Source organism: Sphingomonas sp. BK036 (genome assembly GCF_004216825.1).
GTDB lineage: Bacteria > Pseudomonadota > Alphaproteobacteria > Sphingomonadales > Sphingomonadaceae > Sphingomonas.
On sequence record NZ_SGXR01000004.1, the window covers coordinates 565995 to 622640 of the forward strand.

The 56646-nt window shown below is 65.9% G+C and carries 54 protein-coding genes and 2 tRNA genes (2 of these 56 running past the window's edge); 41 read left to right on the top strand and 15 right to left on the bottom strand.

Annotated features, from left to right (window positions below; translation table 11 throughout):
• Positions 1 to 287, bottom strand: the beginning of a protein-coding gene (locus EV283_RS09740; protein ID WP_130324782.1) for an alkaline phosphatase family protein. Its footprint begins 1357 nt before the window's first position; the window shows 287 of its 1644 coding nt (coding positions 1-287); it begins with the start codon at positions 285 to 287; the stop codon falls past the left edge of the window.
• A 108-nt stretch (positions 288 to 395) separates the two neighbouring features.
• Here EV283_RS09740 and EV283_RS09745 point away from each other — a divergent pair, with 108 nt between their 5' ends.
• The 4 genes from EV283_RS09745 to EV283_RS09760 all read left to right on the top strand — a co-directional run bounded on the left by EV283_RS09745 (position 396) and on the right by EV283_RS09760 (position 5846).
• On the top strand, positions 396 to 2447 hold the full coding sequence (locus EV283_RS09745; protein ID WP_207223073.1) for a protein-disulfide reductase DsbD domain-containing protein: 2052 nt from the start codon (positions 396 to 398) through the stop codon (positions 2445 to 2447).
• 137 nt (positions 2448 to 2584) lie between these two features.
• Positions 2585 to 4102, top strand: coding sequence for a circularly permuted type 2 ATP-grasp protein (locus EV283_RS09750; RefSeq protein WP_130324786.1), 1518 nt, complete (start codon positions 2585 to 2587; stop codon positions 4100 to 4102).
• A complete protein-coding gene (locus tag EV283_RS09755; RefSeq protein ID WP_056418002.1) occupies positions 4102 to 5037 on the top strand; it encodes an alpha-E domain-containing protein in 936 nt (311 codons plus the stop codon). The genes EV283_RS09750 and EV283_RS09755 overlap by 1 nt, the downstream gene beginning before the upstream one ends.
• Entirely contained in the window at positions 5037 to 5846 is an 810-nt protein-coding gene (locus EV283_RS09760) for a transglutaminase domain-containing protein (protein ID WP_130324788.1), read from the top strand. The genes EV283_RS09755 and EV283_RS09760 overlap by 1 nt, the downstream gene beginning before the upstream one ends.
• A gap of 52 nt (positions 5847 to 5898) precedes the next feature.
• Here EV283_RS09760 and EV283_RS09765 read toward each other — a convergent pair whose 3' ends face one another.
• Entirely contained in the window at positions 5899 to 6675 is a 777-nt protein-coding gene (locus tag EV283_RS09765; protein WP_130324790.1) for an arginyltransferase, read from the bottom strand.
• 130 nt (positions 6676 to 6805) lie between these two features.
• On the bottom strand, positions 6806 to 8065 hold the full coding sequence (locus EV283_RS09770) for a threonine ammonia-lyase (protein WP_130324792.1): 1260 nt from the start codon (positions 8063 to 8065) through the stop codon (positions 6806 to 6808).
• A gap of 239 nt (positions 8066 to 8304) precedes the next feature.
• Here EV283_RS09770 and EV283_RS09775 point away from each other — a divergent pair, with 239 nt between their 5' ends.
• Positions 8305 to 9987, top strand: a complete 1683-nt coding sequence (locus EV283_RS09775) for an amidohydrolase (protein WP_130325108.1) — start codon at positions 8305 to 8307, stop codon at positions 9985 to 9987.
• 18 nt (positions 9988 to 10005) lie between these two features.
• Here EV283_RS09775 and EV283_RS09780 read toward each other — a convergent pair whose 3' ends face one another.
• The 6 genes from EV283_RS09780 to EV283_RS09805 form a co-directional block, all read right to left on the bottom strand.
• A complete protein-coding gene (locus EV283_RS09780) occupies positions 10006 to 10893 on the bottom strand; it encodes an acyl-CoA thioesterase II (protein WP_130324794.1) in 888 nt (295 codons plus the stop codon).
• Between the two features lie 133 nt (positions 10894 to 11026).
• A complete protein-coding gene (locus EV283_RS09785; RefSeq protein ID WP_130324796.1) occupies positions 11027 to 12154 on the bottom strand; it encodes an acyl-CoA dehydrogenase in 1128 nt (375 codons plus the stop codon).
• A 91-nt stretch (positions 12155 to 12245) separates the two neighbouring features.
• A complete protein-coding gene (locus tag EV283_RS09790) occupies positions 12246 to 13427 on the bottom strand; it encodes an acyl-CoA dehydrogenase family protein (protein WP_130324798.1) in 1182 nt (393 codons plus the stop codon).
• Between the two features lie 4 nt (positions 13428 to 13431).
• Positions 13432 to 14736 carry an amidase family protein gene (locus tag EV283_RS09795; RefSeq protein WP_130324800.1) on the bottom strand — a complete coding sequence of 435 codons (1305 nt, stop codon included), beginning with the start codon at positions 14734 to 14736 and terminating at the stop codon, positions 13432 to 13434.
• 37 nt (positions 14737 to 14773) lie between these two features.
• Positions 14774 to 16804: a 3-hydroxyacyl-CoA dehydrogenase NAD-binding domain-containing protein gene (locus tag EV283_RS09800; RefSeq protein ID WP_130324802.1), complete on the bottom strand. Its 2031-nt coding sequence runs from the start codon at positions 16802 to 16804 to the stop codon at positions 14774 to 14776.
• Between the two features lie 106 nt (positions 16805 to 16910).
• The gene (locus tag EV283_RS09805; RefSeq protein ID WP_130324804.1) at positions 16911 to 18131 is read right to left on the bottom strand and encodes a serine hydrolase domain-containing protein; all 1221 of its coding nucleotides are present in this window, start codon (positions 18129 to 18131) and stop codon (positions 16911 to 16913) included.
• A 193-nt stretch (positions 18132 to 18324) separates the two neighbouring features.
• Here EV283_RS09805 and EV283_RS09810 point away from each other — a divergent pair, with 193 nt between their 5' ends.
• The 4 genes from EV283_RS09810 (at position 18325) to EV283_RS09825 (ending at position 21784) form a co-directional block, all read left to right on the top strand.
• A complete protein-coding gene (locus EV283_RS09810; protein ID WP_130325110.1) occupies positions 18325 to 20022 on the top strand; it encodes a class I adenylate-forming enzyme family protein in 1698 nt (565 codons plus the stop codon).
• Positions 20023 to 20340: 318 nt separating this feature from the next.
• Positions 20341 to 21489 carry an AI-2E family transporter gene (locus EV283_RS09815; RefSeq protein ID WP_107957625.1) on the top strand — a complete coding sequence of 383 codons (1149 nt, stop codon included), beginning with the start codon at positions 20341 to 20343 and terminating at the stop codon, positions 21487 to 21489.
• A 56-nt stretch (positions 21490 to 21545) separates the two neighbouring features.
• Positions 21546 to 21622: transfer RNA gene (locus EV283_RS09820), tRNA-Asp, on the top strand.
• Positions 21623 to 21707: 85 nt separating this feature from the next.
• A tRNA-Asp gene (locus EV283_RS09825) sits at positions 21708 to 21784 on the top strand.
• A 223-nt stretch (positions 21785 to 22007) separates the two neighbouring features.
• Here the strand turns inward: EV283_RS09825 and EV283_RS09830 are convergent.
• The 4 genes from EV283_RS09830 to EV283_RS09845 form a co-directional block, all read right to left on the bottom strand.
• The gene (locus tag EV283_RS09830; RefSeq protein WP_130324806.1) at positions 22008 to 22208 is read right to left on the bottom strand and encodes a DUF2842 domain-containing protein; all 201 of its coding nucleotides are present in this window, start codon (positions 22206 to 22208) and stop codon (positions 22008 to 22010) included.
• Entirely contained in the window at positions 22205 to 22738 is a 534-nt protein-coding gene (locus EV283_RS09835) for a 5-formyltetrahydrofolate cyclo-ligase (protein WP_130324808.1), read from the bottom strand. The genes EV283_RS09830 and EV283_RS09835 overlap by 4 nt, the downstream gene beginning before the upstream one ends.
• Positions 22739 to 22933: 195 nt before the next feature.
• Positions 22934 to 23242, bottom strand: coding sequence for a cell division protein ZapA (locus EV283_RS09840; protein ID WP_055877962.1), 309 nt, complete (start codon positions 23240 to 23242; stop codon positions 22934 to 22936).
• Positions 23242 to 23484 carry a hypothetical protein gene (locus EV283_RS09845; RefSeq protein ID WP_242615887.1) on the bottom strand — a complete coding sequence of 81 codons (243 nt, stop codon included), beginning with the start codon at positions 23482 to 23484 and terminating at the stop codon, positions 23242 to 23244. Before EV283_RS09845 ends, EV283_RS09840 begins: the two co-directional genes overlap by 1 nt.
• A 162-nt stretch (positions 23485 to 23646) precedes the next feature.
• On the opposite strand from EV283_RS09845, the gene gap reads away from it, so the two are divergent.
• The 30 genes from gap to EV283_RS09995 all read left to right on the top strand — a co-directional run bounded on the left by gap (position 23647) and on the right by EV283_RS09995 (position 51107).
• Positions 23647 to 24657 carry a type I glyceraldehyde-3-phosphate dehydrogenase gene (gene gap, locus EV283_RS09850; protein ID WP_130324810.1) on the top strand — a complete coding sequence of 337 codons (1011 nt, stop codon included), beginning with the start codon at positions 23647 to 23649 and terminating at the stop codon, positions 24655 to 24657.
• Between the two features lie 220 nt (positions 24658 to 24877).
• A complete protein-coding gene (locus EV283_RS09855) occupies positions 24878 to 25288 on the top strand; it encodes an MOSC domain-containing protein (RefSeq protein ID WP_207223095.1) in 411 nt (136 codons plus the stop codon).
• On the top strand, positions 25285 to 26475 hold the full coding sequence (locus EV283_RS09860) for a phosphoglycerate kinase (protein ID WP_130324814.1): 1191 nt from the start codon (positions 25285 to 25287) through the stop codon (positions 26473 to 26475). Before EV283_RS09855 ends, EV283_RS09860 begins: the two co-directional genes overlap by 4 nt.
• A gap of 48 nt (positions 26476 to 26523) precedes the next feature.
• The gene (locus tag EV283_RS09865; protein ID WP_130324816.1) at positions 26524 to 26790 is read left to right on the top strand and encodes a ribbon-helix-helix protein, CopG family; all 267 of its coding nucleotides are present in this window, start codon (positions 26524 to 26526) and stop codon (positions 26788 to 26790) included.
• Positions 26787 to 27119, top strand: a complete 333-nt coding sequence (locus EV283_RS09870; RefSeq protein WP_130324818.1) for a type II toxin-antitoxin system PemK/MazF family toxin — start codon at positions 26787 to 26789, stop codon at positions 27117 to 27119. The genes EV283_RS09865 and EV283_RS09870 overlap by 4 nt, the downstream gene beginning before the upstream one ends.
• Before the next feature lie 20 nt (positions 27120 to 27139).
• Complete coding sequence (locus tag EV283_RS09875; RefSeq protein ID WP_130324820.1) at positions 27140 to 28060, top strand: class I fructose-bisphosphate aldolase; 921 nt, start codon at positions 27140 to 27142, stop codon at positions 28058 to 28060.
• 76 nt (positions 28061 to 28136) lie between these two features.
• Positions 28137 to 28838 (top strand): thiamine phosphate synthase, encoded by a 702-nt coding sequence (gene thiE / locus EV283_RS09880; RefSeq protein WP_130324822.1) that lies wholly within the window; start codon positions 28137 to 28139, stop codon positions 28836 to 28838.
• Positions 28839 to 28903: 65 nt separating this feature from the next.
• Entirely contained in the window at positions 28904 to 29917 is a 1014-nt protein-coding gene (locus EV283_RS09885) for a L,D-transpeptidase (RefSeq protein ID WP_165391739.1), read from the top strand.
• A gap of 4 nt (positions 29918 to 29921) precedes the next feature.
• Entirely contained in the window at positions 29922 to 30527 is a 606-nt protein-coding gene (locus EV283_RS09890) for a M23 family metallopeptidase (RefSeq protein ID WP_130324824.1), read from the top strand.
• Between the two features lie 73 nt (positions 30528 to 30600).
• Positions 30601 to 31164, top strand: coding sequence for an elongation factor P (efp, locus tag EV283_RS09895; protein ID WP_056021388.1), 564 nt, complete (start codon positions 30601 to 30603; stop codon positions 31162 to 31164).
• 122 nt (positions 31165 to 31286) lie between these two features.
• Positions 31287 to 32099: an inositol monophosphatase family protein gene (locus EV283_RS09900; RefSeq protein ID WP_130324826.1), complete on the top strand. Its 813-nt coding sequence runs from the start codon at positions 31287 to 31289 to the stop codon at positions 32097 to 32099.
• 462 nt (positions 32100 to 32561) lie between these two features.
• Positions 32562 to 32936 (top strand): NADH-quinone oxidoreductase subunit A, encoded by a 375-nt coding sequence (locus EV283_RS09905; RefSeq protein ID WP_056418071.1) that lies wholly within the window; start codon positions 32562 to 32564, stop codon positions 32934 to 32936.
• Complete coding sequence (locus EV283_RS09910; protein ID WP_130324828.1) at positions 32927 to 33490, top strand: NADH-quinone oxidoreductase subunit B; 564 nt, start codon at positions 32927 to 32929, stop codon at positions 33488 to 33490. The genes EV283_RS09905 and EV283_RS09910 overlap by 10 nt, the downstream gene beginning before the upstream one ends.
• Positions 33487 to 34335, top strand: coding sequence for an NADH-quinone oxidoreductase subunit C (locus tag EV283_RS09915; RefSeq protein ID WP_130324830.1), 849 nt, complete (start codon positions 33487 to 33489; stop codon positions 34333 to 34335). Before EV283_RS09910 ends, EV283_RS09915 begins: the two co-directional genes overlap by 4 nt.
• A complete protein-coding gene (locus EV283_RS09920) occupies positions 34332 to 35567 on the top strand; it encodes an NADH-quinone oxidoreductase subunit D (protein WP_056478881.1) in 1236 nt (411 codons plus the stop codon). The genes EV283_RS09915 and EV283_RS09920 overlap by 4 nt, the downstream gene beginning before the upstream one ends.
• Positions 35567 to 36235 carry an NAD(P)H-dependent oxidoreductase subunit E gene (locus tag EV283_RS09925; RefSeq protein ID WP_055877907.1) on the top strand — a complete coding sequence of 223 codons (669 nt, stop codon included), beginning with the start codon at positions 35567 to 35569 and terminating at the stop codon, positions 36233 to 36235. Before EV283_RS09920 ends, EV283_RS09925 begins: the two co-directional genes overlap by 1 nt.
• Positions 36235 to 37536: an NADH-quinone oxidoreductase subunit NuoF gene (gene nuoF / locus EV283_RS09930; protein WP_130324832.1), complete on the top strand. Its 1302-nt coding sequence runs from the start codon at positions 36235 to 36237 to the stop codon at positions 37534 to 37536. The genes EV283_RS09925 and nuoF overlap by 1 nt, the downstream gene beginning before the upstream one ends.
• Positions 37536 to 39530, top strand: a complete 1995-nt coding sequence (gene nuoG, locus EV283_RS09935) for an NADH-quinone oxidoreductase subunit NuoG (RefSeq protein WP_130324834.1) — start codon at positions 37536 to 37538, stop codon at positions 39528 to 39530. Before nuoF ends, nuoG begins: the two co-directional genes overlap by 1 nt.
• Complete coding sequence (gene nuoH, locus EV283_RS09940; protein ID WP_130324836.1) at positions 39527 to 40567, top strand: NADH-quinone oxidoreductase subunit NuoH; 1041 nt, start codon at positions 39527 to 39529, stop codon at positions 40565 to 40567. Before nuoG ends, nuoH begins: the two co-directional genes overlap by 4 nt.
• Before the next feature lie 26 nt (positions 40568 to 40593).
• Positions 40594 to 40983, top strand: coding sequence for a hypothetical protein (locus EV283_RS09945; protein WP_130324838.1), 390 nt, complete (start codon positions 40594 to 40596; stop codon positions 40981 to 40983).
• 7 nt (positions 40984 to 40990) lie between these two features.
• Positions 40991 to 41476 carry an NADH-quinone oxidoreductase subunit NuoI gene (gene nuoI / locus EV283_RS09950; RefSeq protein ID WP_055877898.1) on the top strand — a complete coding sequence of 162 codons (486 nt, stop codon included), beginning with the start codon at positions 40991 to 40993 and terminating at the stop codon, positions 41474 to 41476.
• Positions 41477 to 41601: 125 nt separating this feature from the next.
• Complete coding sequence (locus tag EV283_RS09955) at positions 41602 to 42213, top strand: NADH-quinone oxidoreductase subunit J (RefSeq protein WP_056478896.1); 612 nt, start codon at positions 41602 to 41604, stop codon at positions 42211 to 42213.
• Between the two features lie 2 nt (positions 42214 to 42215).
• Positions 42216 to 42518, top strand: coding sequence for an NADH-quinone oxidoreductase subunit NuoK (gene nuoK / locus EV283_RS09960; protein WP_175518104.1), 303 nt, complete (start codon positions 42216 to 42218; stop codon positions 42516 to 42518).
• 5 nt (positions 42519 to 42523) lie between these two features.
• A complete protein-coding gene (nuoL, locus tag EV283_RS09965; RefSeq protein WP_130324840.1) occupies positions 42524 to 44623 on the top strand; it encodes an NADH-quinone oxidoreductase subunit L in 2100 nt (699 codons plus the stop codon).
• A complete protein-coding gene (locus EV283_RS09970) occupies positions 44623 to 46155 on the top strand; it encodes an NADH-quinone oxidoreductase subunit M (protein ID WP_130324842.1) in 1533 nt (510 codons plus the stop codon). The genes nuoL and EV283_RS09970 overlap by 1 nt, the downstream gene beginning before the upstream one ends.
• Positions 46155 to 47600 carry an NADH-quinone oxidoreductase subunit NuoN gene (gene nuoN, locus EV283_RS09975; protein WP_130324844.1) on the top strand — a complete coding sequence of 482 codons (1446 nt, stop codon included), beginning with the start codon at positions 46155 to 46157 and terminating at the stop codon, positions 47598 to 47600. The genes EV283_RS09970 and nuoN overlap by 1 nt, the downstream gene beginning before the upstream one ends.
• Positions 47567 to 48334 carry a biotin--[acetyl-CoA-carboxylase] ligase gene (locus tag EV283_RS09980; RefSeq protein ID WP_130324846.1) on the top strand — a complete coding sequence of 256 codons (768 nt, stop codon included), beginning with the start codon at positions 47567 to 47569 and terminating at the stop codon, positions 48332 to 48334. The genes nuoN and EV283_RS09980 overlap by 34 nt, the downstream gene beginning before the upstream one ends.
• A 10-nt stretch (positions 48335 to 48344) precedes the next feature.
• The gene (locus tag EV283_RS09985; protein ID WP_130324848.1) at positions 48345 to 49121 is read left to right on the top strand and encodes a type III pantothenate kinase; all 777 of its coding nucleotides are present in this window, start codon (positions 48345 to 48347) and stop codon (positions 49119 to 49121) included.
• A 62-nt stretch (positions 49122 to 49183) separates the two neighbouring features.
• Complete coding sequence (locus tag EV283_RS09990) at positions 49184 to 50821, top strand: ribonuclease J (RefSeq protein ID WP_130324850.1); 1638 nt, start codon at positions 49184 to 49186, stop codon at positions 50819 to 50821.
• Between the two features lie 4 nt (positions 50822 to 50825).
• Positions 50826 to 51107 (top strand): DUF1467 family protein, encoded by a 282-nt coding sequence (locus EV283_RS09995; protein ID WP_130324852.1) that lies wholly within the window; start codon positions 50826 to 50828, stop codon positions 51105 to 51107.
• A gap of 134 nt (positions 51108 to 51241) precedes the next feature.
• Here the strand turns inward: EV283_RS09995 and EV283_RS10000 are convergent, their stop codons facing one another.
• Complete coding sequence (locus tag EV283_RS10000) at positions 51242 to 52021, bottom strand: SDR family oxidoreductase (protein ID WP_130324854.1); 780 nt, start codon at positions 52019 to 52021, stop codon at positions 51242 to 51244.
• A gap of 101 nt (positions 52022 to 52122) precedes the next feature.
• Positions 52123 to 54408 carry a hypothetical protein gene (locus EV283_RS10005; RefSeq protein WP_207223074.1) on the bottom strand — a complete coding sequence of 762 codons (2286 nt, stop codon included), beginning with the start codon at positions 54406 to 54408 and terminating at the stop codon, positions 52123 to 52125.
• 260 nt (positions 54409 to 54668) lie between these two features.
• On the opposite strand from EV283_RS10005, the gene EV283_RS10010 reads away from it, so the two are divergent.
• Together EV283_RS10010 and EV283_RS10015 are read left to right on the top strand one after the other, a co-directional pair.
• A complete protein-coding gene (locus EV283_RS10010; protein WP_130324856.1) occupies positions 54669 to 55850 on the top strand; it encodes a hypothetical protein in 1182 nt (393 codons plus the stop codon).
• Between the two features lie 35 nt (positions 55851 to 55885).
• Positions 55886 to 56646 carry the 5' portion of a DUF2336 domain-containing protein gene (locus EV283_RS10015; protein ID WP_130324858.1) on the top strand. It continues 334 nt past the right edge of the window, so only the first 761 of its 1095 coding nucleotides appear in the window; the start codon lies at positions 55886 to 55888; the stop codon falls past the right edge of the window.

Sequence of the window (56646 nt, forward strand, 5' to 3'; positions counted from 1 at the left end):
ATGCCGGTCAGGATCGTCGAATGGCCGGGGCACGTCTCGGTCGCGGCATGGCTCTGATACCCGCTCGGGAACACCGCGCCGTTCAGCAGCCGCGCGAAGCCGCCGGTATAATGGTTGCGATATTGCTGGAACAGGTCCGCGGCGAACTGGTCGACCGAGATCGCTACGATCAGCTTGGGCGGCGTCGTCGGCGTCGCGGCGGGGGCAGGCGCTGGGGCAGGAGCCGCCGTCTGGGCGGAGACCGAAGCGGCCGAGGTCAGCAGCAGCGCGGCGATAAGTGCTTTCACGAACAGTCCTTTACCAAGCTGACGCCAGCGATCCGGCGCGTCGCTTTGAAGTGCAATACGACAAGGTCACCGCTATGGCTTTGCGCGATGAACGAAACAAGGATGGCCATGCGCAGTTTACGTTGCGTCCTGATGACGGTCTTGCTGGCCCTGTGCGGCCTCGCGAGCGGCCCTGCGCTCGCGGAATCGCTCAACGGATCGAGCCAGCACCTGATGATGACGCTGGTCGCCGAAAGCGATCACCCGAAGGCTGGCGCACCGCTGACGATCGCACTCGCCACCACCCCCGAAAAGGGCTGGCATGGCTATTGGCGCAACCCCGGCGATGCGGGCTTTCCGGCGACGTTCGACTGGACCTTGCCAACGGGTGCGAAGGCGGGCGATCCCGAATGGCCGGTGCCGACGACGCTGCTGATCGCGGGGCTGATGAACTATGTCTACGAGGCGCCCTACGCGCCGCTCGTGACGATCCAGGTTCCGGCCGGGCTGGCAGCGGGCACGAAATTCCCGATCCGGCTGAAGACGAGCTACCTCGTCTGCTCGGCGACGATCTGCGTGCCCGAGGAAAAGGCGCTGTCGCTCGACCTGACGATCGGTGACGGCGCGCCGTCGCAGGCGGCGGCGTTCGCAGGCTGGCGGCAGGCGATCCCCAAGCCGCTCGACGCTGGCGCGACCTATGCGGCGAGCAATGGGACGATGCGCATCGCCATCCCGTTCCCGGCGGGCGCGAAGGCCGACAAGGCGTATTTCTTTCCTGTCACGACCGGTGCGATCGAGAATGGCGCCGCGCAGGCGGTCACGCGCGACGGCGACCGGCTGACGATCAGCACGAAGGTCGCGGCGAACGCCAAGGTTGGCGGCCCGATCGAAGGCGTGCTGCGGATCGGCGACGGCCAAGGGTTGGGCGTCAAGGCGACGGCTGGCGTGGTCGGCGACGCGGCCGGGACCGACGCCTCGTCCAGCGCGAATGGCGAGAGCCTCTGGCTGACCGCGCTAGTCGCGTTTGCGGGCGCGGTGCTCGGCGGGCTGATCCTCAACATCATGCCGTGCGTCTTCCCGATCCTGAGCCTCAAGGCGCTCAGCCTGGCGCGCGGCGGGGCGAGCGAGAAGGACGCGCGCGGCGAGGCGCTGGCCTATACCGCGGGCGTCGTGCTCGTCTGCCTCGGGCTGGGTGCCGCGATCCTGGCGCTGCGTGCGGGCGGCTCGGCGGTCGGCTGGGCGTTCCAGCTGCAGCATCCCGCGGCGATCGTCGTGCTGCTTCTGCTCAGCGCGGCGATCGCGTTCAATCTCGCCGGGCTGTTCGAGGTGCCGACCCCGCGCTTTGCCGGCGAGAGCGGTGCGAGCGGTGCGTTCGCGACGGGCGCGCTCGCGGCGTTCATCGCCACGCCGTGCACCGGGCCGTTCATGGGCGCGGCGCTCGGTGCGGCGCTGGTGCTGCCATGGCCGGCGGCGCTCGCCGTGTTCGGGGGGCTCGGGATCGGGTTGTCGCTGCCGTTCCTCGCGATCGGGTTCATTCCGCCGTGGCGGCGCTGGTTGCCCAAGCCCGGCGTCTGGATGGAGACGTTCCGCCACATCCTGTCGGTGCCGATGTTCCTGACCGCGATCGCGCTCGGCTGGGTGCTCGGACGGCAGACCGGGGCGGACACGCTGACGCTTGCGCTGATCGCGGTGCTGGCGGTCGGCGTGGTGCTCTGGATCGGCGGCACGCGCCAGCGCAAGGGCAAGGCATTCGGCATCGTCGCGCAGATCCTGTTGCTGGCGGTGTTCGTCGGCAGCGCGGTGCTCATCGCGCGCGCGCCGCCGGTGTCCGCCAAGGTCGCGACCGCGGGCGACGAGGCGTTTACCGAGGCCAGGCTCGCTTCGCTGCGCGCCGAGAAGCGCCCGGTGTTCGTGTACTTCACCGCCGACTGGTGCCTGACGTGCAAGGTCAACGAGAAGGCGGCGATCGACACCGCCGGGGTGCGCGACGCGTTCGCCAACCACAAGGTCGCCGCGCTCATCGGCGACTGGACCGATGGCGACCCCGTGATGGGGCGCTTCATCCAGGCGCATAACCGCGCCGGCGTGCCGCTGTACCTCTACTACGCGCCCGGTGCCGCCGAGCCGACCGTCCTGCCGCAGGTCCTGACGCCGGGCCTGCTGGAAGGGCTGGGGGCCTAAGTCTTTGCCCGCCGTCATCCCGACTTTCGTCAGGGTGACGGAAAATGCAGGATGATTGGCCGTATTCGAACCTTGTGCGGCGCAACGATGCGTTGCAGCATGGAACCGCAACGCTTGATGGGGAATTGACCGTTTCGATGGGGAAACAAGCGTTCGACGAGATCATGGGCACGCCGGGCGATACGACCGCGCGGCCCGAACTGGCGGCTCTCGGCACATGGATCGAGGATACGCCCGACGCCGAGCTGCGTCGCCGGCAAGAAGCCGCCGAGACGACGTTCCGGCAGCTCGGCATCACCTTCGCAGTCTATGGCGAGAACGAGGCGGCCGAGCGGATCATCCCGTTCGACATCGTCCCGCGCGTGTTCCTGCATGACGAGTGGACTCGGCTTTCCGAAGGATTGGTCCAGCGTGTCGAGGCGATCAACGCGTTCCTCAACGACATCTACGGTGAGCGCCGAATTCTGAAGGAGGGTATCCTTCCCGAGGATCTCGTGCTCGGCAATGCGCAGTTCCGCCCCGAGATCGCCGGCATCCGCCCGCCGCACGGGGTATGGGCGCATATCTGCGGGATCGATCTGGTCCGCACCGGTCCGGACGATTTCTTCGTGCTCGAGGACAATGCCCGCACGCCCTCCGGCGTCAGCTACATGCTGGAGAATCGCGAGGCGATGCTGCGGCTTTGCCCCGAGCTCTTCCGCGAGTTCCGCGTGGCGGCGGTCGACAGCTATCCGGACCTGCTGCTCGAAACGATGAAGTCGGTCGCGCCGCACGGGACGGGGGCGAACCCGACCTGCGTGCTGCTCACGCCTGGGCACTATAACTCGGCCTATTACGAGCACAGCTTTCTCGCCGATTCGATGGGGATCGAACTCGTCGAGGCCGCCGATCTTGTCGTGGACGACGACATCGTCTGGATGCGGACGATCGCGGGGCGGGTGAAGGTCGACGTGATCTATCGCCGGATCGACGACGATTATCTCGACCCGCTCGTATTCCGGCCCGACTCCGCGCTCGGCGTCCCCGGGCTGATCGCGGCCTATGCGGCCGGCAACGTCGCGATCATGAACGCGCCGGGCAACGGCATTGCCGACGACAAGGCGATCTACAGCTACATGCCCGACATCGTGAAGTTCTACTCGGGCGGTGAGTGCAAGCTGCGCAACGTCGAGACCTGGCGCTGCCGCGAGCCGCAGGCGCTGAAGTACGTTCTCGACAATCTCGAGGACGTCGTCGTGAAGCTCGTCGATGGTTCGGGTGGTTACGGGATGCTCGTCGGACCGACTGCGTCGAAGCTGGAGATCGAGAACTTCCGCGCCGCGCTGATCGCCGAACCTCATCGCTACATCGCGCAGCCGACGCTGGCGCTGTCGACCGTGCCGACGATGGCGGACGGCGGCCTCAGTCCGCGGCACGTCGATTTCCGGCCGTTCGTGCTGACCGGGTCGAAGGGCGTGCAGGTGGTTCCCGGCGGGCTTACCCGCGTGGCGCTGAAGGAAGGATCGCTGGTGGTCAATTCCAGCCAGGGCGGGGGCACGAAGGACAGTTTCGTGCTGATGGCCGATCAAACGCAACGGATGAGGCCCGGTGGCATGACGCAGACGATGGGCGGCATGTCGCAGAGCCTGAGCGCGCAGACTGACGGGGCCGCCTGATGCTCTCGCGTACCGCATCGTCGCTCTATTGGCTGGGTCGCTATTTCGAGCGCGCGGATTTCATCGCGCGGCTGGTCGAGGCGACCGTCCGTCTGGACGTGCTGTCCTCGCAACCCGCGGGGGAGGCGGCGTGGGCGTCTGCGCTCGCTGTTACCGAGACGGAGGAGCCGTTCGCGACGCTGGGCGGCAATCTCAGCCAGACCGAGGTCGTCCGCTTCCTGACGCTCGATTCGAGCCACCCCGGCTCGATCGTCCGCTGCGTCGACATGGCGCGCAACAACGCCAAGGCGGTGCGTACCGCGCTGACCCGCGAGGCGTGGACCGCGATCAATCGTGCGTGGCTGCTGTTCGAGAACCGGACGACGCCGCGCAGCACGACGGACCAGATGAACTTGGTCGAGGCGGTGAAGACCGAAACGCGCGGGTTCGAGGGTGCGGTGCACCGGATGCTGCGCAACCAGACGACCTGGTTCATTCGGCTTGGCCAGTCGGTCGAGCGCGCGGACAACACCGCAAGGCTGCTCGACGTCAAATATCATATCCTGCTGCCCGAGGGCGAACGGCTCGGCGGGGCGATCGACCGCGACCAGTGGACGACGATCCTGCAGACCGTGTCCGCGGTGACAGCCTATCGCTGGCTGTATAATGACGGGCTGCGTCCCGCCGACGTGATCGACCTGTTGCTGGCGCGCGCGGAGCTGCCGCGCAGCCTCGCGGCGTCGGTCGAGGAGACGGTCGACGTTCTCAACCTGCTCGCGAAACGCACGGGCAACCACGGGGAGGCGGACAGGATGGCACGGATGCGGGCAAGCCGGATGACCAAGACTCGGTCGGGTGAGGTCATCGCCTCCGGCTTGCACCAGTATCTGCAGGCCTTCATCGCCGAGAACGCGCTGCTCCACGGCGCGATCGGCCGTCAGTTCAAGTTCCAATAATGCGGCTGTCGATCGATCATCACACGATCTACCGCTTTACCCAGCCGCAGGGCCGGCTGGTGCAGATGCTCCGGCTGACTCCGGAAAACTCGCATGACCAGACGGTGGCGTCGTGGCGGATCGACGTGGATTGCGACGCGCGGTTGCGGCCGGGCCGTGACGGTTTCGGCAACGCCGTGACGATGCTCTACGCCGAAGGACCGGTCGACGGGATCGAGATCACGGTCAAGGGCGAGGTGCTGACCAGTCACTCGGACGGCGTCCTGCACGGCGTCCATGAGACCTTGCCGCCGGCGCTGTTCCTCCGCGGGACCGAGGCTACCACGTACGACGCCGACATCGCTGCGTTCGCGGCCGATTCCGCGGCGGGCGCACGCGATCGGATCGGCGCGTTGCACCGGCTCAATCGGGCGCTCCACGACCGCTTCGTGTTCGATGCGGGGCGGCCGGAGCCTGGGCTGCCGGCCGCGGCGGCGTTTCGCAAGGACAGCGCGACGCCGCGTGACATGGCGCAGATGTTCGCGGTCGCGGCACGATCGCTCGGCGCGCCGGCGCGCTATGTGTCGGGCTATCATCACAACGACGCCGCGGTCGTGCATCTGCCGACGCCGCATGGCTGGGCGGAGGCCTATGTCGACGGTCTGGGTTGGGTCGGGTTCGATCCCTGCACCGGCATGTCGCCCGAGGAGCATTATGTGCGCGTAGCCATGGCGCTCGATGCGGCCGGCGCGGCGCCGGTTGCCGGGTCGCGCCTTGGCGAAGGTGGCGAGGAACTCGACGTCGACGTCGTCGTCCAGCGCGAGGATTGAGCGCGCAAGAGGAAGGGGCCAGGGTCCCCCTTCCTGAGGAACGGGGCGCTGGTTAGGCGACCACGCCAACGCGCGCCGGCGGCGTGACCAGATCGGCATCCTGCAAACGCCGCCAGCCCGCTGGCCCAAGCACCTCGAGCGGCCGGTACCGCGTCTTATATTCCATGCGCGGCGAGCCCTTCACCCAATAGCCCAGATAGACATAGGGCAGCCCGGCATCGCGTGCGCGCAGGATATGGTCAAGGATGATGAAATTGCCGAGCCCCGTCCGGCTCTCGTCGTCGGCGGCGAAGAAGCTGTAGACCATCGACAGTCCGTCTGCCTGACGATCGGTAAGGCATGCGCCGATCAATCGCCCCTGTGCGCCGTTCTCGCCGGGCTCGCGATATTCGACGATCAGCGAGTTGACCGGCGAATGCTCGATCATGTCCGCGTAATCGTCTTCGTCCATGCCGGCCATGCCGCCGCCCGGATGGCGGGTGCCGAGATAGCGGCGGAGCAGCTGGAACTGCTCGTCGGTCGCCCAGGGCTTGCACGCGGTGACCTCGATATCGCCGTGCCGCCGCAGCAGCTTGCGCTGCGTCGCGTTCGGAACGAACTCGCCCGAGACGATGCGGACCGACACGCAGGCGGTGCACCCCGAGCAGGACGGGCGATACGCCACGCCTTGGCTGCGGCGGAAGCCGATCCGCCCGAGTGCATCGTTCAGCTCGCCGGCATGCGGCCCGGTCAGCTCGGTGAACACCTTGCGTTCCTGCCGGCCCGGCAGATACGGGCACGGTGACGGGCTCGTGACGAAGAAGCGCGGAAAACGAAAGGGCGCAGTCACCGAAGCCGATGTCCTTCAGACAGACGCGAGAATCCGCGGATCACGCTCTATGCGCGCGTCCGGCAAAGCTGAAAAGCGGGTTTACCACGATTATGAGTTAACGGGGTAAACCGCTTTAACAGCGTCGCAATTACGCCAGTTCGACGGTCGAGGTCTCATAGCCGCTCGCGCGCAACGCACCCACCAGCCGATCGAGATGCGCGCGATCGCGGGTTTCGCACTCGATGTCGGTGATGAGGCCCTTTGCCGGCAGCGTCGTGAAGACGCGCTGGTGGTAGATCTCGATGATGTTGACGCGTTCCTGATCGAAGATCCGTGCGACGTGGAACAGCGCGCCGGGCTTGTCCTGCAACCGGATGCGCAGCCGTGCGAGCCGCCCCGACCGCGCGAGGTCGCGCAGCAGCACGTTGGCGAGCAGGCGCGTGTCGATATTGCCGCCGCACAGCACGATGCCGACGGTCCGGCCCGCAAACCGTCCGGGATGCGACAGCAGCGCGGCAAGCCCGGCGGCGCCGGCGCCCTCGACCACGGTCTTCTCGATCTGGAGCAGCAGGCTGACCGATTCCTCCAGGCTCCGCTCGCTCACCAGTACGATCTCGTCGACCAGTTCGGCGACCATCTTCGAGGTGATCGCGCCCGGTTCCTTGACCGCGATGCCCTCCGCCAGCGTATCGCCCGCGCACGGCATGTCGGTGCCGTTGATGCGGTTGAACATCGACGGGAACAGTTCGGCCTGCACGCCGACGATCTCGATCGGGTGGCCACCGGGCGCGCGGCTGGCAGCGTGCGCGACCGTCGACATGCCCGAGATCAGGCCGCCGCCGCCGATCGGGATGACGAGCGTGTCGATCTCCGGCACGTCCTCGAGCATCTCGACCGCCACGGTGCCCTGGCCGGCGATCACGCGCGGATCGTCGAACGGATGGACGAAGGTAAAGCCGCACTCGCCTTCGAGGATGCGCGCATGCGCATAGGCCGCGTCGAACGTCTCGCCGTGGAGCACAACGTTGGCACCGTGGCCCTCGGTCTGCATCACCTTCACGGTCGGCGTGTTGACCGGCATCACGATCGTCGCCGGGATGCCGAGCCGGTTGGCGTGATAGGCGAGGCCCTGCGCGTGATTGCCCGCGGACGCGGCGATGACGCCCTTCGCGCAAGCCTCGGGCGACAGCTGCAACAGCGTGTTGAGCGCGCCGCGCTCCTTGTACGCCGCGGTGAACTGAAGATTCTCGAACTTCAGATACACCGTCGCGCCGGTCATCTGGCTCAGCGTCTTGCTGATCAGCGTGGGCGTGCGGACGATCGAGGCGCGGATCCGGTCGTGCGCGACACGGACATCGTCGATCGAGACGGGGAGGGTGGGTGCCGCTACGGCAGCGTGGGTAGCCATGTCCGACCCGCTAGACCATCTGGCGCAAGGGGGGAACACCGCTTATGCGCGGGACCAATGGCAAAACCGGTTTTCGACACAGCGCGCGTACAGCATACCTTGCGGGCGACGTCGTCGGTGCGGTCCGCGCGTTCCGCGTGCGTATCGTGGGGCGCGAATGCCAAGGCTTTGGTATCGGGCGTAAAGTCCCGGGAATATCACCGGCCGACCAGTGATCATGCGTGGAGAGTGGCGAAGTGATGCGTTTTCTTGTGTCTGCGGCGGTCGTCGCGCTCGCCACGTCCCCGGCCATGGCCGACGGTATCGTCGATAACGTCAACGGTATCACGGTCGCGGACGGCGGCCGGGTGATCCATTTCAAGGCGATCCTGATCGACAAGGACGGCCGGGTCACGCGACTCGTTCCCCCAGGCGAGGAGGCGCCGAAGCTCAGCCGCAAGGAATTGAAGAAGAACGCGGGCAAGCCGCTCTATGACTGGCGGATCGACATGGGCGGGAAGACCGTGCTGCCCGGCTTCGTCGATGCGCACGGGCATGTGATCGAGATGGGCTTCGGCGCGCTGTCGCTCGACCTGTCGATGACCAAGTCGCTCGACGAGGCCAAGTCGCGCATCGCCGCGTACATCGCCGGCAATCCCGATCGCAAATGGGTGATCGGGCGCGGCTGGAACCAGGAGGCTTGGGGGCTGGGTCGCTTCCCGACCGCGGCGGATCTCAACTCGGTCTCGGGCGGGCACCCGATCTGGCTGTCGCGCGCCGATGGCCATGCCGGCTGGGCGAACCGCGAAGCGATGCGCGAGGCCGGGGTCACCGCGTCGACTGTCTCGCCGGCGGGCGGACGGATCGAGAAGACCGGCGGCGCGCCCGCGGGCGTGTTCGTCGATGGCGCACAGGCATTGATCGAGAAGGTCGTGCCGCAGCCGCTGCCCAAGGAGCGCGATGCCGCGTTCCTGACCGCGCAGAGCATCCTGCTGCGCTACGGCGTTACCGCGGTGGCGGACATGGGCACGACGCTCGACGACTGGCTCACCTATCGGCGGATGGCGGATATCGGCGGGCTTCGCGTCCGCATCATGAGCTATGCGATGGGCGTCGAGACCGCGAGCCGGATCGGCGGCAAGGGGCCGACGCCGTGGCTCTACAATGATCGCCTGCGGATGGGGGGCGTGAAGCTCTATGCCGACGGTGCGCTCGGATCGCGTGGCGCATGGTTGCTCAAGCCCTATGCCGACGCGCCCGGCCAGTCGGGTCTCGGCTTCCTCACCGACGACCAGCTCCAGAACCAGATGAGCCGGGCGGCGATGGACGGCTATCAGGTCGCGGTCCACGCGATCGGCGACAAGGCCAACCAGATGGTGCTCGACGCGATCCAGGTGGAGAGCGAGACCTATACCGGCGATCGGCGCTGGCGGATCGAGCATGCGCAGGTGGTCGATCCGATCGACCTGCCGCGATTCGGCAAATTCGGCACGATCGCCTCGATGCAGCCGACGCACGCGACCAGCGACCGGACGATGGCGGAGGCAAGGCTCGGCCCGAACCGGCTGGCGGGCGCCTATGCCTGGAAATCGATGCTGACCAATGGCGCCAAGCTCGCCTTCGGCACCGACTTCCCGGTCGAGAAGCCCGATCCGTTCGCGACCTGGGCCGCGGCGTTCACGCGTGCGGATGCCGACGGCCAGCCACAGGGCGGGTGGCAGCCGCAGGAAATCATCACGCGCGAACAGGCGTGGTGGGCGATGACGGGGGCTGCGGCCTATGCCGGGTTCGCCGAGAAGCAGTTTGGCGCGCTTGCCCCCGGCCAGCGTGCGGATTTCATCATCGTCGACCGGGATCCGACGACGGCCTCGCCGACCGACTTGCGCGCGACCGTGGTGCAGGAAACGTGGATCGGCGGCGAGAAGGTGTGGGTGCGCAAGTAATCGCGACCCCGCGTGGGGTTACTGGCGCATCCGGATCAGGCCCTCCTGCGCGACGCTAGCGACGAGGCGGCCGTCTCTCGCGTAGATCTTGCCGCGGTTGAAGCCGCGCGCATGGCCCGACCATGGGCTGTCGCAGGCGTAGAGCAGCCAGTCGTCGGCGCGGAAATCCTCGTGCAGCCATAGCGAATGGTCGAGGCTTGCGGTCTGCAGCCCCGGCGTAATCCAGTTCTTGCCGTGCGGCAGCAGCGCGGTGCCGAGCAGCGCCATGTCGGACGCGTATGCCAGAATCGCACGGTGCATCGCCGGATCGTCGCCGATGGGGGCGCAGAGCCGGAACCAGTTGGCGTAGTGCGGTTCCTGCGGTGCAGGATCGATCCAGCTGCGCGGGTTGACCGGACGGACCTCGATCGGCCGCCAGCGCAGCATGTGCGCGCGAAACTTTTCGGGGATGCCGTCGATATTCTCGAGCCGCAGGTCGCGGTCGGAGCGCAAGGTTTCGGGCGCGGGCACGTCGGGCATTGCGTGCTGATGGTGCAGGCCCTCTTCGGGCATCTGGAACGACGCCGCCATGTTGAGGATCGGCTGCCCCTTCTGCATCGCGATCACACGGCGCGTCGCGAAGCTGCGACCCTCGAAATCGCGGACGACGCGGAAGACGATCGGATAGTCCTCGTTGCCGGGGCGCATGAAATAGGCGTGCAGCGAGTGCGCCGCCTTGGGGCCTTCGGTCGAGCGTTGCGCGGCCTGGAGCGCCTGCGCGATGACCTGCCCGCCAAAGACTCGCCCGACGCCGCCGGGCTGCCGCTTGCCGACATAGAGATCGGTGTCGACCTCCTCGATCTCGAGCAGGTCGACGAGACCCTGGGCGAGCGCTTCGGGTGTTACTTCGGCAGTTTCGGCAGGCATCTGACCTCCTTGTTCACCCGCGAAGGCGAGCGCTGGGTTGCGCATGCCCCGCATGCGCAAGGATCGTCCGGCGGACGATCCAACCCAGCGCTCCCAGTTTGGGCCCCCGCCTTCGCGGGGGTACAGCTTTGGGTCAATAGCCGGCGGCGAGCGCCAGTCGATCGGCATGGAAGTTGGCATCCCCGAACATCTCGGCGAGCACCCGCGCGCGCTTCATGTAGAAGCCGATGTCGTATTCGTCGGTCATCCCGATCCCGCCGTGCATCTGCACGCCCTCCTGGACGCTGAGCGTGGTTGCCAGCGCGGTCATCGCCTTGGCCACCGATACCGCCTCGTCGGCGCGGTCGCTGCCCTGGTCGAGCAGTTGCTGCGCCTTGAGGACGGCGGCGCGCGCGACCTCCATCTCCGAATAGAGATGTGCGGCGCGGTGCTGGAGCGCCTGGAAGCTGCCGATCAGCGTCCCGAACTGCTTGCGTTGCTTCATGTAGCCGACCGTCATGTCCATCGCCCCGCCGCCGACGCCGAGCAGTTCTGCCGACGCGCCGGTGCGGCCCGCGCGGAGCAGGCGGTCGAGCGGCGTGCGGCCGGCATCGACTTCACCGATCACCGCATCCGCGTCGACCTCGACGCCGTCGAACTCGAGGCGCGCCGCAAGGCTGGCGTCGGCGAGGCGCTCGGCGTGTGCTGACAGCCCGGCTGAGTCCTTCGGAACGGCGAACAAGGTGATGCCGTCTTTATCGTCATCCGATCCCGCGGTGCGTGCCGCGACGATGACCAAGTCGGCGGAGTGGCCGTGCGTGACGAATCTTTTCTCGCCGGTCAGCCGGAACCCGTTGCCCGACCGTTCGGCCTTCATAGCGACGGTATCGCGGTGCTTGGCGCGCTCGTCGATCGCCAGCGCGGCGACGGTCTCGCCGGCGATGATCCCCGGGAACCAGCGTTCGGCCTGGCCCGTGCCCTTGAGCGCCTCGACCGCCGCGACCGCGGTGGACAGGAACGGGGAGGGGGACAGGTTGCGCCCGATCTCCTCCAGCACCACGCCCGCCTCGACATGGCCGAGCCCGAGGCCGCCCTGATCCTCGCCGATCAGGATGCCGGTAAAGCCCATTTCCGCGAACTGCTTCCACAGATCGCGCGAGAAGCCGGTTGTGTCGTCGGCGTCACGCAAAGCCCGCATATGGCTGACCGGCGCATGCTCCGCGACGAAATCGCGGATCGTGTCCTGCAGGGCGGTCTGGTCGTCGTCTAGGTAGAGTGGCATTCTGGTTCCCCCGCGGAGGCGGGGGCCCAGGAGCCCCACGCGCAGCGTTCGTGATACTGGGCTCCCGCCTTCGCGGGAGAACGGTCAAAGGTCAGGCGGGCAGTTCGAGGATTCGCTTGGCGATGATGTTGAGCTGGATCTCGCTCGTTCCGCCCTCGATCGAGTTCGCCTTGGTCCGCAGCCACGACCGGGGGATAGCCCCGCCGCGTGAGCGGTCGCTGTCCCATTCGAGCGCATCCGAACCGCCCGCCGCCATCATCAGTTCGTACCGCGACTTGTTCAGCTCTGTGCCGTAATATTTCATCATGCTCGGCTGTGCGGGGTGCGCCCTGCCGGCCTTGAGTTCGTCGATAAAACGCTCGGACATCGCCCCGAATGCCTTCGCGCGCACCTCGAACAGCGCGATCGACGCGCGCAGCAGCGGATCCGTGAGCCGGCCGTCATGCCCGAGCCCGACGGTGGCGATCGCCCCGTCGATCAGCGGATTACCGCCGCTCGACGCGAGGCCCATGCCGGAGATCATCTCGCGCTCATGGCCGAGCAGATATTTCGCGACGTCCCAGCCCTTGTTCTCGTCGTACACGCGGTTGATCTTGGGCACCTCGACATTGTCGAAGAACGTCTCGCAGAACGGCGAATTGCCGCTGATCAGCAGGATCGGCTTGGTCGACACGCCGGGCGAGGCCATGTCGAACAGCACGAAGCTGATCCCGCCCTGCTTGCTCGTCTTGTCGGTGCGGACGAGGCAGAAGATCCAGTCGGCCTTGTCGGCGTAGCTGGTCCACACCTTCTGCCCGTTGACGAGATAATGGTCGCCCTTGTCCTCCGCCGATGTTGCGAGCCCCGCAAGGTCGGAGCCCGCATTCGGCTCGGAATAGCCCTGGCACCAGCGGATCTCGCCACGCGCGATCTTGGTCAGGTGATCGAGCTTCTGCTCCTCGGTGCCATATTTCAGCAGCGCCGGCCCGAGCATCGAGATACCGAACGAGTTGAGCGGGTTGCGCGCCTTTATTGCCGCCATCTCTTCGCGCAGGATCTTGGTCTCGGCCGGTGATAGCCCGCCGCCGCCATAGGCCTTGGGCCAGTCGGGCACGGTCCAGCCCTTGGCGGCCATCTTGTCGAGCCACTCCTTTTGCGCCGGACTCGATGGCGTGAACTGGCGTCCGCCCCAGCAGACATCGTCCTCCGAGCGTACAGGCTTGCGCATCTCGGGCGGGCAGTTTTCCGCGAGCCAGGCGCGGGTTTCGGACCGGAAAGTGTCGAGGTCGGACATCGGATCAGCTCCTGCTTGATCGGTGGGCGAGCGCGGCGACGGCGATCGCGTCGTGGTCGCGGTAACGGTTGGTGATGACTTGCACGCCGATCGGGAGGCCGCGCGGGTCGGTCCCGACGGGCACGCTGGTCGCGGGCAGATTGGGGAAGGTGGCGAGACCCGCCCAGGCGAACTGGACGCCGAACGGGGTATCCTCGCCGTCGATCGACAGCGTGCGTCGCGCGACGTTGCGCTCCGCAATATGCGCGAAGGCGTTCACGCCGCTGGCGGGCGCGACCACCGCGTCGACCTGCTCGAACAGCGCGCTCCAGGCGCGTTGCAGCCGCGCCTGCGAATCCAGCAGGTCGAACCAGTGCGACAGCGTCGCGACCTTGCCGTCACGCGCCGGGCCGCCGCGCGTCATCGCGATGCCGAGCATCCGCATATAGTCCGCATGTTGCGCCGCCAGGTCGATCGGTGGCGCGGCGTGCGAAATGATGGCACCTGCGCGGCCCAGCGCCTCACCGACACGCTCTATCGCGGACACGATCGACGAATCCACGCGCGCCGCCGGATGCGCGGTCAGCAGCAGGATCCGCGGCCGGGCTACGTCGACGCTTGGGCGGGGCAGCGGCAGGTCGGCGAGGATGTCGAGTGCGACGGCCAGATCCTCGGGATTGCGCGCGAGCGGGCCGATCACGCCCAGGACGGCGCTTGCCCCGTCGGTACCGGGGACACGGTGGCCGATGTCGGACAGCATGCCGTAGGTCGGCTTGTGCCCCCAGACGCCGCAGAACGCGGCGGGTACGCGGATCGAGCCGCCGATGTCGGAGCCGAGCTCGAGCGGCACCATGCCCGAGGCGAGCGCGGCCGCGCCGCCGCCCGACGATCCGCCGGGGGTGAGAGTAGTATCGAGCGGATGGTTGGTGCGGCCATAGATCGGATTGTCCGCCTGCCAGTCGCTCAACCGCACCGGCACGTTGGTCTTGCCCAGAATCACCGCGCCCGCCGCTTTCAGCCGCGTGACCGCCACCGCATCCCGGTCGACGATGTTGTTGCGGTGGACCCCGACGCCCCAGCTGGTCGGCAGGCCGGCGACGTCGAACGACTCCTTGACGGTCATCGGCACGCCGAACAGCGGCCGATCGTCAGGACCTTCCGCGTCGAGCGTGCGTGCGGCCTCCCGCGCCCGGGCGAAATCGCGGACGACGACGGCGTTAATCGCACCATCGCGTGCCTCGATCCGCGCGATCGCCGCCTCGCACTCGGCGAGCGCGGTCGTCTCGCCCGCACGGATCGCCGCCGCGGTCTGGAGCGCGGAGCGGTCCATCAGCGTGGGATCCTCGGGACGAGGCGGCCGCGCGCGATCACTTCAGGCGACCGCCCGAGGTGGCTGCGTCCTTCAGCGACGCGGCGACCGGGAAGCCGTATTTCTCCAGCCCCGCGACGACCTTCGCCAGCCCCTCGGACTGCGCCCAAAACATCGGGCCGCCGCGATAGACCGGCCAGCCGTATCCGTAGATCCAGACCACATCGACGTCGGACGCGCGCTGCGCCTTGCCCTCTTCGAGGATCAGCGCGCCTTCGTTGACCATCGTGTAGAGCGTGCGGACGACGATCTCCTCGTCGCTGATCTCTCGCGGGGTGACACCCGACTTGGCGCGGAAATCGTCGATGATTTCCGTCACGCGGGGGGAATTCGCCGGCGTGCGCTTCTCGTCATAATCGTAGAAGCCGGCCTTGGTCTTCTGGCCCCAGCGGTTTTCCGCGGCGAGGGCGTCGCGGATGTTCTCGATCCGGCTCGGGTCGCGGTGCCAGCCGATGTCGACGCCGGCGAGGTCGCTCATCTGGAACGGGCCCATCGGCATGCCGAACGCGACATGGACCTTGTCGATCTGCTCGGGGCTCGCGCCTTCGAGCAACAGCTTGGTCGCCTCGACCTGGCGCGGCATCAGCATGCGGTTGCCGATGAAACCGTAGGTGACGCCCGCGACGACGGCGACCTTCTTGATCTTCTTGGCCAGCGCCATGACGGTCGCGAGAACGTCGTCCGCGGTCTTGTCGCCGCGCACGACCTCGAGCAGCTTCATCACGTTGGCGGGCGAGAAGAAGTGCATGCCGACGACGTCCTCGGGACGCTTGGTGCAGGCTGCGATCTCGTCGATGTTGAGGTACGAGGTGTTCGAGGCGAGGATCGCACCGGGCTTGGCGATCGCGTCGAGGCGCGTGAAGATGTCCTTCTTCACCTCCATCGTCTCGTACACCGCCTCGATGATCAGGTCGCATTCCGCGAGATCGGCGAAGTCGAGCGTCGGCTTCAGCGCGCCCATCGCCTGCTCGACCTGTTCGGGCTTCATCCGGCCCTTGGCGGCGGTCGCCTCGTAATTCTTGCGGACGACGCCGGTGCCGCGGTCGAGCGCGTCCTGCTGCATCTCGACAATCGTGACGGGGATGCCCGCGGACAGGAAGTTCATCGAGATGCCGCCGCCCATCGTGCCTGCGCCGATCACGCCGACGCGTTTGATCTCGCGCAGCTTGGTGTCGGCGGGGACGTCGTCGATCTTGGCGGCCTGGCGTTCGGCGAAGAAGATGTGGCGTTGCGCGGCGGACTGGACGCCCATCATGAGCTTCATGAATTGTTCGCGCTCGAACGCGATACCCTCGGCGAAACTGGAGCCATCGGCGGCCTTCTCGACGCAGGCGATGTTGGCGGCGGGCGCGTCGAAGTTGCGGAAGCGGCGGGCGTTCTCCGTCTTGAACGCGGCGACCGCGTCGGGATCGGCCTGCACGGTCTTCTCGGAGGCGCGGGGCAGGGGGCGCTTGGTTGCGATCTCGCGCGCGAAGGCGATGGCGTCGGCCTCAAGCGAGTCCTCGCCGACGATCTTGTCGATCAGCCCGGCGTCGAGCGCCTTCTTCGCCGAGATCGGATCGCCCTTGGCGGTCATCTCGAGCGCGAGCTTCACGCCGGCGATGCGCGGGATGCGCTGCGTGCCGCCCGCGCCGGGGAGCAGGCCGAGCTTCACCTCGGGCGTGCCGATCTTCGCCGAGGGGACGGCGACGCGGTAATGGCAGCCGAGCGTGACCTCGCACCCGCCGCCCAGCGCGGTGCCGTGGATCGCCGCAACGACCGGCTTCGAGGACGCCTCGATCATGTCGACCACGGTCGGAAGGCCGGGCTCGACCATTTCCTTGCCGAACTCGGTGATGTCGGCGCCCGCGAAGAAGGTGCGGCCGTCGCAGCGGATGACCATCGCGGCAATGCTGTCGTCGGCGACGCCTTCCTTGATCGCGGCTTCGAGGCCCTGGCGGACCGCGGCACCGAGCGCGTTGACCGGGGGGTTGTTCGAGATGATCACGAGGACGTCGTCATGGCGTTCGGTGCGGATCGGGCTGGTCATATAATCTCCTGCGGTTTGAACGTCATGCCAGCGAAAGCTGGTATCTCCTCGTAACGGGGAGACCCCAGCGTTCGCTGGGGTGACGGAAAATTTCGACGTCGGTGGATCAGGTCATCGCGGCGTAGATCATCGTCTTCAGCTCGCGGCGGATTGGGTAGAGGCTGCTCGGCGAGAGCTGCGTCATGAACACCATCGATACGCGCTCGACCAGGTCGACGAAGAACGCGGTCGAGAACATCCCGCCCCAGTAATATTCGCCGCTCGACCCCGGCACCATCGTCTTGGCGACGTCGTCGGTGATCGCGAAGCCGAGACCGAACCCGGTGCCCGCGTTCGACGCCTCGCTGAACAGCGATTTCGACATCGTCGCGAGATCGGATTTTCCGGGCAAATGGTTCTGCGTCATCAGGTCGAGCGTCTTGCGGCCGAGGATGCGCGCGCCGTCGAGTTCGCCGCCGTTCAGCAGCATGGTGTTGAACCGGTGGTAATCGAGCGCGGTCGAGACGAGGCCGCCACCGCCCGAGACGAGCTTCGGCATCCGGCTCCACGCGCTGTCCGCGCCGCGATCATACATCACGCGGCCCTTGCCGGGGATGAGCGTGTAGCAATCGGTGAGGCGGTCGATCTTGCCCTTGGGGACCTGGAAGAACGTGTCCTTCATCTTGAGCGGGGCGAAGATGCGCGTCTTGAAGAACTGGTCGAGCGGCAGCCCCGACACGCGCTGGACGACCGCGCCGAGCACGTCGGTCGCGACCGAATAATTCCACGCGGTACCGGGCGAGAATTCGAGTGGGATCTGCGCCAGCGCGGCGACGAAGCCGTCGAGATCATGGCCGCCGTGCCAGTTCTCGATCTTGCCCTCGCGGTAAGCGGCGTCGATGTTCGACCGATTCTGGAAGCTGTAGGTAAGCCCTGCGGTGTGGCGGAGAAGGTCGATCATCCGCATCGGCTCGGCGGTCGGCTTGGTGACGAACGGGACGCCCGCGCCGCCGCCATTATAGACGCCGATATCCTTGAACTCGGGCAGGACGTGATGGACCGGCGTATCGACCGCGACGAGGCTTTGTTCGACGAGCATCATGAACGCGACCGAGGTGATCGGCTTGGTCATCGACGCGATCCGGAACAGCGATCCCTCGTCGACCGTCTTGCCGTCTTCGCGGGCGGCGCCGGCATGCGAGAAGTGCACCACCTCGCCGTCGCGCGCGATCAGCAGCTGTGCGTTGGGGAGCTTGCCCGAATCGAGATAGCGGGTCTGGAGCAGCGCATCGATCGCGGCCAGCCGGCTCGCGTCGAAGCCATGTGCCGAGGGCTTGGCGATTTTCATGATTCGATCATCCCCGTCACGGCTCGCTCCATACCCCTAGTTCGAACTTAATGTCTCTATTGCCTTGAGCGAAGCAGGAATCAACTATAACCTGTCTTCGAACAGGCGATAAGCCAAACCCGAAATTCAACTCTGGAGTCAACCGGTCTTGGCAAGCGAACCGATCATCGCACGCGATCCCTCCTGGCCGGCGATGTCGCTCGCCGATGCCGAGCGACTGCTGACCGCACCCGGCGCGAAGTTCGAGATGGCGACACTGGCGATCGACGGCATCGAGACGCGGATCTGGAAGAACGCGCCGCCGTCTCTGCGCTGGCTCGCCGAGGCGGCGCGTGCGCATGGCGAGCGGGTGTTCACGGCGTATGAGGACGAGCGCGTCACGTACGAGGCGAATTTTCGCGCGATCGCGGTGCTGGCGCACCGGTTGCGCGACATGGGGATCGGCGCTGGCGACCGCGTGGCGCTGGCGATGCGCAATCTGCCCGAATGGCCGGTGGCGTTCTTCGCTGGCGCGAGCATCGGTGCGATCATGGTGCCGCTGAACGCGTGGTGGACCGGTGCCGAGATGGAATATGGCCTGGCCGATTCGGGCGCGCGCGTGCTGATCACTGACGACGAGCGGCATCATCGGCTGGAGGCGGCATACGCGACGCTGCCCGCGCTGGAGCATGTGTTCGTCGCGCGGGCGGCGGAACCGCTGACGGGGATCGTCACGCGGCTGGAGAACGTGATCGGCACGCCGCACGACTGGGCGGCGTTGCCCGATATCGGCCTGCCCGAGGCGACGATCGCGCCTGACGACGATGCGACGATCTTCTATACCAGCGGCACGACCGGCGCACCCAAGGGCGCGCTCGGCACGCACCGCAACATGATGTCGAACATCCTGTCGGGCGGCTATTCGTCGGCGCGGTCGTTCCTGCGGCGTGGCGAGGCGCCGCCTGAGCCGACGCCGCGCGTGACGCTGACGGTGATCCCGCTGTTCCACGTCACCGCGTGCTCGGCGGGGATGATGGGGGTGATCGCGACGGGCAGCACGATGATCTTCATGCGCAAATGGGACACGATCCGCGCGATGGAGATCATCGAGCGCGAGAAGGTCAACATCACCGGCGGCGTGCCGACGATCGCGTGGCAGCTGCTCGAACATCCCGATCGCGACAAATACGACTTCTCGTCGCTCGAATCGATCGCCTATGGCGGCGCGCCCGCGGCACCCGAGCTGGTGAAGCGCATATATGCCGAGTTCGGCGCGATGCCCGGCAATGGCTGGGGCATGACCGAGACGATGGCGACCGTCACGCATCACGGTGCCGAGGAATATCTCAACCGCCCGACCAGCGCGGGGCCACCCGTCGCCGTTGCCGACCTCAAGATCGTCGCCGACGACGGCGTGACCGAGCTGCCGGTGGGCGAGATCGGCGAACTCTGGGCGCGCGGCCCGATGATCGTGAAGGGGTATTGGAACAAGCCCGAGGCGACCGCTGCGACGTTCGTCGACGGCTGGGTGCGCACCGGCGATCTCGCGCGGCTCGACGAGGAGGGGTTCTGCTACATCGTCGACCGCGCCAAGGACATGATCATCCGCGGCGGCGAGAACATCTATTCGAGCGAGGTCGAGAACGTCCTGTACGCGCACCCGGCGGTGACCGATGCGGCGCTGATCGGCATCCCGCACCGGATCCTGGGCGAGGAGCCCGCGGCGGTGGTGCACCTCGCGCCGGGCGCCGTGACGACCGAGGCGGAATTGCAGGGCTGGGTGCGGCAGCATCTGGCGGCGTTCAAGACGCCGGTCGCGGTGCGGTTCGTGCACGAGACGCTGCCGAGGAACGCGAACGGCAAGATCCTCAAGAAGGACCTGCAGGGGCTGTTCGCGGATCGGGTGGCGTGACGGCGTAGGCCTCGGCGATCACGACTTCCGCGTCATCCTGACGAAAGTCAGGATCCAGGGTACCGTAGGGCATCCTTTGCGGCTCTGGATCCTGACGTTCGTCAGGATGACGGGGGCGAAATAGATTATGCGTGCGGCTCTCGTCCGGCTTGAATGCCGACCGCGATTACGGGATGGGGTGGCAAAGGAATTGCCATGACGGACGAGGGACTTCGCCAGGAACCAAGCCAGCCGCTGGGCGGGGGCGGCGCCGTTGCGGAAGGTCCGCCGGCCGAAAGTGCGTTCGGACTACCGATCGCGGTCGGGGTCGAGGATGCGATGCGAATCGCGCAGCGGCGCGATCGCCTGCTGGCAGCGCTGACGCTGACCGCCGGTGTCGGCCTCATCCTCGCCATGCCTTTCGCGTTGAAGGCAGGGGCGGAGTTCTTCCTGCCGCTCACGATCGCGCTCGTGATCTCGGTTGCGCTCGTGCCCGTGCTCGAATGGCTCGAGCGGCGCCACGTGCCGTCGCCGCTGGCCGCGATCCTGTGCATCCTCGTCTTCCTGATCGCCGCGAACATCGCGATCGCCGCGATCCTCGTGCCCGCGACCGATTTCTTCCGGCTGCTGCCGACCAGGCTCGACCGGATCCAGAGCAACCTCGCGCCGCTGCTCGATCTGTATTCGAGCCTCGAGAAATATGTGAACAAGACGCTGCGCCAGGTCGCGTCGACGCCGATCAAGCAGCCGGCGACCGCGGGTGTCGCGGCGCCGGGCTCTATCCTCGAACTCGCCGCGACGTCCGCGCCTGCGGTCATCGTGCAGTTCCTGTTCGGCGTGCTGATCGTGTTCTTCTTCCTGTCCGGTTGGACGCGGATGCGGCGCCAGACGATTACCGGGCGGACCAGCTTCGACGGCGCGATGGCGACCGCGCGCGTGATCCAGGACATCGTCGACGACGTGTCCGCCTATCTCGGCACGATCACGGTCATCAACATCCTGCTCGGGATCGTCACCGGCACCGCGCTGTGGTTCATCGGCATGCCCTATCCCGCGATGTGGGGCGGGATCGTCGCGCTGCTGAACTACATCCCGTATTTCGGGCCGGTGATCGGCGCCTTCCTGCTCGCGCTCGGCGGGTTGATGACGTTTTCGGATATCTGGATGGCGTTGCTGCCGCCCGCGCTGATGTACGGGCTGCATCTGGTCGAGGCGAACGCGATCACGCCGTTCGTCGTCGGTCACCGGCTGACGATCAGCCCGCTGCTGATCCTGATCTCGCTGAGCTTCTGGGGATGGGTGTGGGGCACGTCGGGCGCGCTGCTGGCGGTTCCGCTGCTCATCATCCTCCAGACGGTCATCAAGGCGGCGGGCAAGCCCGATATCGCCGGCTTCCTGTTCGAGCACGGGACGCTCGTGCAGCCCAAGGCGGGGCGAAATCGTCGTCGCGGCGACCCGCCCGAGGCACAACGTGAAACGGGTGGTTGAAATGGGGGTTGACGGTATCCGAACCCTCGCCTAGTTGCCGCCTCCACGCTGTTTCAGCGGGTGTAGCTCAGTTGGTTAGAGCGCCGGCCTGTCACGCCGGAGGTCGCGGGTTCGAGTCCCGTCACTCGCGCCATCGTTTCGATGGTTCGAGATAGTGTTGAGGTTTTGACGAGCCTGCCGCAGGGTCCCTCGGGATGCCGAGGTTCGTCATTGGGAATGCGGGTGTAGCTCAGTTGGTTAGAGCGCCGGCCTGTCACGCCGGAGGTCGCGGGTTCGAGTCCCGTCACTCGCGCCACCCTTGTTGGGTGGCCGAGACCCTTCCAGATTTATGAATGCTGCGAGCATTCCTCCCACATACCGTTCGTGCTGAGTAGAGACCGAGTAACTTCGTCAGAAGCGTATCGGGGGCTCGTATCGAAGCATGGTCATCGCGCGCCAACCTGTCCTTCGATACGCCCTCTCGATCCGCCGCCTTCGGCGACTACTCGATGGCTACTCAGGACGAACGGAAGCGGGCTCTACCGCCCGATCTCCATCCACCGCAGCACAGGCTTCAACGGCGCTATCCAGATCAGGCCGGTGAAGAGGTAAAACACCAATTGCGCCAGCCAGTGCCAGCTGCCGACGATGGTCGACAGGCTCACGATCGCCACGCACCACACCAGGATCAGGAGCAGGATGCCGAGCATCCCAACCGGTTTGCGCCAAGTGGGCGTCATAGCGTGATCCATTCGAGTTCGGTGGCGATGGCGTGGAGCGGGACGTCCCACGGGTCTGGGGTCAGGCTATCGACCTGCTGGACCGACAGCGCAATGCCGACGCGCCACGCATCGGGGTGCGCGAGGAAAGCGCGGTCGTAATAACCTGCGCCCTGGCCGATTCGGTTGCCGCTGCGATCGAAGCCGACGAGCGGGGTCAGGATGATGTCCGGCGCGAGCTCGGCGGCGTCCTCGGCGGGCTGATGGAGGCCGAACGGACCGGCGATCAGTGCGGCCTCGGTCTCCCACGACAGGAATCGCATCGGCAGCGATCGACGCACCACATGCGGCAGCGCGATGACGCAGCCCGCGTCGACCGCGGCGCGCGCGAACGGCGACGGATCGGCCTCACCGCCGAACGGGACATAGGAGGCGACGGTCATTCCCGGCTTCAGCCGCGTCAGGAACGTCGAGGGCACGGGAATGGAGACCGGGGCGCACGCGTCTCGCGCGGCGCGAAGCGAGGCTCTGAGCACGCTTTTGTCGGTCATACGCCCGAGCCATCGAAATTGGGTGGTGTGGCGGGCCCACCATGGCCGTGTGCCGGGTTATCCACTGACGCACGGTACGTCAGGTGGGGACCATGTGCTTCGGACCAGGATCCTAACAGGGACAGCCCCCTATGGATGATGAATAGCCTCAGGGATAATAAAGGCTCGTACCGGGCAGAACCCGCCAAGGCCAATCTAGGCGCTCGGGGGGCTTAGCTCAAGGGCCTCCGCAAGGTCTTCGAGACGATCGGCGATCCGCGTCAGTGCGATCTCGCTGACCGCCGAGCCTTCGGGCGGGCGATGCGCGGCTTCGTCGAGGTCGTCGGCGAGCATCAGTGCAACGAACAGCATCGCGCGTTCGGCGCTGAGACCGCCTGCCGCCCGGTCTGCGATAGGCCAGCGTTCGGCGAGCATCGCACCGAGCAACCGGACGCGCGATTCCTCGCCATCACGGCACGCGACCGCATGCGGGCGGCCGCCGATATCGAGCATGACCTGTGCCATTAGTTCGGGCTCCCGCGCGTGATGACGTCGTCGAGCGCGGCGACGGCTTCGGCCATCCGCGCCTTGAGCGCCGCATGGCGCTTGGCGAGCGCGTCGCCGCTGCGAGTGCGGGCGTTGATCGCGGCTTCGATCCGGATGATCGCGGCGTCGATCCGGTCGACCGCCGCCGTATCCGCTATAGTCTCTTGAGTCGTTTCCGGCGGCGTCTCTGGTCTTTGGGCGGGCGCCCGATCGGCTATCATGTCTGGAGTATCTGGCATGCAGTCGAGATAGCATGGCCGGGGTGTGCGACAAGCCGCTTTCGCGGCGCCGATCCGCGATCCACGGTGTTGACAGGGCGCCCCACCGCCCCGCAAAGGCTGCGCGCCCGGAACGGACTCACGGGCGCTAGCGGAGATACAGCAATGACGGTCAAGGTTGCGATCAACGGTTTCGGGCGCATCGGCCGTCTCGTCGCCCGCGCGGTACTCGAACAGTCGAACGGCGCACTCGAACTCGTCGCGATCAACGATCTCGGCGATGCGGAGTCGAACGCCTGGCTGTTCAAGCGCGACAGCGTCCACGGCAAATATCCCGGCGACGTCTCGGCCGAGGGCAATGAGCTGGTCGTCGACGGCAAGCGCATCCGCGTCACCGCCGAGCGCGATCCGGCCAACCTGCCGCATGCCGAGCTGGGCGTCGACATCGTCCTCGAATGCACGGGCTTCTTCACCGACAAGGCGAGCTGCCAGAAGCATCTCGATGCGGGCGCGAAGAAGGTGCTGATCTCGGCACCCGGCAAGAATGTCGACCTGACCGTCGTGTACGGCGTCAACCACGACAAGCTGACCGCCGATCACACGATCGTCTCGAACGCGTCGTGCACCACCAACTGCCTCGCGCCCGTCGCCAAGGTGCTAAACGATGCGATCGGCATCGAGCGCGGCCTGATGACGACCGTGCACGCCTATACCAACGACCAGAAGATCCTCGACCAGATCCACCCGGACCTGCGTCGCGCGCGTGCCGCGGCGATGTCGATGATCCCGACCACCACCGGTGCTGCGCGCGCCGTTGCCGAAGTGTTGCCGGAACTGAAGGGCAAGCTCGATGGCTCGGCGATCCGCGTTCCCGTGCCCGACGTCTCGTTGATCGACCTGACCTTCACGCCGTCGCGCGACACGACGCGCGAAGAGGTGAACGCGGTGCTCAAGGCGGCATCCGAGAGCGGTCCGCTGGTCGGCGTGCTCGACTGGTCGGACGAGCCGCTCGTCTCGATCGATCTCCAGCACACCCCGGCTTCGTCGACGATCGACAGCCTGGAGACCGCGGTGATCGACGGCAAGCTCGTCCGCGTCGTCAGCTGGTACGATAACGAATGGGGCTTCTCGAACCGCATGGCCGACACCGCCACCGCGATGGCGAAGTTCATCTGAGGCGTACGGGCGCTGCGCTCCATTCCCTTTGTCCGTCATCCCAGCGAAGGCTGGGATCTCCCCGTTCGGGCCGAGCCGCCCGCCAACGGGGATACCCCAGCGTTCGCTGGGGTGACGGCATTGGAGTGGGGTACGCGTGTCCATAGAGCGGTGGACCATGGTTGAGGCAGTGACGGGTAAGATCGCCGGCATCGCGCGTCACGCCCGCGCGAAAGCTCCGATGGAGGTCATCGACACGGTCGAGATCACCATCGAGGCCGGCCTGCACGGTGACTTTCGCGGCTATGTACGGCCCGGCGGCAAGGGCCGGCGTCAGGTGACATTGCTCGAACGCGCCGACTGGGACGCGGCTATGGCCGAGGTCGGGCAAGATATTCCCTGGTACGAACGCCGCGCGAACCTCCTCGTCGACGGCTTCGATCTGCCCCAGATACCCGGCACGCTACTCCGCCTCGGCGCGGACGTCGTGCTGGAAGTGACGCGCCACACCGATCCGTGCGAGCGGATGGAGGCTTTGGCGCCAGGATTGTTCGCTGCGCTCTCGCCCGACTGGCGGGGCGGGGCCTGTACCCGCGTTTTGATGGGCGGCAGAATCGCCGTCGGTGATGAGATCAGGATCGAAGAACCATGAGCAAGCCATTCAAGACGCTCGATGATATGGGCGAAATCCAGGGCAAGCGCGTGCTCGTCCGCGAAGACCTCAACGTGCCGATGGCCGAGGGCCGGGTCACCGACGACACCCGCCTGCGCGCGACCGTCGCGACCGTCGGCGAACTCGCGGACAAGGGCGCGATCGTCCTCGTCCTCGCGCATTTCGGCCGTCCCAAGGGCAAGCCGAGCCCCGACTTCTCGCTGTCGCAGGTCGTGAAGCCGTACAGCGAAGTGCTGGGTCGCGAAGTGCGGTACATTGACTGGGAAGGCGCCGAGGACTCGGTCGCTACGCTGGAACCCGGCGATATCGCGGTGCTCGAGAACACCCGCTTCTTCGGTGGGGAGGAGACCAACGACGCGGCCGTCGTCGCGCGCTTTGCGAGCCTCGGCGATCTGTACGTCAACGATGCCTTCTCCGCCGCACACCGTGCGCATGCGTCGACCGAGGGCCTCGCCCACGTCCTCCCGGCCTTTGCCGGCCGCGCGATGGAGGCCGAACTCGATGCGCTCCAGAAGGCGTTGGGTGCTCCCGAGCACCCCGTCGCCGCCGTTGTCGGCGGTGCCAAGGTGTCCTCGAAGCTCGACGTGCTGCGGCATCTCGTCACGCGCGTCGATCACCTGATCATCGGCGGCGGGATGGCCAACACCTTCCTCGCCGCGCGCGGGGTCGATGTCGGCAAAAGCCTGTGCGAACATGAGCTTGCCGCCACATGCGAGCAGATCATGGAAGCCGCGGACAAGGCGAACTGCACCGTTCACCTGCCGTACGACGTCGTCGTCGCCAAGGAGTTCAAGCCGAACCCCGCGACGCGCACCGTCAACGTGCACGAGGTCGCGGCCGACGAGATGATCCTCGATCTCGGGCCGGCGGCGGTCGAGTCGCTCGGCGACGTGCTCAAGAACTGCCGGACGTTGGTGTGGAACGGTCCGCTCGGCGCGTTCGAGACGCCGCCGTTCGACGCCGCGACCGTCGCGCTCGCACGCACTGCGGCGGCACTGACCGAGGGTGGCTCGCTCGTCTCGGTCGCAGGCGGCGGCGATACGGTCGCCGCGCTCAATCAGGCTGGCGTCGCGGAGGCGTTCACCTTCGTGTCGACCGCGGGTGGCGCGTTCCTCGAGTGGATGGAAGGCAAGGATCTTCCCGGGGTCGCCGCGCTCCACGGTTGAAATGCGCAGGCATCCGAGCTATGTTTAACATGTTAAACGGAGACTCGGATGCTTGGCGTCAGGCTCGATAGCGAACTCGAAGAGCGCCTCGCGGCGGTTGCGCGCACGCAGGGGCGCAGCAAGAGTGATATCGCGCGTGAGGCCGTGCGGCGCTATGTCGAGCGGCATGACGAGGCATTCCTGGCGGAGGCGCGGCGGCAGTCGCTTGCGGCTGCAGCACTTGGCTGGACCGAAGACGACGAGGCATGGGAGCGGCTGGGCGTAGCCTGGGACGATCCCGAGCCCGCCAGCAACCGTCGGTCTGTCGCCGAATGAAACGCGGCGATATCGTGACTATTGCCGATGCAGGCGCAGGGGATTTTGCGCGAAAGCCGCGCCCCGCGCTCGTGGTTCAGGCGGACGCTTTCCTTCAGGATCACGACAGCGTTGCGGTGTGCTTGATCACTAGCCAGCTTGCCGGCCTCGGACTGTTCCGCATACCGATCGCGGCCAATGCCGATACGGGACTCCTCAAGTCGAGCGAGGTCAGTATCGACAAGGTGCAATCGGTCTGGCGGCACAGCATCGGTCGACGGGTCGGCGCGGCGTCCGACGAAACCATGTTTGCCGTCGATCAGGCCCTCCGCCGGTGGCTCGCCCTTTAGATTTTGGAAAAGGATTTATCATGACCACGACGATCACACCGCAGATCAAGACCATCCTCGACAAGTACGAAGCCACCAGCTCGGCGGTGAAGGCGAACCTTGCGCGCATCCTGATGCAGGGTAAGCTCGGCGGCACCGGCAAGCTGGTGATCCTGCCCGTCGACCAGGGCTTCGAGCATGGCCCGGCGCGCAGCTTTTCGGTCAACCCGGCGGCGTACGACCCGCATTACCACTATCAGCTCGCGATCGACGCGGGGCTCAGCGCCTATGCGGCGCCGCTCGGCATGCTCGAGGCGGGCGCGGATACGTTCGCGGGGCAGATCCCGACGATCCTGAAGTGCAACAGCTCGAACAGCTGGGCGACGTCGATCGACCAGGCGGTCACCGCGACCGTCGCGGACGCGGTGCGGCTGGGCTCGGCGGCGATCGGCTTTACGATCTATCCGGGTGCGGACCAGTTCTTCGACCTCGTCGAGGAAATCCGCGAGCTGAGCGAAGAGGCCAAGTCGGTCGGTATCGCGACCGTGATCTGGTCCTACCCGCGCGGCGGCGAGCTGACCAAGGACGGTGAGCTCGCGCTCGACGTCGGCGCCTATGCCGCGCACATGGCGGCGTTGCTCGGCGCGCACATCATCAAGACCAAGCTGCCGACCGCGCATATCGAGCAGAAGGAAGCCAAGCCGCTCTACGCCGGCACCGACTGGTCGAAGCAGGCGGATCGCGTGAAGCATGTCGTCCAGTCGAGCTTTGCCGGGCGGCGCATCAACGTCTTTTCGGGCGGCGCGTCGAAGGGCGAGGACGCGGTGTTCCAGGATGCACGCGACATTCGCGACGGCGGCGGCAACGGCTCGATCATCGGCCGCAACACCTTCCAGCGTCCGCGCGACGAGGCGCTGGCGATGCTCGACCGGATCATCCGCATCTACAAGAACGAAGAATAAGTGGCTGCCGTCGTGCCACGTCATCCCGGCCCTGCGCCGGGGTGACGTGGCAGGCGTGAGCGGCTAGGGGGCGGATATGACCGAATTCGAAGATCCGCTGGGCCCGCTCGATCCCAATTTCGCCGAGAATTTCCGCCGCGACATGCGCCGGCCGGCCTGCCAGCTGTACCTGGTGTCACCGCTCGACGTCGGGGGCGACTTTCCCGAGCGTCTCGCGCGTGCGCTCGATGCCGGGCCGGTGGCCGCCTTCCAGTTCCGCGTGAAGGACATCGACCAGCATGCCGCGGCCGCACTCGGCGAGCCGTTGCGCGCGATCTGTGCGGAGCGCGACGTTGCGTTCATCGTCAACGACGATATCGGTCTCGCCAAGCGCCTCGACGCCGACGGCGTGCATCTCGGCCAGACCGACGGCGATCCGCGCGAGGCGCGCGCGCAGCTTGGCCCCAATGCGCAGATAGGCGTCAGCTGCCACGGCAGTCGCCATCTTGCGATGGAAGCGGGCGAGGCGGGGGCTGACTATGTTGCGTTCGGCGCTTTCTATCCGACGACCACCAAAGTGGTCGAGCATAACGCCGAGCCGGTGATCCTGTCCTGGTGGTCGACGCTGTTCGAAATGCCGTGCGTCGCGATCGGCGGTATCACCCCCGAGAACGCCGCGCCGCTGGTTGCGGCCGGTGCCGACTTCATCGCGGTGTCGAGCGCGGTCTGGGCTGGCGACGAGGTTGCGGCGATCAAGGCGTTCGCCGAGGTTCTGGCCCCGGCGCCGAGATCGCGTTGAACCGTTGGAAACAACCGTCGTCCCGACCGTTTGATGCAGAAGCGTAACGGTTTGGGATGATGGGCATGACGGCATTTGTGACGAAGACTTCGGTTCTTGCGATGTGCCTGTTCGGCGCGGCGTCGCCCGCGTTGGCGCAGACCACGCCCGCCAAGCCAGTTCCGATCGATCGCAACATCCTGCACGTCCAGGTCATCCTCGATCATCTCGGCTTCGGGCCGGGCGTGCTCGATGGTCGCGGCGGACAGTCGCTCGTTGCCGCGCTGAAGGGTTTCCAGGAGGCGAAGGGCCTGCCGATCACCGGCAAGGCCGATCCGCGGACGTTGCAGGCGCTCTATCCCTACCGTGCCGCACGGCCGACGGTGGCCGTCGCGCTTACCCCCGAGATGCTGGCAGGACCCTTCGTCAATCCGCTGCCCAAGGATCCGGCCAAGCAGGCCGAACTCCCGTCGCTCGGCTACAAGACCGTGATGGAGAAGCTGGGCGAGATGTTCCACACCACGCCCGCGGTGATCATGGCGCTCAATGCGCCGACGACGAAATTGTCGCCCGGCACCAAGGTGGTGTTCCCGAACGCACTGCCCTCGTCGCGCGCCTATGATCCGAAGCTGAAGCCCGACTGGATCGCCACGCTCACGATGCTCAACGTCGATGCGGTGCAGCCCAAGGCGGATCATGTCGTCGTCGACAAGTCGGACGGCGTGCTCCGCGTGCTCGACGCCAACGACAAGCTGATCGCACAGTTCTCCGCAACGATGGGGTCCAGCCACGATCCGCTGCCGCTGGGCACGTGGACGATCAAGGGGTCCGATTACAATCCGAAGTTCCACTTCAACCCGGCGCTGTTCTGGGACGCGAAGAAGGGGCAGCAGAAGGAGATGCTGCCGCCAGGGCCGAACGGTCCGGTCGGTGTTGTCTGGATGGACTTGTCGAAGGATCATTACGGGATCCACGGCACGCCCAACCCCGAAACCATCGGGCGTGCGGAAAGCCATGGCTGTATCCGCCTGACGAACTGGGATGCCGCGCGATTGTCGATGATGATCAAGCCGGGGACCAAGGCGATCTTCCAGGCGTAAGACGATGACGCGGACGTTCTGGATCATTCTCGGGCTAATCGTGGTGGTCGCCGGCGGGTTCGCATCGATGGTGTCGTTCGGTGACGGCGGGGCAGGGAGCGTGCGGCGGATAACGTGGCGCAAGCCCGCGCCGCCCGCCGAGGTCGCGGCCGGCCCGGTGACGACGGGCAAGCTCGCCGTCCCGGTGGCTGGCGTTCCCCGCAAGGCGATCGCGGACACCTGGAACGATTTGCGTGGCGGTGGCACGCGCGGCCATCACGGCACCGACATCATGGCGGCGGGCGGCACCCCGGTGGTCGCCGCCGCACCGGGACGGATCGAGAAGCTGTTCCAGAGCGGTCTTGGCGGCGTCACACTCTATATCCGTTCGCCGGATCGTCGCTGGACCTATTATTACGCGCATCTCGCCGGCTATGCCGCGGGCATTCGCGAGGGGCTGCCGGTGAAGGCCGGCGACACGCTGGGCTATGTCGGCGATACCGGTGATGCGGGGGCGGGCAATTACCACCTGCATTTCGGGCTTACGCGGATGCAGCCGGGCGACCGCTGGTACCAGGGCGAGAACGTGAACCCGTACCCGATGCTTGCCGGAACCGGGTCGCGCCGCTAAAGCCCGCCGCTTCGGGTTTCCGCAGAGTCACGCTTGGCGGACGGCCCCTAGCTCTTTCCAGCAGGAATCGGTCATGAAGATCAACGCGGTCGAGATTCGTCCCGGCAACATCCTTGAATATGAGGGCGGCATCTGGCGCGCCGTCAAGATTCAGCACACCCAGCCCGGCAAGGGCGGTGCCTATATGCAGGTCGAGATGAAGAACCTCATCGACGGCCGCAAGAACAACACCCGCTTCCGCTCCGCCGAGAGCGTCGAGAAGGTGCGGCTCGACACCGTCGACTTCCAGTATCTGTTTCGCGACGGCGATGCGCTGACGTTCATGGACAAGGTCAATTACGAGCAGATCACGCTCGACGCCGATATCCTGGGCGACGCCGCGGCGTTCCTTCAGGACGGCATGGACGTGGTGATGGAGCTTTGGGAAGAGCGTCCGATCTCGGTCCAGCTGCCCGACACGATCGAGGCGCTGATCGTCGAGGCGGATGCCGTCGTGAAGGGTCAGACCGCGTCGTCGAGCTACAAGCCCGCGGTGCTCGAGAATGGCGTGCGCGTGATGGTGCCGCCGCATATCGGCGCCGGCACGCGGATCGTGGTCGATGTCTACGAGCAGACCTACGTGCGTCGCGCCGACTGATACGCATCTCCCTTTCCCCGCCGGGGAGAGGGGCGGGGTGAGGGGCGGCCCCAGAAGACACCGCCCGGAACAGCCCCTCTCCCACCCCTCTCCCCGGAGGGGAGAGGGCTTAAGGAAATACAATGGCTTCCCATTCCGGCATCATGACCGTCATCGAGCGCGCTGCCCGCAAGGCTGCGCCGCGCCTGCGTCGCGACTTCAACGAGGTCCAGCAGTTGCAGGTCAGCCGCAAGGGGCCGGCCGACTTCGTCAGCCAGGCCGACCAGCGCGCCGAGCAGACGATCTTCGAAGAACTGTCGCACGCCCGTCCCGACTGGGGCATGTTGATGGAGGAGCGCGGCGAGGTCGCCGGCGATCCGAACAAGCCGCGCTTCATCGTCGATCCCTTGGATGGCACGTCGAATTTTCTCCACGGTATCCCGCATTTCTGCATCTCGATCGCGGTCGAGGAGCCGATGGCGAACGGCAAGCGCGAGGTTACCACCGCGCTCGTCTATCAGCCGCTGACCGATGAGAGCTTCTGGGCCGAGAAGGGCCGGGGCGCGTGGCTCACCGACCAGCGCCTTCGCGTGTCGTCGCGTCGCGACCTGTCCGAATCGCTGATCGCGACCGGCATCCCGTTCCTGGGCCACGGCGATTTCGCACAATGGAGCCGCATCTTTGGTGCGGTTGCGCCCGAGGTTGCCGGCATTCGCCGCCTGGGGGCTGCGGCGCTCGATCTGGCGTGGCTCGCGGCGGGCCGTTTCGACGGCTTCTGGGAATCGAACCTGAAGCCTTGGGACGTTGCGGCCGGCATGTTGCTGGTGAAGGAAGCCGGCGGGTTCGTCACCGATTTCCGCGGCGGCGAGCGCTCGATGGAGCGCAACGAGTTCCTCGCAGCAAACGACGCCCTCCATTCGCGCCTCCACAAACTGGTCGCCAACGCACTGCGGTGACGCCTGCTGATCGGGGCGGCGGTTTCAAGACGGATTCACTCCCTCTCCCGTCATCCTGACGAAAGTCAGGACCCAGAGTTCCAAACGGTAACCCTGATGACTCTGGGTCCTGAGTTTCGTCAGGATGACGGGGATCAGAAGAGAGCACTCGATCTTCCCCCAATCCCGTCACCCCAGCGAAAGCTGGGGTATCCCCGTGGTGGCCGCTCCCGCCCACCAATGTCGAGACCCCAGCTTTCGCTGGGGTGACGGAAGTGGCGATAGGGTGGTGGGTATCAGCTACAGCACGGAATATGACGCCCACCGAGTAGGTTGACGACGCCGCTGCCGTATAGCGGGTAACGCAGGTTTCCCGCCGCGCTCTTACCCCTGTTGCGAGTTATTCTCACGGGCTGCCAGCCTTGCCCCGTGGAAGCCATCGGCCTAAAGGCTGCCCATCCGTTCGCATATGCGAGAAGCCATTTGGTCGACCTGTCGCACTATCTTCCGATCCTCCTGTTCCTCGGGGTCGCCATCTTGTTGTCGAGCACGTTCGTGTTCCTGCCGATGGCTGTCTCCAGGCTCACCGGATCGCACAAGCCTACGCCCGAGAAGCTCAGCGAATATGAGTGCGGCTTCCCCGCATTCGAAGATCCGCGCAGCCAGTTCGACGTACGGTTCTACCTGATCGCCATCCTCTTCATCATCTTCGATCTCGAGGCGGCGTTCCTGTTCCCCTGGGCCGTCTCGGTCTTCACGCTCGGCTGGACCGCGTGGATTTCGATGATGATCTTTATCGGCGAATTGGCCCTTGGCCTCGTCTACGCATGGAAGAAGGGAGCACTCGATTGGGAGTAGAGCTCACACCGCAGCCTGGTTTGCTGGCCCCCGCCGCCGGCGGCGCGATCGTGCCGCCCGACCAGGGGTTTTTCGACGGCCTGAACGGTGAACTGACCGACAAGGGTTTCCTGGTCACCTCGACCGAGGAATTGTTCCAGTGGGCGCGTACCGGCTCGCTGTGGTGGATGACGTTCGGGCTCGCGTGCTGCGCGGTCGAGATGATCCATGTGAACATGCCGCGCTACGACCTCGAGCGCTTCGGCGCCGCACCGCGCGCGTCGCCGCGCCAGTCGGACGTGATGATCGTCGCAGGCACGCTGTGCAACAAGATGGCGCCGGCACTCCGCAAGGTCTACGACCAGATGTCGGAACCGAAATACGTGATCTCGATGGGATCGTGCGCGAACGGCGGCGGCTATTATCATTATAGCTACAGTGTCGTGCGGGGCTGCGACCGGATCGTGCCCGTCGACATCTACGTCCCCGGGTGCCCGCCGACCGCGGAAGCTTTGCTCTACGGCATCATGCAGTTGCAGCGGAAGATCCGGCGGTCCGGGAGCATCGAGCGTTGAGGGCGCCCGCACCAGCCTATGCATCGAACGACGGCGTGATCGACGCGGCGCGCGCTGCGCTCGGGGGCATGCTGCTCGACGCGGTCGACCATGTCGGCGAGGTCGCGCTGCACGTCCGTCGTGAGGATCTGTACGACGCGATGATCGCGCTGCGCGACACGCCGGGGCTTGCGTACCAGCAGCTCATGGAGATCGCCGGCGTCGACTATCCCGATCGTGCGGAGCGGTTCGAGGTCGTCTATTGCATGCTGTCGCTGACGCGGAACCACCGCCTGCGCGTGCATGTCGCGACCGACGAGGAAAAGCCGGTGCCGTCGGTGACCGACATCTGGCCGGTCGCGGGCTGGCTCGAGCGCGAAGTGTACGACATGTACGGCGTGCTGTTCAGCGGCAATCCGGACCTGCGTCGCATCCTGACCGATTACGGCTTTCGCGGGCATCCGCAGCGCAAGGACTTCCCGCTGACGGGCTACGTCGAGCTGCGCTATTCGGAAGAGGCCAAGCGCGTCGTGTACGAGCCGGTGCAGCTCGCACAGGATTTCCGCACGTTCGACTTCATGTCTCCGTGGGAGGGCGCGAACTACGTGCTTCCGGGCGACGAGAAGGGCGCCTTGCCGCAGGCCAAGGGGGCGCAGACGCCGCTGTCGGCCGACACGATCGTCAAGGCGGATGCGGCGCAGAGCGCGACCAAGTCGCCCGCCGCGCCGAGCGAGCCCTATGCGAAGAAGGATGTCCAGAACACCACACAGAGCGGTGCGGGCGAGCCCGATCCGGGCAACCAGAAGCAGGACAAGCCGGTGGAGTCGGACGTGATCCCGACCAAGGGTGGAGGACAGAACCAGTGAGTCTCTACGTAGAGGAGCTTCTGGGCGAGGGCGATGCGGCCGATCCGACGACCGGCGACGTCACGATCCAGAACTACACGATCAACTTCGGTCCGCAGCACCCCGCGGCGCACGGCGTGCTGCGTCTCGTCATGGAGCTCGACGGCGAGATCGTCGAGCGTGTCGATCCGCATGTCGGCCTGCTCCACCGCGGCACCGAGAAGCTGATCGAGTACAAGACGTACACGCAGGCGCTGCCGTATTTCGATCGTCTCGATTACTGCTCGCCCTTGTGCATGGAGCATAGCTGGGTGCTCGCGGTCGAGAAGCTGCTCGATCTCGAAGTCCCAGAGCGCGCGCAGTATCTGCGCGTGTTCTTCGCCGAGCTGACGCGCATCTCGAACCACATGCTGAACCTCGGATCGCACGTCATGGACGTCGGCGCCATGACGCCGAACCTGTGGCTGTTCGAGATCCGCGAAGACTGCATGAACTTCTTCGAGCGTGTTTCGGGCGCGCGCATGCATTCGAACTATTTTCGTCCGGGTGGCGTGCATCAGGATGCACCGCTCAAGCTGCTCGCCGACATCGGCGACTGGCTCGACACGCGCCTGCCGCGGCTGTTCGAGGATGCGATTTCGCTCGTCGCGGACAATCGCATCTTCAAGCAGCGCAATGTCGACATCGCGGTCGTCAGCCGCGACGATGCGATCAAATGGGGCTTTTCCGGTCCGATGATCCGTGGCTCGGGGATCGCCTGGGATCTGCGCAAGTCGCAGCCCTATGACGTTTATGCCAAGATGGATTTCGAGGTGCCGGTCGGCACGCGCGGCGATTGCTACGACCGGTTCATGGTGCGCGTCGAGGAAGTGCGTCAGTCGGCACGGATCATGAAGCAGTGCCTGCGCGACATGCCCGAGGGGCCGATCGCGTCGCTCGATCGCAAGGTCGTGCCGCCCAAGCGCGGTGAGATGAAGCAGTCGATGGAAGCGCTGATCCATCACTTCAAGCTCTATACCGAGGGCTTCCACGTGCCCGCCGGTGACGTCTATGTCGCGACCGAGAGTCCCAAGGGCGAGTTCGGCGTGTATCTGGTCGCCGACGGCAGCAACAAGCCGTACCGCTGCAAGATTCGCCCGACCGCGTTCTCGCATCTTCAGGCGATGGACTTCATGGCGAAGGGCCACATGCTGGCGGATACGACCGCGATCCTCGGCGCGATGGATATCGTTTTTGGTGAATGTGACCGCTGATGGCTGAAGCTCCGAAAATTCCCGACGAGGCAGAGACCCGCGCACGCTGGGGTTCGTTCGCCTGGACGGACGAGAACCAGGTGAAGGCGAACGAGATCCTCGGGCGCTACCCGAAGGGCCGCGAACAGTCGGCGTCGATCCCGTTCCTCGATCTGGCGCAGCGCCAGGTTGGCGCGGAAACGCAGACGCAGGGCTGGTTGCCGGTGCCGGTGATCGAGTTCGTCGCGCGCCAGATCGGCGTGCCGTACATGCGCGTGTATGAGGTCGTGACCTTCTACACGATGTTCAATCTGGCACCGGTCGGTCGCTATCACGTGCAGGTCTGCGGCACGACGCCGTGCATGCTGCGCGGGTCGGACGATGTGCTGGCGGCGTGCAAGAACCGTGGCCTCGTCAAGGGCGGCACGACACCCGACGGCATGTTCACGCTGACCGAGGTCGAATGTCTGGGCACCTGCGCGAACGCGCCTATGGTGCAGATTAACGACGATAACTTCGAAGACCTCGATTACGACAAGACGACCGAGATCCTCGAGGCGCTCGCCAATGGCGGCACGCCGACACCGGGGCCGCAGTTCGGTCGCCGTGCGAGCTGCCCTGAAGGCGGCCCGACCTCGCTCAAGGCGATGGTCGACGCGAACCACGATTACCGGGGGGAGTGGGCCTGATGCTCGCCGACAAGGACCGCATCTTCACCAACGTCTACGGCTTCCAGCCGTGGAACATCGACGCGGCGATCATGCGCGGCGATTGGGACAATACCAAGGACCTGATGACGCTCGGCCAGGACGCGATCATCGACGTGATGAAGGCGAGCGGCTTGCGTGGCCGTGGCGGGGCAGGGTTCCCGACCGGTACCAAATGGTCGTTCATGCCCAAAGAGCCGAAGCCCGACCGGCCGAACTTCCTCGTCATCAACGCCGATGAATCCGAGCCGGGCAGCTGCAAGGACCGCGAGATCATCCGGCACGATCCGCACAAGCTGATCGAGGGCGCGTTGATCGCCGGGTTCGCGATGCGCGCGCGCGCCGCGTACATCTACATCCGCGGCGAATATATCCGCGAGGCCGAGACGCTGTTCGCGGCGGTCGCCGAGGCTTATGATCGCGGCTTCATCGGCAAGAATGCGTGCGGGTCGGGCTATGACTTCGACGTGTTCGTCCACCGCGGCGCGGGCGCCTATATCTGCGGTGAAGAGACGGCGATGCTCGAAAGCCTCGAGGGCAAGAAAGGCCAGCCGCGCCTCAAGCCGCCATTCCCGGCGGGTGCGGGGCTCTATGGCTGCCCGACGACAGTCAACAACGTCGAGTCGATCGCGGTCGCGCCGACGATCCTGCGCCGCGGCGCGGCCTGGTTCTCCAGCTTCGGCGCGGAGAACAACCGTGGCACCAAGCTGTTTCAGATCAGCGGTCATGTGAATAAGCCGTGCGTCGTCGAGGAAGAGATGAGCATCTCGTTCCGCGACCTGATCGAGACGCATTGCGGCGGTATCCGTGGTGGCTGGGACAATCTGCTCGCGGTGATCCCGGGTGGCTCTTCGGTGCCGCTAGTGCCCGCCGCGCAGATCATGGACTGCGCGATGGATTTCGACGGCCTGAAGGCGGTCGGCTCGGGCCTCGGCACCGCGGCGATCATCGTCATGGACAAGTCGACCGACATCGTCCGCGCGATCAGCCGCATCTCGTACTTCTACAAGCATGAGAGCTGCGGCCAGTGCACGCCGTGCCGCGAGGGCACCGGCTGGATGTGGCGCGTGATGGAGCGGATGCGCACCGGCGACGCCGAGCTGTCCGAGATCGACATGCTCCAGCAGGTCACCAAGCAGGTCGAGGGCCACTCGATCTGCGCGCTGGGCGACGCCGCAGCGTGGCCGATCCAGGGCCTGATCAAGCATTTCCGCCCCGAGATGGAACGCCGTATCCGTGAGCGTGGTGGCGACACCGCGCCGATGATGGAAGCCGCAGAGTAATGCCTACAGTCAAAGTCGATGGCGTAGAGATCGAGGTGCCGCAGGGTGCCACCGTGCTGCAGGCGTGCGAGCTTGCCGGCAAGGAGATCCCGCGTTTCTGTTATCACGAGCGGCTGAGCATCGCCGGCAATTGCCGGATGTGCCTGGTCGAGGTGAAGCCTGGTCCGCCCAAGCCGCAGGCGTCGTGCGCGCTGCCGGCGGCGGACAAGCAGGAAATCTTCACCAATTCGCCGATGGTGAAGAATGCCCGCGAGGGCATCATGGAATTCCTGCTGATCAACCATCCGCTCGATTGCCCGATCTGCGATCAGGGCGGCGAGTGCGATCTGCAGGACCAGTCGGTCGCCTATGGTCGCGGCCATTCGCGCTATGACGAAAACAAGCGCGCGGTCACCGAGAAGTATATGGGGCCGATCGTGAAGACGGTCATGACCCGCTGCATCCAGTGCACGCGCTGCATCCGCTTCGCCGAGGAAGTGTCCGGCGTAGAGGAGATCGGTGCGATCTTCCGCGGCGAGGACATGCAGATCACCTCGTATCTCGAAAACGCGGTGAAGAGCGAGCTGTCGGGCAACGTCGTCGACCTGTGCCCGGTCGGCGCGCTGACGTCGAAGCCCTACGCGTTCGAGGCGCGTCCGTGGGAATTGCGCAAGACGCTGACGATCGACGTGATGGACGCGGTCGGCACCAACATCCGGCTCGACAGCCGTGGTCGCCAGGTACTGCGCTGCGTCCCGCGGATCAACGAGGACGTGAACGAGGAGTGGGCGACCGACAAGACGCGCCACGCGATCGACGGTCTCGTGCGTCGTCGTCTCGACAAGCCCTATGTCCGCGTGAACGGTAAGCTGGTCCCGGCTACCTGGGACGAGGCCTTCGCCGCGATCAAGGCGGTGAACGCCGGGTCGAGCGTGGCGGCGGTCGCGGGCGATCTGGTCGATTGCGAAACGATGTACGCCGCCAAGGCGCTGCTTGCGAAGATGGGCTCGACGATGCTCGAGGGCCGCCAGACCGGCATGGCCTATGACGCGTCGAACATCGCCGCGGTCAATTTCAACACGACGATCGCCGGCACCGAGCGCGCCGACGCGATCCTGCTGGTGGGCACCAACCTGCGCTGGGAAGCGCCGCTGGTGAACACGCGGGTGCGCAAAGCGATCAAGAAGGGCGCGAAGGTCTTCGCGATCGGGCCAGAGACGGACCTGACGTACAAGGTCGAGTGGCTTGGCGACGATCTGGCACTGCTCGGCAATCTGCCCGACGCGGTGACCGAGGCGTTCGGCAAGGCCGAGCGTCCGATGGTGATCGTTGGTGGCGGCGCGCTGAAGGGCGGCCATGCGGCTGCGCTGAAGCTCGTCGATACGCTGGGTCTGATCAAGGCTGACTGGAACGGCTTCAACGTCGTTCATATGGCGGCGTCGCGGATGGGTGGGCTGATGCTCGGCTATGCGCAGACGGGCGGCATCGCCGACGTGATGGGGGCCAAGCTCGGCTTCTTCCTCGGCGCCGACGAGGTCGATTTCAGCCAGTTCGCAGGCTTCAAGGTGTTCGTGGGGCATCACGGCGACAAGGGCGCGGCTGCGGCCGACGTCATCCTGCCGGGTGTGACCTATGCCGAGAAGTCGGGAACGTGGGTCAACCTCGAGGGTCGCGTCCAGCGCGGCGAGCGCGCCGTGTTCGCGCCGGGCGATGCCCGCGACGACTGGTCGATCTTCCGCGCGCTGTCCGACACGCTTGGCCACACGCTGCCGTTCGACAGCTTCGAGGGGCTTCGCGAAGAGATGTTCGCCGCCGTTCCCGCGCTGCGTCATCAGGCGCTCGCGACGTTCGAATGGAACCCGCCGGCGCTCAGCGGCGCGGGTGAGGGGGTTCTTGCCGGATATCCGATCAAGGACTTCTACCTGACCAACGCGATCTGCCGCGCATCGCCGACGATGCAGCGGTGTTCGGCAGAACTTCTCCACGGGGAAGACTTTGCGGAGGCGGCCGAATGATCTCCTGGTTCGAATCCTCGCTCGGCTACGACTGGGCGTTCTTCCTCGCGACGATCATCGACATCCTCGTGATCGCGCTGCCGCTGATGCTGGCCGTCGCGATGATCATCTATGCCGATCGCAAGATCTGGGCGGCGATGGCGCTGCGTCGCGGCCCCAACGTCGTCGGGCCATTCGGTCTGCTGCAGAGCTTCGCGGATGGCCTGAAGGTGTTCCTGCAGGAGACGATCGTTCCTGCCGCCGCCAACCGGACGCTGTTCCTGCTGGCACCGATCATCACCTTCACGGTCGCGCTGATCGTCTGGGCGGTGGTGCCGTTCGGCGTCGGTGTGGTGCTCGCGGACATCAATGTCGGCCTGCTCTACGTGCTCGCGGCGTCGTCGCTCGGCGTGTACGGGATCATCCTGTCGGGCTGGGCGTCGAACTCGAAATATCCGTTCTACTCGGCGCTTCGTGCGGCCGCGCAGATGGTGTCGTATGAAGTCGCGATCGGCTTCATCCTAATTTCGGTCGTGCTGTGGACCGGCAGCTTCAACCTGTCGGCGATCGTGCTCGCGCAGAAATCGCATGTCTGGGTCTTCAACGGCTACATCCTCAATCCGCTGATGTTCCCGATGGCCGTGATGTTCTTCATCTCGTCGCTCGCGGAAACGCAGCGTGCGCCGTTCGATCTGACCGAGGCGGAGAGCGAGCTCGTCGCCGGGTACCAGACCGAATATTCGTCGATGTCGTTCGCGCTGTTCTGGCTCGGCGAATATGCCAACGTGCTGCTGATGTGCGCGCTGAACGCAACGCTGTTCTGGGGCGGGTGGCTGCCACCGGTCGACTGGGCGCCGCTCTATTACGTGCCGGGGATCATCTGGCTGTTCGCCAAGATCCTGTTCTTCTTCTTCCTGTTCAGCTGGGTGAAGGCGACCGTGCCGCGCTATCGCTATGATCAGCTGATGCGTCTCGGCTGGAAGGTCTTCCTGCCCGTGTCGTTGTTCTGGGTTTTCCTCGTGTCGGGCGTGTTGATGCTGATGCGGGTGGGATTATGAGTTCGAAACATACCGCTGTCCTAGGCATGGGACTGCTGATGTCGGCCGGTCCATCGGTTGCACAGAACCGTGTACCGGTCCCGCCCCCCTTCAAGGTCGATTATCTTTGTTCGTCTGATATGACGACGGTGTATTCCAAAATGAGTCAGGTCACTGTGCGTTATAGTGGGCTGAATGCTGAGGTCCGCCTAGGTGTCATGACGAAAGCTGATCCGAAGAGCGCGCCATTCACGGTGAAGTCGGCACATCGCGACATACTGCCCTTTCACAAGGGGCAGGTCTTGTCAGGAACCGTCGATACCTCACCACGAACATCGTTTGTATTACTTGAGGAAGGCGAAGCTGCCGATCCTAAGGTGTCGCTGTCTTTCCTGAGCGATCAGGGTTCGTTCGATGCCAAATGCTCGAAAGTATAGGTAGATCATGAGCGTCGCACAAATCATCAAGTCGTTTACCCTCTGGGAATTCGTGAAGGCGCACGCGTTGACGCTTCGCTATTTCTTCAAGGAAAAGGCGACGATCAACTATCCGTACGAGCGCAACCCGGTCAGCCCGCGGTTCCGTGGCGAGCATGCGCTGCGTCGTTATCCAAATGGCGAAGAGCGGTGCATCGCGTGCAAGCTGTGTGAGGCCGTGTGCCCCGCCCAGGCGATCACGATCGAGGCCGAGCCGCGTGACGACGGTTCGCGCCGCACGACGCGCTACGATATCGACATGACCAAGTGCATCTATTGCGGCCTGTGCGCTGAGGCGTGCCCGGTCGATGCGATCGTCGAGGGCCCGAACTACGAGTTCGCAACCGAGACGCGCGAAGAGTTGATCTACGACAAGTCGAAATTGCTCGATAATGGCGACCGTTGGGAAAGCGCGATCGCGGCGAACCTTGCCGCCGATGCGCCGTACCGTTAAGCGAGCGCCGCGATGACACAGATCAACTCCGTCATCCCAGCGCAGGCTGGGATCTCGTGCCGCACGGGCGCACTCACCAACGTTAAGACCCCGGCGTTCGCTGGGGTGACGGGGAGGGTGGTCGCGTGATCCAGGCCTTGGCTTTTTACCTCTTCGCCTTCGTCGTCGTCCTGTCGGGCGCGCTGACGATCGCGTCGCGCAATCCGGTTCACTCGGTGATGTGGCTGATCCTGGCGTTCTTCAACGCCGCGGGTCTGATGATCCTCGTCGGGGCCGAGTTCATCGCGATGCTGCTCGTCATCGTCTATGTCGGTGCGGTCGCGGTGCTGTTCCTGTTCGTCGTCATGATGCTCGACATCGATTTTGCCGAGATGCGTGCCGGCGTGGCGCGGTATTTCGGGATCGGTCTGGCGCTCGCAGTCGCCTTGGCGGCCGAGGTGATGATCGCGATCGGCGCGTGGAGCACCGGCCCGATCCAGCTCGCGCGGCGTGCGGCGCCGATCGACGATACGGTACCCAACATCCAGGCGATCGGTAACCTGCTCTACACGCGCTATCTGTTCGTGTTCGAGGCCGCTGGGCTCGTTCTGCTGGTCGCGATGATCGGGGCGATCGTGCTGACCCACCGCCAGCGTGGCGGCGTCAAGGCGCAGAACATCAGCCGCCAGAACGCGCGTCGTCCGCAGGATGCCACGCGCAACACGAGCCCGGTCGTCGGGCAGGGAGTCGAACTGTGACGATCGGTCTCGTCCATTATCTGGTCGTCGCGGCGATCCTGTTCACCATGGGGGTGCTCGGCATCTTCCTGAACCGCAAGAACCTGATCGTCATCCTGATGGCGATCGAGCTGATCCTGCTGGCGGTGAACATCAATCTCGTCGCGTTCTCGGCGTTCCTCCACGATCTCGTCGGACAGGTGTTCGCGATGTTCGTGCTGACGGTCGCCGCGGGTGAGGCCGCGATCGGCCTTGCCATTCTCGTCATCTATTTCCGCGGTCGCGGCACCATCGCGGTCGACGACGTCAACCGGATGAAGGGGTAATACGGTTGATCCAGCTTATCGTCTTCCTGCCGTTACTGGCCGCGATCGTTGCCGGGTTCGGCAATCGCGCGATCGGCAACGTGCCGGCGAAAATCGTCACCACGGCTGCGTTGTTCGCGTCGTGCCTGTTGTCTTGGCCGATCTTCCTCGGCTTCATGGCGGGCACCAGCACCGCGACCGTCGCGCCGTTGCTCGACTTCATTCACTCGGGCGACATGAACGTCGCGTGGTCGCTGCGCGTCGATGCGCTGACCGCGGTGATGCTCGTGGTCGTCACGTCGGTCTCGGCGCTCGTCCATCTGTATAGCTGGGGCTATATGGACGAGGATCCCGACCAGCCGCGCTTCTTTGCGTATCTGTCGCTGTTCACCTTCGCGATGCTGATGCTCGTGACCGCGAACAACCTCGTCCAGATGTTCTTCGGCTGGGAAGGCGTGGGTCTCGCATCCTACCTTCTGATCGGCTTCTGGTTCCGCAAGCCATCGGCCAGCGCGGCCGCGATCAAGGCGTTCGTCGTCAACCGCGTCGGCGATCTGGGCTTCATGCTCGGCATCTTCGGCACGTTCCTGGTATTCGGCACGGTCTCGATCCCCGAGATCCTTGCCGCGGCGCCCGGGATGGCCGGATCGACGATCGGCTTCCTCGGCTACCGCCTCGACACGATGACGGTGCTCTGTCTGCTGCTGTTCGTCGGCGCGATGGGCAAGTCGGCGCAGCTCGGCCTGCATACGTGGCTGCCGGACGCGATGGAAGGCCCGACGCCGGTGTCGGCGCTGATCCACGCGGCGACGATGGTCACCGCGGGCGTCTTTATGGTGTGCCGCCTGTCGCCGATGTTCGAGATGAGCCCGGTCGCGCTGACCGTGGTCACCTCGGTCGGTGCCGCGACCTGCCTGTTCGCCGCGACCTGCGGGCTCGTCCAGACCGACATCAAGCGCGTCATTGCGTATTCGACCTGTTCGCAGCTCGGCTACATGTTCTTTGCAGCGGGCGTCGGCGCCTATGGCGCGGCGATGTTCCATCTGTTCACGCACGCGTTCTTCAAGGCGCTGTTGTTCCTGGGCGCGGGCTCGGTGATCCATGCGATGCACCACGAGCAGGACATGCGCTATTATGGCGGCCTGCGTAAGAAGATCCCGGTGACGTTCTGGGGCATGATGGCGGGTACGCTCGCGATCACCGGCGTCGGCATCCCCGGCATCTTCGGCAACACCGCATTCGGGTTCGCAGGCTTCCATTCGAAGGATGCGATCATCGAGGCGAGCTGGGCGGCCGGTCAGCCGGGCGTGTGGTTCGTCGGCGTGCTCGTCGCACTGCTCACCAGCTTCTATTCGTGGCGCGTGATGTTCCTCACCTTCTGGGGCAAGCCGCGCTGGGCCGCATCGGAGCATATCCAGCATGCGCTCCACGACGCGCACGGCCATCACGGCGATGCGCATCATGCGGACGATCATCATGCGAACCCGGCCAAGGCCGAGGATGCAGGACACGCGCCGCACGATCATCACGACGCGGCACACGCGCCGGCGGAAGGCGATGGCGGGTATCACCCGCATGAAAGCCCGCTGCCGATGCTGATCCCGCTGATCGTCCTGTCGATCGGTGCGGTGCTGGCGGGCTTCGTGTTCCACGGCTACTTCATCGAGCCGAGCGCGGGCGAAGAGTTCTGGAAGGGCGCACTCGCGTTCCGCGAACATCTGATGCACGAGATGCACGGCGTCCCGCTGCTCATTAAGCTGTCGGCGACGATCGCGATGCTGCTCGGCCTGCTGACCGCCTGGTACGCCTATATCAAGAACCCGTCGTTCCCGGCCAAGGTCGTCGAACAGTTCGGCGTGCTCTACGACTTCCTGCTGCATAAGTGGTATTTCGACGAGCTGTACGACCTGATCTTCGTCCGCCCCGCCTTCGCGATCGGCCGCTTCCTGTGGCACCGCGGCGACGAGAAGACGATCAACCGGTTTGGCCCAGACGGGTCGGCGTGGCTGGTCCAGATCGGCGCGCGCGTCGCTGGCCGCTTCCAGACGGGATATCTCTACACCTATGCCTTTGTCATGCTGATCGGCCTGACCGCAGCCGTCACCTGGGCGATCGGACTCTATTGATGACCGGCTTTCCTATCCTTTCCGTCCTGATCGCGGTCCCGATGATCGCGGCCATTGCATGCCTGTTCGTTTCGGCGAATACCGCGCGGATGCTCGCCCTGGCGGCGACGCTGATCGATTTCGTTCTCGGCATCATGCTGTGGATGAATTACGACATCGGTGGTGCGCAGTGGCAGTTCGTCGAGCATGCCCCGGGCATCTTCGGGCCGTTCGGCTGGTCGCTCGGCATCGATGGCTTCGCACTGATGCTGATCATGCTCAGCGTGTTCCTGATGCCGATCTGCATCGGTGCCAGCTGGCGCTCGATCACGACGCGCGTGCCCGAGTACATGGCCGCGTTCCTGTTCACCGAAGTGCTGATGATCGGCACGTTCGCGGCGCAGGACCTGTTCCTGTTCTACGTGTTCTTCGAAGCCGGCCTGATCCCGATGTACCTGATCATCGGCATCTGGGGCGGCGCGAACCGGATCTACGCGTCGTACAAGTTCTTCCTGTACACGCTGCTCGGCTCGGTCCTGATGTTCATCGCGATGTTGTACATGGCGAAGACGGCGGGCACGACCAGCATCCCGGCGCTGCTGAACTACGACTTCCCGGCGCATGTGCAGACCTGGCTGTGGCTGGCGTTCTTCGCATCGTTCGCGGTCAAGATGCCGATGTGGCCGGTCCACACCTGGTTGCCCGACGCGCACGTGCAGGCGCCGACCGCAGGGTCGGTGATCCTGGCGGGCGTGCTGCTGAAGCTCGGCGGATACGGTTTCCTGCGCTTCCTGCTGCCGATGTTCCCCGAAGCGTCGGGCCAGCTGACCTGGCTGATCTTCGGCCTGTCGGCGGTCGCGGTGATCTACACGAGCCTTGTCGCGCTCGTGCAGTCGGACATGAAGAAGCTGATCGCCTATTCGTCGGTCGCGCACATGGCGATCGTCACGATCGGTCTGTTCGCGTTCAACCGGCAGGGCATCGAAGGCGCGATGATCATGATGCTGAGCCACGGCCTGGTATCGGGTGCGTTGTTCCTGTGCGTCGGCGTGATCTACGACCAGCTCCATACCCGCGAGATCTCGCGCTATGGTGGCCTCGCCATCAACATGCCGCACTACGCGATCCTGTTCCTGTTCTTCACGATGGCGTCGATCGGGCTGCCGGGCACCAGCGGCTTCGTCGCCGAGTTCCTGTCGCTGATGGGCACCTATCAGGTCTCGACCTGGACGGCGCTGCTCTGCACGACCAGCATCATCCTGGGTGCTGCGTACATGCTGTATCTGTACCGTCGCGTGGTGTTCGGCGAGATCAAGTCGGACGAGGTTCGCGGCATGGTCGATCTGTCGGCCCGTGAGTTCTGGCTGCTCGCACCGATCGCGGCCGTCGTGCTGTGGATGGGCGTGTATCCGGAGAGCTTCCTGGCACCGATGCGCAAGGACGTGAGCGTGTTGCTCGCCCGCGTCGACCGCGCCAAGCCCGCCAGCGATTCGAACCCAACTGCGGGGAAGCCCGCCACCGTGCATGACGCCGCGCACGGGGAGGCACACTGATGACCTATGCCGCTAACATCGCAATGACGCTGCCCGAGCTGGTGCTGGCGTTGGGTGCGATCGCCCTGATGCTCGTCTCGGCATGGGGCGGGGACAAGTCGACGCGCGCCGTGTCGATCGCCTCCGTGTTCGTCCTGGTGGGCGCCGGGATCGCGCTGATCGGTCCGGCATCGTCGGGCGGCTATGCGTTCGACGGGCTGTACCGTGCCGATGCGTTCGGTGCGTTCGCCAAGGTGCTGATCTACATCGCCTCGGCGGTCGCGATCGTGATGGCGCCGAGCTTCTTCGCGCGCTCGCATGGCGACGATCTGCGCCCGGAATATCCGGTGCTGATCCTGTTGTCGGCGTGCGGCATGGGGATCATGGTTTCGGCCAGCGACATGCTGACGCTGTATGTCGGGCTCGAGCTCCAGAGCCTTGCCGCTTATGTGCTTGCCAGCTTCATGCGGCGTGACGGTCGTTCGGCCGAAGCGGGTCTGAAGTATTTCGTGCTCGGCGCGCTTGCCAGCGGCATCCTGCTGTACGGCATCTCGCTGGTGTACGGGTTCAGCGGCACGACGTTGTTCTCAGGGATCGCCGACGCCTATGTGGGCACCAAGTCGCTGGGCTTGCTGTTCGGTCTGGTGTTCGTGTTCGCAGGCCTCGCGTTCAAGATCAGCGCAGTGCCGTTCCACATGTGGACGCCCGACGTCTATGAGGGCGCACCGACGCCGGTCACCGCGTTCTTCGCCTCGGCCCCCAAGGTCGCGGCGCTCGCGATGGCGGTGCGGGTCGGGGTCGATGCGATGGGGCCCGCCACCGATCAGTGGCGCCAGATCGTGATTTTCGCGGCACTCGCCTCGATCATCCTCGGTGCGGTTGCGGCGATCGGCCAGACGAACATCAAGCGGCTGCTCGCCTACTCGTCGATCAACAATGTCGGCTTCGCGCTGATCGGTCTTGCCGCGGGCACGCCCGAGGGTGTGTCGGGCGTGCTGATGTACCTGACGATCTATGTCGCGATGACGCTGGGGTCGTTCCTGGTCGTGATCCAGATGCGTGGCGATGACGGCCAGCCGGTCGAGACGATCGACAGCCTCGCCGGCATGTCGCGGACCAAGCCCGCGCTTGCTGCGGCACTGGCGATCTTCATGTTCAGCCTTGCCGGTATTCCGCCGCTGTTCGGCTTCTACGCGAAGTTCGCGGTGTTCAGCGCGGCGGTCGACGCTGGGCTGTTCCCGCTGGCGGTGGTGGGCATCGCCGCCTCGGTGATCGGCGCCTATTATTATCTGCGTGTCGTCAAGACGATGTACTTCGACGATCCGGCGCCGGCGTTCGCGCCGATGGAGAGCAAGGTCGAGGGCGGTCTGATCGCCGTTGCCGCGGTGTTCGTCTCGCCGGCCGGTTACCTCCTCATCCCCGTGCTCGGTGCATGGACGATGGCGGCTGCACGGGCGCTGTTCTGATCACCATACGCACCGTTGCGGAAACAGGATCGACCAACGCCGACCTGCTGGAGCTCGCACGCGGCGGTGTCGAAGACGGCCTTTGGCTGCGCGCGATCCGGCAGACCGCGGGGCGGGGGCGTCTCGGCCGCGAATGGCAGTCGCCCGAGGGGAACCTCTACGCGAGCACGCTGGTCCGGCTGCGCCCGACCGACCCGCCGGCAGCCAGTCTTGCGCTGGTCGCCGCGGTCGCTTTGCAGGAAACCGTATCGACGTTCCTGGTCTCGGGTATCTGCCAGGGCACGACCGACGCCAGCGCTACGCTGGTGCTCAAATGGCCGAATGATCTTTTGCTCGCGGATGCCAAGCTCTCGGGCATATTGCTCGAGCGATCGGGCGATGCGGTGATCATCGGCTACGGCGTAAACCTTGCGCATCATCCCGAGCTTCCCGACCGCGTGACGACCGATCTTGCGGCGCATGGCGTCGTGGTCGATCCGGCGATGTTCCTCGACATCCTCGCCGACAGCGTCGCGCGCTGGATCGGTCGTTGGCGCACCGAAGGCATCGCGCCGGTGCGGGAGCGCTGGGTCGACTGCGCGCACCCGGCCGGCACCGCGCTGACCGCAAGGCTGCCTGACGGGAGCGGCGTCGATGGCCTGTTTGTCGGGCTCGATACCGATGGCGCGCTCATCCTCCGCTTGGCGTCTGGTGAGCGGCGTGTCATTCACGCTGCCGACGTCTTCCTGCTTTGAGGCCCCGCTGATGCTGCTCGCGATCGATGCCGGCAATACCAATGTCGTGTTCGCGCTCGTCGAGAGCGGCGAAATCGTCGCGCGCTGGCGGATCGCGACCGACCCGCGGCGTACGGCGGACGAATATGCGGTGTGGCTGAGCCAGCTGATGCAACTCGGCGGGCATGATCGTACTGCGGTGGAGGGCGTCATCGTCGCCACCGTCGTCCCGCGCGCGCTGCATAATCTTCAGGTGCTCGCGTCGAAATATTTCGGCACCGACGCGCTCATCGCGGGGCATGCGCCGATCGAATGGGGCATCGCGATCGATGTCGACGAGCCTGCTTCGCTCGGCGCGGACCGCGCGGTCAACACGATCGCGGCGCACGCGCTGCATGCCGGTGACCTGATCGTCATCGATTTCGGCACCGCGACGACGTTCGACGTCGTCGACTATAGCGGCGCGTACAAGGGCGGGATCATCGCGCCGGGCATCAACCTGTCGCTCGACGCGCTCGTCACCGCGGCGGCCAAGCTACCGCGGATCGCGATCGAGGCGCCGACCGATACGAGCGTCATCGGGCTCAACACCGTCTCTCAGATGCATATCGGCATCTATTGGGGCTATGTGGCAATGATCGAGGGGCTGGTCGCGCGGATGAAGCGCGAGATCGGCCGACCCGTGAAGGTCGTCGCCACCGGCGGCCTTGCCACCTTATTCGAGAAACAGACCGACGTGTTCGACGTCATCGAAGCCGACCTGACGATCCAGGGGCTGGCGATGATGTGGGACCGTCACCATATCTAGGGCCATTTGGCTCGCGCCACCGGCCTGAGGGCCATATTCCTGTGTAATCCTGAAAGTAATCAATGACTCCGAAGAACGAACTGCTTTTCTGTGGCCTAGGCGGCTCCGGCGAAATCGGCATGAACGTCAACCTGTACGGCTGCCAGGGCAAATGGGTGATGGTCGATCTCGGCATCACCTTCGCCGATCCGCAATATCCCGGCGTCGACGTGATCCTGCCCGACCTGTCCTTTATCGAGGACCGGATCGACGACCTGCTCGGCATCGTCATCACGCACGGGCATGAGGATCATATCGGCTCGCTGCCGTATCTCGCCGAAGACCTTGGCGTGCCGATCTATGCGACCCCGTTCACGATGGGGCTGATCCGCGGCAAGCTCGAGGAAGAGGGCATCGCCAATCGCGTGAAGCTCAAGATGATCCCGATGGGCGGCAATTTCCAGCTCGGGCCGTTCGGTTTCACCTTCGTCGAGATGTCGCATTCGATTCCTGAGGCGAACGCGCTGCTGATCGATACGCCTTTTGGCCGCGTGTTCCACACCGGCGACTGGAAGCTCGATGCGACCCCGGTCATCGGCAACCCGACCAAGCCCGAGGGCTTCATGGCGATCGGCGACAAGGGCGTCGACGTCCTGGTCTGCGATTCGACCAACATTCTCAACGACAAGGCGTCGGGCAGCGAGAGCACCGTGCGTAAGGGTCTGTTCGAGGAAGTGAGCAAGGCCAAGGGGCGGGTGATGATCACCAGCTTCGCCTCGAACGCAGCGCGTCTGCACACGTTCGGCGAAGTCGCCAAGGAAACCGGGCGCAAGCTGTGCGTCACGGGGCGTTCGCTGGACCGGATCATCAAGGTCGCGCGCTCGACGGGGTATCTCAAGGACTTCCCCGACACGATCAGCCCCGACGAGGCGATGCGGCTCCCTAAGAACAAGGTGCTGATCATCGCCACTGGCGGGCAGGGCGAGGAGCGCGCGGCGCTGGCGCGCGTCGCCAATGGCAGCCATACGATCACGCTCGAGGCGGACGACACGGTGATCTTCTCGTCGAAGCAGATCCCGGGCAACGAGGTCCAGATCGGTCGCATCCAGAACACGCTGGCGGCCAAGGGCATTCGGATGATTACCGAGCGTCAGGCGCACGTTCATGTCTCGGGTCATCCAGGTCGCCCCGAACTCGCGCAGATGTATGACTGGCTGCGTCCCGACGTGCTGATCCCGACGCATGGCGAGATGCGCCACATGATGGAGCATGCGCGCTTCGGTCTCGAGCAGGGTATCCCGCGCGCGCTCGTGCAGAGCAATGGCGACATCGTGCGACTGGCGCCCAAGGGCCCGGTGAAGATCGGCAACGCGACCGTCGGGCGGCTCGTGCTCGATGGCGACGTGATCCTGCCCGCCGACGGCGCGACGATCGCCGAACGTCGCAAGCTGGCGATCAACGGCCAGATCTCGGTCGCGGTCGCGCTCGGCAAGGACGGCCGCATGGTCGGCCAGCCGCAGGTGCGCGTGCAGGGCGTGCCGGTCGAGGAAGACCGCGCGGCGTTCATCACCGACGCGGTGCAGGCGGCGGGCGACACGGTGCGTGGCGGCAAGCGCGAGAGCGACAAGATGCGCGAGCAGATCCGGCTCGCGGTGCGCAAGGTCGCCAAGCGCTGGACGGGCAAGCAGCCGATCGTCGACGTCTTGTTGATCGAGGGCTGACCCTGTGCGCTGGACCTCGGCACTCGCGATCTACGTCCTGTTCTGGGCGTTCTCGGTGTTCCTGGTCCTGCCGTTCGGCGTGCGCACGACGCCGGAGGCCGGGGGCGAACTCGTCCCCGGCCAGGCCGAGAGTGCGCCGGACGAGTTTCGGTCGGGGCGGACGGCGCTGCGCGTGACGGTGGTCGCGACGGTGTTGTTCGTGCTGTTCCAGCTCAATTATTATTATGGATGGGTGACGCCGCAGAGCGTCGATCTGTTCGACCGCGGTAACATGGTGACGCGCTAGATCCTCCCCCGCCATGGGGAGGTGGCTGGCGCTTGCCAGTCGGAGGGGGCGGTAGGCGCGAACTTCTGTTCCGTGTCCTCCCCCTCCGTCACCTTCGGTGCCGCCTCCCCCTGGCGGGGGAGGATTGAAGCGCTTTAGCCCGGTGACGCGGCAGAGCCTGCCAGCAGGCCGCCGTCGATGTTGATCTCGGTTCCCGTGATATCGGTCACCTCGTCCGAGGCTAGCATCACCGCGACGGCGGCGACCTCGTCGGGCATGCCGAAGCGTTTCAGCGGCGTGTCGGCCACCAGCGCCTGCATCCGTGCCTCGCGGTCGGGCCCGGTGCCCAGCATCGGCTCCCACATCGGCGTCAGGATCGCGGCGGGATGCACCGAGTTGCAGCGGATCTTCCACCCTCGCTGCGCGCAGTAGAGCGCGACCGTCTTGCTGTGGTTGCGGATCGCGGCCTTGGACGACGCATAGGCGGCTGCGAGGGGAATGCCGACGAGTCCTGAACGCGACGAGATGTTGATGATCGCGCCCGTACCCGCCGCCTTCATTGCACCGATCGCATAACGGCAGCCGAGGAACGTGCCGTCGAGGTTGACCGCATGGACCGCGCGCCAGTCCGCGAGGCTCGCCTGTTCGGGATCATGGGGGCCCATGCCGCCCTCGAACCCCGTCACACCGGCGTTGTTGACGACGACGTCGACGACCGGAACGCGGTCGGCCAGGCGCTGCCAATCGGCTTCGTCCCGAACGTCCAGTCTTTCGAAGCGGCACCCGATCGCCGCGGCCGCCTGCTGGCCGGCGGTTTCGTCGCTATCGGTCAGGATGACGACGGCACCCTCGTCATGGAAGTGCTGGGCGATGGCGCGGCCGATGCCACGCGCTGCGCCGGTGACGACGCACGTCTTGGTGTTCAGTCTTTGCATAGGAGTCTCGAAATGTGAGTCCGGTCGGCGGAGTGCTCCGCTGGCGAGGGCCGCGTCAGCGGTGGCGCTGCATCATTTCGAAAACTCCTGTCTGGTACGGCTCAGCGCAGCCGCTCGATCGCCTGCGCCAGGGCCACGTATAGCTTGCCCATGTCCGACGACAACAACGTCACGCCGAGCGGCGAGCCGTCGCGCTGCGTCAGGATCGCTCGGAGCATCGCCTCGAAGTCGTGGATGTAGCGGTTGACCATCTCGCGGAACGTCTCGTCGTCGTCGTAGAGGCCGGCGATCTCGCGCACCTCGCTCGCGTCGAGGATCCGGACGGCGCGGCGCGTGAAGACGCCGCGGTCGCCCTTGAGATACGCACCCCACGCGCTGTCGGAGATTTCGGGCGCGATCGCCTTGGTGATGTCGATCGAGGCGGAGTTGAGCGATTCGATCAGCAGCGACACGCGACGCGCGAAGGTATCGCTGTCCGCGTCCTCGCGTTCGGTGCGCGCCTCTTCGATCCGGGTTTCGACGATCGCGGTCTTGTCGACGATCGCCTGGACTTCGCGCGCGAGCCGCTCGGTCGCACCCGTTGCGGCGTCGACGGCCGCGTCGGTGGCGTCGGTGAGCGCGCGGACCTGGCGTTCGACGGTATCGTTGGTCGCGCGGCGCATCGCGTCGGCGCTCGCGGCGCCGAGCGCGGCTGCGGCTTCGGGGATGACCTTCGAGAGTGTCTCGCGCGCCTTGTCGGCAGCGACCGTGGCGGTTTCGCGGACGCGGTGAAGCGCTTCGATCAGCTGGGGCGCGGCGTCTTCGGCGAAATGCTGCGTACGGCCGATCGCCTCGTCGACCATCTGGCCGAGTGCATCGGCCTTGGCGCGGCCGGTGTTGAGCGTGTTGAGCAGGTCGGTCGATAGCGTATCGAGGACATGGCGCTGTTCGCCGATGACTCCCGCGATCGCCTCGATCGCGTCGTGCGTGCTCTCTGCCGCGGTGACGAGCGCGAGCAGGTCGGGGCGCGCCGAGACGACGATGCTTTTGCTCGCGAGGACATGCGAATCGAGCCGGCCAAGCGCTTCGGGCATCGTCTCGTCGATCTCGCGCGCGGCCGCGTCCAGCGCGACCAGCAGCGTCTCGGTCGTCGTGATCGTCCGGTGCGCCATCGCGTCGCCGGCACGTAGCGCTTCGGTCATCGCATCCGCCGATCCTCCGAGCGCGCCGATTGATGCGGCGAGGCCGCGGGTGCGTTCGGTCCCGTGGGTGTGGAGCGCCTCGATCCGCGCCTCGACTTCGCCGAGCCCGGTGTGGAGATCGTCGACGATCCGCTCACCCGCACCGCGTTGCAGGTCGAGGCGGATAGCGACGCGTTCGATCGCGTCTTCGACGGTGGCGATGCGGCGGGCGAGCGCTTCGGCGCTGTCGCGTGCGGCGCTGTCGAGTGCCGCCTGGTTCGCGCCGACCATCGCTAGCATCGCGTCGCCCTGTGCGGCGATGCCCTTGCGCGCTTCGTCGACCGCGTCGGCGGTGCGGTTGAGCAGCGCGTCGACCGCGCCGGACATGCCATCGGTGACCGATTCGAGATGCGCACCCGCCGTCTGGCTGGTCGCCTCCATCCGGACGATATGCGCGGCGAGGCGCTGCGCCGCGCCGCTGGCCATCGTGTCGGCCTCACGACCGCGTTCGGCGAGCGCGACGATCTGCGCGTCGAGCGCGGCGGCGTGTTCGCTCGCGGACAGACCGGTGCGTTCAAGCCGCTTGGCGACGTCGTCGATATCCGCCTGCGCGCGGGGGAGGGTGGCGATCAGGACGCCGAGGCTGGTCTGCGCGCCGGCGGTCGACGTGGCCAGGTTGCGCGCGTGCGCGGCGGCCTGGTCGATTTCGGAGACCATGCCGCGACCAATCGCTGCGAGCTGTTCGGTCGCGCCGCCGCCCATCGCCATCAGCGCGTCGAGCTGCTGTGCGAGCTGCGCGCGGTTTGCGTCGATCGTGTTCGACAGCGCGGCGACGGTGCGCTCCAGGCTGGCCGCCTCGTCGCGCATCGCCTGCGCGGTGATGCCGAACCGGTGCGCCTCGGCGCGGCTGGTTCGCATTGCGAGCAGCCAGACGATCCCGACAAGCGCCGGCACGACGCAAAGCGCGGCGATGAACTGGACGAGCGCGATGGGCTCGACCGTCGCGAGCGCACCGCGCGCGATCCACAGCATCGCGGCGAGCCAGACGACTACGATCGCGACGGCGATGCCGGCGTACAGCGCGCCACGTTCAGGTGCAGGCTCTTGATAAACCTCGTCGTATTGATGTTCAGCGACGGTTTCGGACATGTCTTCTATCACCGGATCCATCACGATGTCCGCGCGAATGGGATGGGCATTGCCTGCCGCCGCACGAAACCCGATCATTGACGAACCCCCGTTCATGAACATTGGGGGTATCACGGTTTGCGGCCGGACAAAACGCATGATGCGACGATCCGTTACGCATCCATCGGGTAATGAGGGCGGCACGGCCTATCATAGCGGCGGCGTAGACGTAGTCGCGCTGGTCCAGAGCCCTTTCATTTTCCGATTTCGCACGTCTCACGTCGAACAGAACCGCGGCGCACGGTGGTTCGGCCGAACGCGGGCTTTGCAGGACGACGCGTACGGCCTAACAGCCAGCAATGCTTGCCGGCCTCTTATTTGCAATTCATGACGCCGACGATCGCCCCGATCGTCTGGCTGCGACGCTGCCGTTCAGCGGCGTCACCCTTATCGAGTATCAGGCGCGGTTGCTGATCGCGGCCGGCGTGTCGCAGGTGATCGTCGTCGTCGCGCGCATGACGCCCGAACTGCTCGGTGCGATCAACCGCATCGGCCGGCGTGGCGTGAGCGTCGATACGGTGCGCTCCGCGACCGAGGCGGTGGAGAAATTGCACCCGCTCGCGCGCGTCCTGATGCTCGGCGACGGACTGGTGACGACCGACGCGATCGTCAAGGCGATGGCGAGCGAGGAGGGCGATTGCCTGCTCGTCGTGCCCGAGAGCGATGCGGGGCCCGGTTTCGAACGCGTCGGCGGACAGATGGCCTGGGCCGGCGTGGCGCGACTGAGTTCGAGCCGGATCGCGGAGGTGGCGGCGCTCCCACAGGACTATGATCTCCAGTCGTCGTTGCTGCGATTGGCGGTGCAGTCGCGTGCGATCCACGTGCTGCTGCCCACCGACGCAGTGCGTGGCGGCCACGGGATCGAGCGACAGGCGCGGACGCTGGAGGAACGCGGCCGCGCGGTGCTGATGACGATCGTGTCGGGGCGGCGGGGCTGGTTTGACCGGTTCGTGCTTGCGCCGATCGCGCGGCTCGCGCTGCCGTTGCTGGTCGATCGCGGGGCGGCGGGAACGACCGTCGGCGCGGCCGGGCTTGCGCTGGGGGTCGCCGGGCTGGTGACGATCGGCTTCGGCCTGTCGTCGGCGGGGCTGGTGCTGGCGTTGGTCGGGTGTATCGCACTGGCGCTGGGTTCGGTGCTGAGCGGTCTTCGCGACGAGGCGCCGATGGCGCGCTGGCAGACGCTGGCGATCGGCGGTGTCGTTGCGGCCGCGATTCTCGTCTTTGCCTTCTTCGTCAGCGGCTATGCAGGCGACAACACCGCGCTGGCGATCGGGACCGCGACCGTCGCGCTCGGCGGATTGGCGGAGCGTGCCATTCTCGAACGCGAGCGCCGGCTGTGGTGGGGCAGTCCGGCTGCGTATCTGCTCGTCGTCGCGGTGTTCGCGCTGATCGGGTTTCCGGTGTTCGGGCTGGGCGTGACCGCGGTCTATGCCACGACCACGCTGGCAGCGGCGATCGAACGATTGCGTCGCGCGCCTTAGGCGGACCTTAACGACCGGGGGGCTAAACACGGATCATGTCTGCCGGCCCAACGATGCAAGACGCTATGCCGTCCTATGATCCAATGGAACGGGCCGAGCGTGCGCGTGTGCGCGCCGAGACGCGGCTGGCGGGGACGATCGCCGACTTTTTCCTCGATGCGGACGCGCGGCTCGACGACCGCACGCGGCTTTTGCTGGCGCAGGTGCTCGGCGCGATCGTCGGGGCGATCGAGTGGGACATAAGGCGGCATGCAGCGCGGCTGCTGGTCGGCGACGGCGCGACGCGTGCGGGCGAAGCGATGCTGAAGGTGGGGGCGGGGACCGTGCTCGAGCGGCTGACGCGCGCCGGACTGCTGCGTGACGAAGACTTGATGGACGAACTGATCGCGCGGGTTCGCCATGATCTGATCGCGGCATCGTTGCCGGTCGAGGTGGCCGAACCCGATGAAGCGAGCCTGCTGGTGCGGCTGGCGGGCGTGCCCGACAGCGTCGTCGCATCGGCCGCCTCGGCGCTGCTCGCCGCCGAAAGCCGGCGAAGGGTGGCAAACGAACAGGGCCATGTCGGGGGCAGCGAACTGCCGGCGGAGCTGCATCACCGGTTGGTCTGGTGGGTGGCTGCGGCGATCCGCGATGGCTTGAAAACCGCCGCACGCGACAGTGATCGCGCGATAACCGATGCGGCGCAGCGCAGTCTGGCGGCGCATGACGAAGGCGAGCGCCCCGATGCGGTGGCCACGCGGCTCGCGGCGGCGCTCGATGCGCGACCCAATGAGCTGGCTGCAGTGCTGGTCGAATC

What these genes read in the sequence shown, in the direction of transcription:
- EV283_RS09745 (WP_207223073.1), top strand. Translation starts at nt 396, where the DNA reads ATGCGCAGTTTACGTTGCGTCCTGATGACGGTCTTGCTGGCCCTGTGC.
- EV283_RS09750 (WP_130324786.1), top strand. Translation starts at nt 2,585, where the DNA reads ATGGGGAAACAAGCGTTCGACGAGATCATGGGCACGCCGGGCGATACG.
- EV283_RS09755 (WP_056418002.1), top strand. Translation starts at nt 4,102, where the DNA reads ATGCTCTCGCGTACCGCATCGTCGCTCTATTGGCTGGGTCGCTATTTC.
- EV283_RS09760 (WP_130324788.1), top strand. Translation starts at nt 5,037, where the DNA reads ATGCGGCTGTCGATCGATCATCACACGATCTACCGCTTTACCCAGCCG.
- EV283_RS09770 (WP_130324792.1), bottom strand. Translation starts at nt 8,065, where the DNA reads ATGGCTACCCACGCTGCCGTAGCGGCACCCACCCTCCCCGTCTCGATC.
- EV283_RS09775 (WP_130325108.1), top strand. Translation starts at nt 8,305, where the DNA reads ATGCGTTTTCTTGTGTCTGCGGCGGTCGTCGCGCTCGCCACGTCCCCG.
- EV283_RS09780 (WP_130324794.1), bottom strand. Translation starts at nt 10,893, where the DNA reads ATGCCTGCCGAAACTGCCGAAGTAACACCCGAAGCGCTCGCCCAGGGT.
- EV283_RS09785 (WP_130324796.1), bottom strand. Translation starts at nt 12,154, where the DNA reads ATGCCACTCTACCTAGACGACGACCAGACCGCCCTGCAGGACACGATC.
- EV283_RS09790 (WP_130324798.1), bottom strand. Translation starts at nt 13,427, where the DNA reads ATGTCCGACCTCGACACTTTCCGGTCCGAAACCCGCGCCTGGCTCGCG.
- EV283_RS09795 (WP_130324800.1), bottom strand. Translation starts at nt 14,736, where the DNA reads ATGGACCGCTCCGCGCTCCAGACCGCGGCGGCGATCCGTGCGGGCGAG.
- EV283_RS09800 (WP_130324802.1), bottom strand. Translation starts at nt 16,804, where the DNA reads ATGACCAGCCCGATCCGCACCGAACGCCATGACGACGTCCTCGTGATC.
- EV283_RS09805 (WP_130324804.1), bottom strand. Translation starts at nt 18,131, where the DNA reads ATGAAAATCGCCAAGCCCTCGGCACATGGCTTCGACGCGAGCCGGCTG.
- EV283_RS09810 (WP_130325110.1), top strand. Translation starts at nt 18,325, where the DNA reads ATGTCGCTCGCCGATGCCGAGCGACTGCTGACCGCACCCGGCGCGAAG.
- EV283_RS09815 (WP_107957625.1), top strand. Translation starts at nt 20,341, where the DNA reads ATGCGAATCGCGCAGCGGCGCGATCGCCTGCTGGCAGCGCTGACGCTG.
- EV283_RS09830 (WP_130324806.1), bottom strand. Translation starts at nt 22,208, where the DNA reads ATGACGCCCACTTGGCGCAAACCGGTTGGGATGCTCGGCATCCTGCTC.
- EV283_RS09835 (WP_130324808.1), bottom strand. Translation starts at nt 22,738, where the DNA reads ATGACCGACAAAAGCGTGCTCAGAGCCTCGCTTCGCGCCGCGCGAGAC.
- EV283_RS09840 (WP_055877962.1), bottom strand. Translation starts at nt 23,242, where the DNA reads ATGGCACAGGTCATGCTCGATATCGGCGGCCGCCCGCATGCGGTCGCG.
- EV283_RS09845 (WP_242615887.1), bottom strand. Translation starts at nt 23,484, where the DNA reads ATGATAGCCGATCGGGCGCCCGCCCAAAGACCAGAGACGCCGCCGGAA.
- gap (WP_130324810.1), top strand. Translation starts at nt 23,647, where the DNA reads ATGACGGTCAAGGTTGCGATCAACGGTTTCGGGCGCATCGGCCGTCTC.
- EV283_RS09855 (WP_207223095.1), top strand. Translation starts at nt 24,878, where the DNA reads ATGGAGGTCATCGACACGGTCGAGATCACCATCGAGGCCGGCCTGCAC.
- EV283_RS09860 (WP_130324814.1), top strand. Translation starts at nt 25,285, where the DNA reads ATGAGCAAGCCATTCAAGACGCTCGATGATATGGGCGAAATCCAGGGC.
- EV283_RS09865 (WP_130324816.1), top strand. Translation starts at nt 26,524, where the DNA reads ATGCTTGGCGTCAGGCTCGATAGCGAACTCGAAGAGCGCCTCGCGGCG.
- EV283_RS09870 (WP_130324818.1), top strand. Translation starts at nt 26,787, where the DNA reads ATGAAACGCGGCGATATCGTGACTATTGCCGATGCAGGCGCAGGGGAT.
- EV283_RS09875 (WP_130324820.1), top strand. Translation starts at nt 27,140, where the DNA reads ATGACCACGACGATCACACCGCAGATCAAGACCATCCTCGACAAGTAC.
- thiE (WP_130324822.1), top strand. Translation starts at nt 28,137, where the DNA reads ATGACCGAATTCGAAGATCCGCTGGGCCCGCTCGATCCCAATTTCGCC.
- EV283_RS09885 (WP_165391739.1), top strand. Translation starts at nt 28,904, where the DNA reads ATGACGGCATTTGTGACGAAGACTTCGGTTCTTGCGATGTGCCTGTTC.
- EV283_RS09890 (WP_130324824.1), top strand. Translation starts at nt 29,922, where the DNA reads ATGACGCGGACGTTCTGGATCATTCTCGGGCTAATCGTGGTGGTCGCC.
- efp (WP_056021388.1), top strand. Translation starts at nt 30,601, where the DNA reads ATGAAGATCAACGCGGTCGAGATTCGTCCCGGCAACATCCTTGAATAT.
- EV283_RS09900 (WP_130324826.1), top strand. Translation starts at nt 31,287, where the DNA reads ATGGCTTCCCATTCCGGCATCATGACCGTCATCGAGCGCGCTGCCCGC.
- EV283_RS09925 (WP_055877907.1), top strand. Translation starts at nt 35,567, where the DNA reads ATGGCTGAAGCTCCGAAAATTCCCGACGAGGCAGAGACCCGCGCACGC.
- nuoF (WP_130324832.1), top strand. Translation starts at nt 36,235, where the DNA reads ATGCTCGCCGACAAGGACCGCATCTTCACCAACGTCTACGGCTTCCAG.
- nuoG (WP_130324834.1), top strand. Translation starts at nt 37,536, where the DNA reads ATGCCTACAGTCAAAGTCGATGGCGTAGAGATCGAGGTGCCGCAGGGT.
- nuoH (WP_130324836.1), top strand. Translation starts at nt 39,527, where the DNA reads ATGATCTCCTGGTTCGAATCCTCGCTCGGCTACGACTGGGCGTTCTTC.
- EV283_RS09945 (WP_130324838.1), top strand. Translation starts at nt 40,594, where the DNA reads ATGGGACTGCTGATGTCGGCCGGTCCATCGGTTGCACAGAACCGTGTA.
- nuoI (WP_055877898.1), top strand. Translation starts at nt 40,991, where the DNA reads ATGAGCGTCGCACAAATCATCAAGTCGTTTACCCTCTGGGAATTCGTG.
- EV283_RS09970 (WP_130324842.1), top strand. Translation starts at nt 44,623, where the DNA reads ATGACCGGCTTTCCTATCCTTTCCGTCCTGATCGCGGTCCCGATGATC.
- nuoN (WP_130324844.1), top strand. Translation starts at nt 46,155, where the DNA reads ATGACCTATGCCGCTAACATCGCAATGACGCTGCCCGAGCTGGTGCTG.
- EV283_RS09980 (WP_130324846.1), top strand. Translation starts at nt 47,567, where the DNA reads ATGGACGATGGCGGCTGCACGGGCGCTGTTCTGATCACCATACGCACC.
- EV283_RS09985 (WP_130324848.1), top strand. Translation starts at nt 48,345, where the DNA reads ATGCTGCTCGCGATCGATGCCGGCAATACCAATGTCGTGTTCGCGCTC.
- EV283_RS09990 (WP_130324850.1), top strand. Translation starts at nt 49,184, where the DNA reads ATGACTCCGAAGAACGAACTGCTTTTCTGTGGCCTAGGCGGCTCCGGC.
- EV283_RS10000 (WP_130324854.1), bottom strand. Translation starts at nt 52,021, where the DNA reads ATGCAAAGACTGAACACCAAGACGTGCGTCGTCACCGGCGCAGCGCGT.
- EV283_RS10005 (WP_207223074.1), bottom strand. Translation starts at nt 54,408, where the DNA reads ATGATCGGGTTTCGTGCGGCGGCAGGCAATGCCCATCCCATTCGCGCG.
- EV283_RS10010 (WP_130324856.1), top strand. Translation starts at nt 54,669, where the DNA reads ATGCTTGCCGGCCTCTTATTTGCAATTCATGACGCCGACGATCGCCCC.